51 protein-coding genes and 2 tRNA genes (2 of these 53 cut by a window edge) are annotated in these 57671 nt (G+C 34.3%); 37 read left to right on the top strand and 16 right to left on the bottom strand.

The annotated features are described in order from the left end of the window. The 4 genes from def to ACFFU9_RS14630 form a co-directional block, all read left to right on the top strand. Nucleotides 1-38, top strand: the 3' end of a protein-coding gene (gene def / locus ACFFU9_RS14645) for a peptide deformylase (protein ID WP_379862227.1). Its footprint begins 553 nt before the window's first position; 38 of the gene's 591 nt are visible here — the last part of the coding sequence; its start codon lies beyond the left edge, outside the window; its stop codon occupies nucleotides 36-38. 53 nt (nucleotides 39-91) lie between these two features. Beyond that, entirely contained in the window at nucleotides 92-541 is a 450-nt protein-coding gene (locus ACFFU9_RS14640) for a DUF5606 family protein (protein WP_379862226.1), read from the top strand. 142 nt (nucleotides 542-683) lie between these two features. Then, nucleotides 684-1247, top strand: coding sequence for a TlpA family protein disulfide reductase (locus ACFFU9_RS14635; RefSeq protein WP_379862225.1), 564 nt, complete (start codon nucleotides 684-686; stop codon nucleotides 1245-1247). Between the two features lie 74 nt (nucleotides 1248-1321). Further along, a complete protein-coding gene (locus ACFFU9_RS14630) occupies nucleotides 1322-2284 on the top strand; it encodes a D-2-hydroxyacid dehydrogenase (RefSeq protein ID WP_379862224.1) in 963 nt (320 codons plus the stop codon). Between the two features lie 35 nt (nucleotides 2285-2319). Here the strand turns inward: ACFFU9_RS14630 and ACFFU9_RS14625 are convergent, their stop codons facing one another. The 7 genes from ACFFU9_RS14625 to ACFFU9_RS14595 all read right to left on the bottom strand — a co-directional run bounded on the left by ACFFU9_RS14625 (nucleotide 2320) and on the right by ACFFU9_RS14595 (nucleotide 8321). Further along, nucleotides 2320-3465 carry a lycopene cyclase family protein gene (locus tag ACFFU9_RS14625; protein WP_379862223.1) on the bottom strand — a complete coding sequence of 382 codons (1146 nt, stop codon included), beginning with the start codon at nucleotides 3463-3465 and terminating at the stop codon, nucleotides 2320-2322. Between the two features lie 3 nt (nucleotides 3466-3468). Then, nucleotides 3469-3930, bottom strand: a complete 462-nt coding sequence (locus tag ACFFU9_RS14620; RefSeq protein WP_379862222.1) for a sterol desaturase family protein — start codon at nucleotides 3928-3930, stop codon at nucleotides 3469-3471. Nucleotides 3931-3941: 11 nt separating this feature from the next. Beyond that, nucleotides 3942-4781 (bottom strand): phytoene/squalene synthase family protein, encoded by an 840-nt coding sequence (locus tag ACFFU9_RS14615; RefSeq protein WP_379862221.1) that lies wholly within the window; start codon nucleotides 4779-4781, stop codon nucleotides 3942-3944. 42 nt (nucleotides 4782-4823) lie between these two features. Next, nucleotides 4824-6290 (bottom strand): bifunctional phytoene desaturase/3,4-desaturase, encoded by a 1467-nt coding sequence (gene crtID / locus ACFFU9_RS14610; RefSeq protein WP_379862220.1) that lies wholly within the window; start codon nucleotides 6288-6290, stop codon nucleotides 4824-4826. A 46-nt stretch (nucleotides 6291-6336) separates the two neighbouring features. Continuing rightward, nucleotides 6337-7236 carry a MerR family transcriptional regulator gene (locus ACFFU9_RS14605; RefSeq protein WP_379862219.1) on the bottom strand — a complete coding sequence of 300 codons (900 nt, stop codon included), beginning with the start codon at nucleotides 7234-7236 and terminating at the stop codon, nucleotides 6337-6339. A 78-nt stretch (nucleotides 7237-7314) separates the two neighbouring features. Beyond that, nucleotides 7315-7399: transfer RNA gene (locus ACFFU9_RS14600), tRNA-Leu, on the bottom strand. Between the two features lie 559 nt (nucleotides 7400-7958). Then, nucleotides 7959-8321, bottom strand: a complete 363-nt coding sequence (locus tag ACFFU9_RS14595; RefSeq protein WP_379862218.1) for a winged helix-turn-helix transcriptional regulator — start codon at nucleotides 8319-8321, stop codon at nucleotides 7959-7961. A gap of 175 nt (nucleotides 8322-8496) precedes the next feature. Here ACFFU9_RS14595 and ACFFU9_RS14590 point away from each other — a divergent pair, with 175 nt between their 5' ends. The 8 genes from ACFFU9_RS14590 (at nucleotide 8497) to ACFFU9_RS14555 (ending at nucleotide 14908) form a co-directional block, all read left to right on the top strand. Beyond that, nucleotides 8497-9426 (top strand): DsbA family protein, encoded by a 930-nt coding sequence (locus ACFFU9_RS14590; RefSeq protein WP_379862217.1) that lies wholly within the window; start codon nucleotides 8497-8499, stop codon nucleotides 9424-9426. Between the two features lie 4 nt (nucleotides 9427-9430). Continuing rightward, complete coding sequence (locus ACFFU9_RS14585) at nucleotides 9431-9850, top strand: DoxX family protein (RefSeq protein WP_379862216.1); 420 nt, start codon at nucleotides 9431-9433, stop codon at nucleotides 9848-9850. 5 nt (nucleotides 9851-9855) lie between these two features. Continuing rightward, nucleotides 9856-10440: an MliC family protein gene (locus ACFFU9_RS14580; protein WP_379862215.1), complete on the top strand. Its 585-nt coding sequence runs from the start codon at nucleotides 9856-9858 to the stop codon at nucleotides 10438-10440. Nucleotides 10441-10484: 44 nt separating this feature from the next. Further along, nucleotides 10485-11546, top strand: coding sequence for a 2,3-butanediol dehydrogenase (locus ACFFU9_RS14575; protein WP_379862214.1), 1062 nt, complete (start codon nucleotides 10485-10487; stop codon nucleotides 11544-11546). A 256-nt stretch (nucleotides 11547-11802) separates the two neighbouring features. Beyond that, nucleotides 11803-12426 (top strand): trimeric intracellular cation channel family protein, encoded by a 624-nt coding sequence (locus ACFFU9_RS14570; protein WP_379862213.1) that lies wholly within the window; start codon nucleotides 11803-11805, stop codon nucleotides 12424-12426. Nucleotides 12427-12454: 28 nt separating this feature from the next. Beyond that, a complete protein-coding gene (locus ACFFU9_RS14565) occupies nucleotides 12455-13339 on the top strand; it encodes a pirin family protein (protein WP_379862212.1) in 885 nt (294 codons plus the stop codon). A gap of 112 nt (nucleotides 13340-13451) precedes the next feature. Continuing rightward, nucleotides 13452-13829: a DUF8840 domain-containing protein gene (locus ACFFU9_RS14560; RefSeq protein WP_379862211.1), complete on the top strand. Its 378-nt coding sequence runs from the start codon at nucleotides 13452-13454 to the stop codon at nucleotides 13827-13829. Between the two features lie 5 nt (nucleotides 13830-13834). Further along, nucleotides 13835-14908 (top strand): FAD:protein FMN transferase, encoded by a 1074-nt coding sequence (locus ACFFU9_RS14555; RefSeq protein WP_379862210.1) that lies wholly within the window; start codon nucleotides 13835-13837, stop codon nucleotides 14906-14908. A gap of 34 nt (nucleotides 14909-14942) precedes the next feature. On the opposite strand, the gene ACFFU9_RS14550 is transcribed toward ACFFU9_RS14555, so the two are convergent. The 6 genes from ACFFU9_RS14550 to ACFFU9_RS14525 all read right to left on the bottom strand — a co-directional run bounded on the left by ACFFU9_RS14550 (nucleotide 14943) and on the right by ACFFU9_RS14525 (nucleotide 20629). Then, complete coding sequence (locus ACFFU9_RS14550) at nucleotides 14943-15710, bottom strand: class I SAM-dependent methyltransferase (protein ID WP_379862209.1); 768 nt, start codon at nucleotides 15708-15710, stop codon at nucleotides 14943-14945. Nucleotides 15711-16110: 400 nt separating this feature from the next. After that, a complete protein-coding gene (gene map / locus ACFFU9_RS14545) occupies nucleotides 16111-16929 on the bottom strand; it encodes a type I methionyl aminopeptidase (protein WP_379862208.1) in 819 nt (272 codons plus the stop codon). 231 nt (nucleotides 16930-17160) lie between these two features. Next, on the bottom strand, nucleotides 17161-17565 hold the full coding sequence (locus ACFFU9_RS14540) for a BT0820 family HAD-type phosphatase (protein ID WP_379862360.1): 405 nt from the start codon (nucleotides 17563-17565) through the stop codon (nucleotides 17161-17163). Between the two features lie 28 nt (nucleotides 17566-17593). Next, a complete protein-coding gene (gene gpmI / locus ACFFU9_RS14535) occupies nucleotides 17594-19111 on the bottom strand; it encodes a 2,3-bisphosphoglycerate-independent phosphoglycerate mutase (RefSeq protein WP_379862207.1) in 1518 nt (505 codons plus the stop codon). A gap of 213 nt (nucleotides 19112-19324) precedes the next feature. Continuing rightward, complete coding sequence (locus ACFFU9_RS14530) at nucleotides 19325-20107, bottom strand: M48 family metalloprotease (protein ID WP_379862206.1); 783 nt, start codon at nucleotides 20105-20107, stop codon at nucleotides 19325-19327. Between the two features lie 81 nt (nucleotides 20108-20188). Beyond that, the gene (locus ACFFU9_RS14525) at nucleotides 20189-20629 is read right to left on the bottom strand and encodes a GNAT family N-acetyltransferase (RefSeq protein ID WP_379862205.1); all 441 of its coding nucleotides are present in this window, start codon (nucleotides 20627-20629) and stop codon (nucleotides 20189-20191) included. Nucleotides 20630-20723: 94 nt separating this feature from the next. On the opposite strand from ACFFU9_RS14525, the gene ACFFU9_RS14520 reads away from it, so the two are divergent. Continuing rightward, entirely contained in the window at nucleotides 20724-21149 is a 426-nt protein-coding gene (locus tag ACFFU9_RS14520; RefSeq protein WP_379862204.1) for a GNAT family N-acetyltransferase, read from the top strand. Nucleotides 21150-21197: 48 nt separating this feature from the next. Next, nucleotides 21198-21270 (top strand) — tRNA-Gly (locus tag ACFFU9_RS14515). Nucleotides 21271-21301: 31 nt separating this feature from the next. Here the strand turns inward: ACFFU9_RS14515 and pepE are convergent. Beyond that, nucleotides 21302-22009 (bottom strand): dipeptidase PepE, encoded by a 708-nt coding sequence (pepE, locus tag ACFFU9_RS14510; RefSeq protein WP_379862203.1) that lies wholly within the window; start codon nucleotides 22007-22009, stop codon nucleotides 21302-21304. Nucleotides 22010-22123: 114 nt separating this feature from the next. Here pepE and ACFFU9_RS14505 point away from each other — a divergent pair, with 114 nt between their 5' ends. The 4 genes from ACFFU9_RS14505 to ACFFU9_RS14490 all read left to right on the top strand — a co-directional run bounded on the left by ACFFU9_RS14505 (nucleotide 22124) and on the right by ACFFU9_RS14490 (nucleotide 26260). Beyond that, nucleotides 22124-22951, top strand: coding sequence for a hypothetical protein (locus tag ACFFU9_RS14505; RefSeq protein ID WP_379862202.1), 828 nt, complete (start codon nucleotides 22124-22126; stop codon nucleotides 22949-22951). Nucleotides 22952-23026: 75 nt separating this feature from the next. Beyond that, nucleotides 23027-23527, top strand: coding sequence for a DUF6702 family protein (locus ACFFU9_RS14500; protein WP_379862201.1), 501 nt, complete (start codon nucleotides 23027-23029; stop codon nucleotides 23525-23527). Nucleotides 23528-23599: 72 nt separating this feature from the next. Next, nucleotides 23600-25897: a M1 family metallopeptidase gene (locus tag ACFFU9_RS14495; protein ID WP_379862200.1), complete on the top strand. Its 2298-nt coding sequence runs from the start codon at nucleotides 23600-23602 to the stop codon at nucleotides 25895-25897. Between the two features lie 75 nt (nucleotides 25898-25972). Continuing rightward, nucleotides 25973-26260, top strand: a complete 288-nt coding sequence (locus tag ACFFU9_RS14490; protein ID WP_379862359.1) for a Sec-independent protein translocase subunit TatA/TatB — start codon at nucleotides 25973-25975, stop codon at nucleotides 26258-26260. A 576-nt stretch (nucleotides 26261-26836) separates the two neighbouring features. Here the strand turns inward: ACFFU9_RS14490 and ACFFU9_RS14485 are convergent. After that, the gene (locus ACFFU9_RS14485) at nucleotides 26837-27982 is read right to left on the bottom strand and encodes a thiol-activated cytolysin family protein (protein ID WP_379862199.1); all 1146 of its coding nucleotides are present in this window, start codon (nucleotides 27980-27982) and stop codon (nucleotides 26837-26839) included. A gap of 25 nt (nucleotides 27983-28007) precedes the next feature. Further along, the gene (locus ACFFU9_RS14480; protein WP_379862198.1) at nucleotides 28008-28799 is read right to left on the bottom strand and encodes a hypothetical protein; all 792 of its coding nucleotides are present in this window, start codon (nucleotides 28797-28799) and stop codon (nucleotides 28008-28010) included. Between the two features lie 392 nt (nucleotides 28800-29191). On the opposite strand from ACFFU9_RS14480, the gene ACFFU9_RS14475 reads away from it, so the two are divergent. From ACFFU9_RS14475 to murQ, 19 genes are all read left to right on the top strand, one after another. Beyond that, a complete protein-coding gene (locus tag ACFFU9_RS14475; protein WP_379862197.1) occupies nucleotides 29192-30202 on the top strand; it encodes a T9SS type A sorting domain-containing protein in 1011 nt (336 codons plus the stop codon). Nucleotides 30203-30294: 92 nt separating this feature from the next. Further along, nucleotides 30295-32592, top strand: a complete 2298-nt coding sequence (locus ACFFU9_RS14470) for a chondroitinase-B domain-containing protein (protein ID WP_379862196.1) — start codon at nucleotides 30295-30297, stop codon at nucleotides 32590-32592. Nucleotides 32593-32754: 162 nt separating this feature from the next. Beyond that, nucleotides 32755-35001: a heparinase II/III family protein gene (locus ACFFU9_RS14465; RefSeq protein WP_379862195.1), complete on the top strand. Its 2247-nt coding sequence runs from the start codon at nucleotides 32755-32757 to the stop codon at nucleotides 34999-35001. Between the two features lie 201 nt (nucleotides 35002-35202). Beyond that, nucleotides 35203-37488: an alginate lyase family protein gene (locus ACFFU9_RS14460; protein WP_379862194.1), complete on the top strand. Its 2286-nt coding sequence runs from the start codon at nucleotides 35203-35205 to the stop codon at nucleotides 37486-37488. A 584-nt stretch (nucleotides 37489-38072) separates the two neighbouring features. Next, complete coding sequence (locus ACFFU9_RS14455) at nucleotides 38073-41189, top strand: SusC/RagA family TonB-linked outer membrane protein (RefSeq protein WP_379862193.1); 3117 nt, start codon at nucleotides 38073-38075, stop codon at nucleotides 41187-41189. Between the two features lie 31 nt (nucleotides 41190-41220). Beyond that, entirely contained in the window at nucleotides 41221-42690 is a 1470-nt protein-coding gene (locus ACFFU9_RS14450) for a RagB/SusD family nutrient uptake outer membrane protein (RefSeq protein WP_379862192.1), read from the top strand. A 25-nt stretch (nucleotides 42691-42715) separates the two neighbouring features. Next, complete coding sequence (locus tag ACFFU9_RS14445; RefSeq protein WP_379862191.1) at nucleotides 42716-43657, top strand: PKD domain-containing protein; 942 nt, start codon at nucleotides 42716-42718, stop codon at nucleotides 43655-43657. Between the two features lie 12 nt (nucleotides 43658-43669). Continuing rightward, the gene (locus tag ACFFU9_RS14440) at nucleotides 43670-44581 is read left to right on the top strand and encodes a polysaccharide lyase family 7 protein (RefSeq protein ID WP_379862190.1); all 912 of its coding nucleotides are present in this window, start codon (nucleotides 43670-43672) and stop codon (nucleotides 44579-44581) included. A gap of 16 nt (nucleotides 44582-44597) precedes the next feature. Next, a complete protein-coding gene (locus ACFFU9_RS14435; protein WP_379862189.1) occupies nucleotides 44598-45527 on the top strand; it encodes a polysaccharide lyase family 7 protein in 930 nt (309 codons plus the stop codon). An 84-nt stretch (nucleotides 45528-45611) separates the two neighbouring features. Continuing rightward, the gene (locus tag ACFFU9_RS14430) at nucleotides 45612-46316 is read left to right on the top strand and encodes a FadR/GntR family transcriptional regulator (RefSeq protein WP_379862188.1); all 705 of its coding nucleotides are present in this window, start codon (nucleotides 45612-45614) and stop codon (nucleotides 46314-46316) included. A gap of 193 nt (nucleotides 46317-46509) precedes the next feature. Continuing rightward, a complete protein-coding gene (locus tag ACFFU9_RS14425) occupies nucleotides 46510-47793 on the top strand; it encodes an MFS transporter (protein WP_379862187.1) in 1284 nt (427 codons plus the stop codon). A gap of 30 nt (nucleotides 47794-47823) precedes the next feature. Further along, nucleotides 47824-48588, top strand: a complete 765-nt coding sequence (locus tag ACFFU9_RS14420) for an SDR family NAD(P)-dependent oxidoreductase (protein ID WP_379862186.1) — start codon at nucleotides 47824-47826, stop codon at nucleotides 48586-48588. 591 nt (nucleotides 48589-49179) lie between these two features. After that, nucleotides 49180-49671 carry a hypothetical protein gene (locus tag ACFFU9_RS14415; protein WP_379862185.1) on the top strand — a complete coding sequence of 164 codons (492 nt, stop codon included), beginning with the start codon at nucleotides 49180-49182 and terminating at the stop codon, nucleotides 49669-49671. A gap of 22 nt (nucleotides 49672-49693) precedes the next feature. Then, entirely contained in the window at nucleotides 49694-50674 is a 981-nt protein-coding gene (locus ACFFU9_RS14410; protein WP_379862184.1) for a helix-turn-helix domain-containing protein, read from the top strand. 492 nt (nucleotides 50675-51166) lie between these two features. Beyond that, nucleotides 51167-51787, top strand: coding sequence for a DUF417 family protein (locus ACFFU9_RS14405; protein WP_379862183.1), 621 nt, complete (start codon nucleotides 51167-51169; stop codon nucleotides 51785-51787). A 248-nt stretch (nucleotides 51788-52035) separates the two neighbouring features. Next, on the top strand, nucleotides 52036-54246 hold the full coding sequence (locus ACFFU9_RS14400) for an NADP-dependent isocitrate dehydrogenase (protein WP_379862182.1): 2211 nt from the start codon (nucleotides 52036-52038) through the stop codon (nucleotides 54244-54246). Nucleotides 54247-54322: 76 nt separating this feature from the next. Beyond that, nucleotides 54323-56698 (top strand): TonB-dependent receptor, encoded by a 2376-nt coding sequence (locus ACFFU9_RS14395; protein WP_379862181.1) that lies wholly within the window; start codon nucleotides 54323-54325, stop codon nucleotides 56696-56698. A 4-nt stretch (nucleotides 56699-56702) separates the two neighbouring features. Next, nucleotides 56703-57518: a DUF4249 domain-containing protein gene (locus ACFFU9_RS14390; protein ID WP_379862180.1), complete on the top strand. Its 816-nt coding sequence runs from the start codon at nucleotides 56703-56705 to the stop codon at nucleotides 57516-57518. Between the two features lie 94 nt (nucleotides 57519-57612). Next, nucleotides 57613-57671: the 5' portion of an N-acetylmuramic acid 6-phosphate etherase gene (gene murQ / locus ACFFU9_RS14385; protein ID WP_379862179.1), read on the top strand. 763 nt of this gene lie beyond the right edge of the window; the window shows 59 of its 822 coding nt (coding positions 1-59); the start codon lies at nucleotides 57613-57615; the stop codon falls past the right edge of the window.

The raw sequence follows: 57671 nt of genomic DNA, 5'->3' as shown, positions 1-57671 counted from the left end.
ACAGAATGCGGTTTCCCGCCCAAAAAAAGACACGATAATATTTGCAAAACATCATCAAACAGATGATATTTGCCACTTTTAAAAATAAATTATGGGCTTAGAAAAAGTATTGGCTATTGGTGGAAAACCAGGGCTTTATAAATTAGTGACTCAAACACGAGGAGGTTTTATTGCTGAATCGTTATTGGATAACAAACGTATTTCTATTGGAATTCAACAAAATGTTAGTGTTTTAAGTGAAATTGCCATTTACACCTTGTCGGAAGAAGTACCCTTAATAAAAGTATTGGCAAAAATCAAAGAAAAGGAAAATGGAGCACTTGCAAGTGTGAAAGCGAAAGATAACAACGATAAACTAGAAGAATATTTTTTCGACATTTTACCAGATTATGATGAAGATAGGGTTTATGTTAGCGATATTAAAAAAGTAATAAAATGGTATAATTTGCTTCAGGAACATAATATGTTGGATCTTCTAGATGCAGAAGGTGAAGCTGCTGAAAATCCTACAGATGAAAAAGCTACAGAAAAAGAAGCATAATTTTTCATTTTTGTAACCATATTAAACCTCCTTTCTGGGAGGTTTTTTTTTTAGCTAATTTTTTTTTATAATGGCCATCTATTTTTGTATGTTTAGAGGTTAATCGCAGTTTTAAAATAGGCTGTTTCACAATGTAATTTAGATGAAGATTTCAAGACCCAAAACAAGTAATATTATTTTTATAATCCTGTTGGCGCTATTGCTTATCCCTCAAACAAGACGCCCTATTCAGGTTTTTATTAATAAAGGATTAGCTTTATTTAGTCCCTCCAAGATCGATGATAAGAAACAGGTCAATATTGGAAGTTACGATTGGCAGTTAAAGGATATTAATGGCGATTTTTTTGATTTTCAAGATACAAAGGGAGAAGTTGTGCTGGTTAATTTCTGGGCTACTTGGTGCCCTCCATGTATAGCCGAGATGCCTAGTTTGCAGAAACTTTATGATGATTACCAAGGTAAAATTAATATTTTATTGGTTTCTAATGAATCTACAGAAGTTATCAATCGGTTTTTGAAAGATAAAAACTATACTTTTAAAACCTATAGTAGTATTACAGATAATCCTGAGGTTTTAAATACCAAGAGCATTCCTAGAACATTTTTAATCGATAAAACTGGAAAAATTATTATTGATGAAACTGGAGCGGCAAACTGGAACAGTGATTTTGTAAGAAATACTATAGATAATTTACTTATGGATTAGAATTCTTTACCCATTTTTGTTCTTATTCTGTAATTTTTCTTATAATTTTACAGAACACTAAAAGAAAAAACAAAATGAAAATTGTGGTATTAGATGGCTATACCCTTAATCCGGGCGATTTAGACTGGAAAGGTATTGAGCAGTTTGGCGAATTGGTAGTTTATGATCGTTCTAAATTTAATTCCGAAGAGATTATTAAGAATATTGGTGATGCGGAAGTGATTTTTACCAATAAAACCCCCTTGTCGAGAGCGGTATTACTTAAAGTGCCACAGGTTAAATATATCGGTGTTTTGGCAACAGGCTATAATATCATTGATATAGATACGGCAAAAGAGCTCGGTATGGTAGTAACCAATATTCCTAATTATGGTACGCAAGCTGTAGCACAATTTGCTATGGCTTTAATTTTGGAAATGTGCCATCATGTGGGCGACCACTCCAAAGCTGTTAAAGACGGACAATGGACAAAATCACTCGATTTTTGTTTTTGGAACACCCCTCTAATAGAACTTGATGGTAAAACATTGGGCATTATTGGTTTTGGGGAAATTGGTCAGGCTACTGCAAAAATAGCTCAAGCTTTTGGTTTGAATATCCTGGCGTATAACCGAAGTAAAGATTTTAGTCTTGAAAACGATACGTGTAAATATGTAGAGTTGAATGAGTTGTTGGAGTTGTCCGACTTTATTAGTTTGCACTGTCCATTAACTGCCTCTACTGAAGGTATTATAAATAAGGAAAATATCAACAAAATGAAAGATGGTGTACGGATTGTAAACACATCACGAGGAGGCTTAGTTGTTGAAGAAGATTTAAAGCATGCACTTAATTCTAATAAGGTAGCAGGAGCGGCTGTAGATGTAGTTTCTACAGAACCTATTAAAGCCGATAATGCATTATTACAAGCAAAAAACTGTATAATTACGCCTCATATTGCTTGGGCTCCAAAGGCCTCTAGAAATAGAATGATGCAAACAGCCGTTAAAAACTTAAAATCTTATTTAGAAGGGCAGCCTATTCATGTGGTTAACTAATTCTTTTAAAAAGCATAGTGTTTTTTTTTTTTAGTTTAAAGCGTTTTAAAAAAAGCTTTTATAAAGCTCCAAGAGAATAAGGATGCCATAATTTTAAGTTCTTCGTAGAAGGTGGATTCTTCATCTAAAAAACGAAACATGGTTTGTGACGTATTCTTATCATAGAACTGCTGAAAAATCCATTCACCCTTATGGTTTTCATCTTTTAAAACTTTTAAAAACACTTTATCGTAAAACTTATACTTACGCTGAAATAAACGATGAGAAGGCGTTCTATTGGCCTTCAGATTATCAATAATTAAGCTTGTTTTTTTTTCGGTATGCTTAAAAGAGTATCCAGAAGACCCTTTTACCCAGCCGCCGCCGGTACCTATTTTTGTGATTTGTTTAGTGTTCCATTTATGAAAAGGAAAATTGGTCATGGGAATTGCTCCTTTTTCAGTTTCAATAATAGTATAATCTTTAAGGTGTAAATAATGATTAATATAGGTTGTAATGTAATGGTCGTAAACAGATTCGTCCACTACTGTATTTGTAAAGTAAGTAAATTCTATTAGGGCTTCTTTTTTAGAAAATGGCAATACGTATGTAAAAGTGGTTTGTTCTCCGTCCTTGAGACGATAATCCATCATGACGATTTGGGTTTCATCAAAAACATCTGTTTCGCTTTTTATTATCCAGCCTTTAAAATGCTGGATTAAGTGAACATATTTTTTAGATGCCATTGAAAATGCTTTAGGAAGCCGACTATCGAAAACATGGTAACAGGTATATGTATTTTGTTCCGTTTTAACGCTTACCTGCTCGTTTTCTATTAGAGAAATAACACGTTCTGGTATAAAATGGATGTTCTTCTTTTGTTTAAGTTTTGTTTTAGCTTCAGTATAGAAATCAATAGCTTTTATCGTTTTGTAGCGATAAGGAGAGAGTTCTAGAGCAATACTTTTTTTAGAAGTAATAACGGTAGCCTTATGCCATGATTTGTAAGTTACAGCATCCCATTGCGAAGGCTCAGTTTCCCAAAAGCTCCATGTTTTATCGTTGGTATTTTTTTTAGAAGGGTCTATTAGTGCAATTTGCTTAGCATCGAAAAAAGAGTCGGAACTTAACTTTAAAGCCAGTTGAAAACCGGCCAGGCCATGTCCTATTATAATATAATCAAATTGGTATGTAGGGGTCATGCCTTAACGCGTCTTCTTATTTTTAAAATACTTAAAAGGAACCATTAGCATGCCAAAACATTCGCCATCTTCTTTTCCTATATGTTTATGGTGCATTTTATGTGCTCTTCTCAAGCCTTTAGCGTACCTGTTATTGGCAGTCCTGAATAGTTTAAAACGCTGATGGATAAATATGTCATGTACCAAGAAATAAGTGGCGCCATAGGCCATAATGCCTAAAGCGATGGGTAAACAATACCAAATATTTTCATAGCTCCATAGATAAAAACAAATCATACTTATAACGGCATAAAACAGAAAAAAGGCATCATTACGTTCAAACCAACTTTTATGGTCTTTTTTATGATGGTCCTTGTGTAAATGCCATAAAAAACCATGCATGATATATTTATGGGTAAACCATGCCATAAACTCCATAAAGCAGAAAACGCCAACAAAAACCAATATCCACAACACTATTTTCATAATTTTTTAAATCACATTAAATTTAATTGATATTTTACATAACTACGCATTAAAAGCTCGATTTTTTTCGGATTTGATACCCGTATCCTTGTGTTTTTGATGTGTAGTGCAGGTGTTTTTTTTAATTTTTTTAAAAGTTGGGAGTAATAGCGATACGCCATAAAAACCCCGAATTTTGCTTCAATGGGCAGTTTTTTTATGCCGCTTAAACCTTTTTTAAAATCTTCTTCAATATCATTTATAATCAATTTTTTAGAAGTTTCATCTAAATTTATTAAATCGATATTAGGAAAGTAGCTTCTGTTCAGCCCTTCGACATCGGCTTTTAAATCTCTAAGGAAATTCACTTTTTGAAATGCCGAGCCCAATGCCATGGCGGTATCTTTTAACTCATCATATTTTAAGTCGTCGCCTTTTACAAAAACTTTTAAGCACATAAGGCCCACTACATCTGCAGAGCCATAGATGTATTTTTTAAAGTCTTCTTGCGTGAGGTAGGTCGTTTTATGTAAGTCTAATTGCATGCTTAACATAAACGCATCCACTAAGTTTTTGTCTATACTATGATTGTGAAATGTATGTTGAAATGCATTGAGTATAGGGTTTAAGCTTATTTTATGGGTGATGGCATCTTCTAAGTCTTTTGAGAAATTATTAAAAAGCATTTCTTTATCGTAATCGTGAAACGAGTCTACAATCTCATCGGCAAACCTTACAAAACCATAGATGTTGTAAATATCTTGTCGGATAGATTTATAAAGCATCTTAGTAGCCAACGAAAACGAGGTGCTGTAAGATTTAGTTACAATTTTACTGCAATTAAAAGAAACGGTATCGAAAAGTGCTTTCATCTGTTAATTTTGCTATTTGTTAAAAGATTAGGTGCCACAGTTTTAATTTTTGTGATGTTTTACGATTAAATCTGCCACCAGTTTACCCGAAATCAAAGCAGGCGGAACTCCAGGCCCTGGAACCGTTAATTGCCCCGTAAAAAATAGGTTCTTAACTTTCTTACTTTTTAATTTGGGTCTTAAAAAAGCAGTTTGCAAAAGAGTATTTGCCATACCATACGCATTGCCTTTATATGAATTGTAATCCTTTATAAAATCGTTTATACAAAACGATTCTTTAAAAATAACATGAGCCTTTACTTTTTGAGAAGTTAGATTTTCGAATCTCGTGATAATTTTTTCATAATATGATTCTCTTAGCTCAGGTGTGTCTTTAAGTCCAGGCGCCAAAGGGATTAAAAATATACCAGCCTCCATGTTCTCAGGAGCTGCATGGCGGTCTGTCATACTAGGGAAACTAGCATAAAACAGAGGTTTGTCTGGCCATTTAGGATGATCATAAATAGCTTGAGCATGGACATCAAAATCTACATCAAAAAATAATGTATGATGGTTTACGTTTTTTAATTTTTTATCAAAACCAATATAAAACAATAAAGAAGACGGGGCAAATGTTTTTTTGTTCCAATAACTTTCAGAGTATTGTCTATGGGTCTTATCTAAAAGTGTTTCAGAGTGGTGGTAATCTGCACCACTAAGCACAATATCGGAATAGTAAGTTGTGCCTTTAGAAATCACTCCCGTGGCTTTATTGTCTTTAACAATAATTTTTTCAATCGGGGAATTCGTCTTAATACTTACGCCCAATTCCTGCGCCATGGTTGCTATGGCTAAAATAACTTGATACATGCCTTTTTTGGGGTGAAAAGTGCCTAGTCCAAAATCAGCATAATTCATAAAGCTATAAAATGAAGGGGTGTCACTTGGTTTTGCTCCTAGAAATAAAACAGGAAACTCAAGTATTTTTGCTAAACGGTCATTTTTAAATTCCTTTCTTACATCATTTTTAATGTTTCCAAAAAACTGATTTACTTTTTTTATCGTTTCAGGGGTAATTAACTCTAATGGCGAAACTCCTGGATTGTAAACCAAGTCTTTAATGGCAATATCATAATTGCTTTTGGCTTGGTCTATAAATTTTTTAAGCTTTATGGAACTGCCTTTTTCTTCTGCTTCAAATGCTTTTACTATTTTTTCTAGAGTATCTTCAATGGTGATAAAATCGTCTTTTCCAAAGTAAACACTATAAGCCGGATTTAATTTTTCAAGACTGTAATACTCTGCTGGTGTCTTATTGAAATCAGAGAAAAAACGTTCAAAAACATCGGGCATCCAGTACCATGTGGGACCAATGTCAAAAATAAAGCCTTCTTTTTTTAATTGTCTGGCTCTGCCGCCAATGGTTTCATTTTTTTCAAATACGGTAACCTCATAACCTGCCTTTGCTAAATAGCAAGATGCTGCCAAAGACGAAAAACCAGAACCGATTATTGATATTGTTTGTTTCATTTGTTTAACAAATATAATTAAAAGTTAAACAAAATTAGTGAATTCTTTATAATTGTTTAACAAGTGTTTCAATTGATTTGAATATAGTGACTTTTTTTGATATTAAGAAGGGGGCTAAGTCTAGGGTTTTTTTACCTAGAAGGAGGAGTTCGTTTTGTCTTTCCTTTAATAATAATGTATCGAACTTTTTTAGATATATAGGAATTTCGCTACTATCTGGGTTAACAGTAAAATAAGAAATAAAGGTAATGCTATCATAGAACTGAAGTAAATCTACTAAGCTTTCCATGGGGATGCTTCCTCCTAAAAATATAGTATTATATCCTTTGCTTCTTAATTGATAGTTTATAAATAAGAGTCCAATATCATGTATTTCGTTTTCTGGCAAGAAAAGCACAAATGTTTTAGTTTTTGGCCTGGGTTCTAAACTTTGAAGACGTTCAATGTTTATCAGTATTTTTTGTTTGATATGGATTGAAATAAAATGTTCGTGGGCAGGCGTAATGGTATTGGTTTGCCACAATTGGCCGATTTCATTTAATAGTGGTAAAAATACGGTATAGAATATTTCGCTAAAAGGTTTGGTTTCGATAAGGCTATTGTAGGTGTTGTAAAAAAGAGCCTGATCGAAATTTATCATTGCCATTTTAAAAGCATTCACAGCATGGTTCTCTATATTTGATCTTGAAGCAATTTCTCTAACTTTTATAGGGATTTCATCTTCGTTAAGATTTGCTATTTTAGAAATTTTAATACCGTTACTATTGAGATAAGAGATGTTTAAGAGCTTTTGAAAACTAGTTAAACTGTAGTGTCTAATATTAGTATCTGTTCTATTAGGGCTCAATAAGTTGTAGCGTTTTTCCCATATTCTTATAGTATGGGCTTTAATGCCTGTAAGGTTTTCTAAATCCTTAATGCTAAATTGAGTTTTAATATTGTTCATCTTTGTATTGGAAAAGTTAAACAATATTACGTAAAATATATTAGATAAGTAAAAAAGGAGATTTAAAATGACTTTTTGTGCGCACGAGAAGACTCGAACTTCCACATTCTAAGCGAATACCAGCCCCTCAAGCTGGCGCGTCTACCAATTCCGCCACGTGCGCATTAAAAAAGTACATAAAAATAAAAAAGTTAAGCAAATAGGGCTTAACTTTTTTTTATTGTGGCTCAGTCAGACTTGGAACAAAAGTTCTAGGTGCTGGCAGAGCAAAGCTTTTTGCTAAATCAAAATGTCAATATTTACGAATGTGAACTTAAACTAATAAAAGCTTATAGGATTCGTGCTGCAAATATAGGAAATAAAATTATAATGATTTTAAATTTTACAAGTACTAAATTTACCCAAGCCAACTTAATGGTGGTTATGGAGAACCCTGTATGGTTTAACATAAACTTTAGAATTCTTTTTTTATAAGTCTATCACCTACTTTGGCGTGGTTCATTAAATTTAAAAGCACAAGAAACACATGCTCTTTTCCAACAAAGGGAACAGTTTTCAAGTTGGCCTGTATTTGCTAATACTAAGAGCTGGTAGTAGCCAAAAAAAGCTATCAAGCTTTGGTATGCTAATACTAAGTGTAGTTATACTTAAGAATAGGATTAAACATGGTAATAACTTAAGACTGATTTTTTCTTTTCACCTCCATCAAATTTAATGAACCACTATTTAGAACCATGGACAGACTGTCTATATGAGATGCCCCACTTTGCAAGTTCGTTAATTAATGGTGACAGTGTTGCGCCATATTCAGTAATAGCATATTCAACAGTTATAGGTTTTGTATCCATAACCGTACGACTAACTAAATGGTTCGATTCTAAATCCTGAAGTTCTTTGGAAAGCATTTTGCTGCCAATACCCTTTATTTCTCGTTGTAAATCCATAAAGCCTAATTTATGGCCTTCTATAAGTGTCCCTAAAATATGGAATTTCCATTTTCCAGATAGAATGCTCATTGTGTCGCTAATAGCTTGCATCCTAATTTGACAAGTAGGAGTATTGTTTATGGTGGATTTTTTTTTCATTTCTTAAAAAACTAGATTTATATACAAAATACTATTAAGGTGGTTTCCTTATGGAAACCACTTCCTAAAAGGAATTGATTATCAAATATACACTTATTTTTCTTATATTTGTAATAAGCGGTTAACATGTGGTGGTTTGCAAATAAATGTTAACGAAATAAATCCTAAAAAAATAATGAAAAACGAAATCATAAAAAATAATCCACTTTTGTGCGATATAGAAACGGGAGTGTGTGAAACTGCAGATGAGAGCTCGAACACTTCAACTAAAAGCAAGGTGGGCTCAAAAGAGAAATCTCTAAAACTAATTTATTATACAGATCCTATTTGTTCGTCATGTTGGGGAATTGAACCGCAATTGCGCAAACTGAAACTAGAATATGGCAATGCTCTTGAAATAGAGTACAGGATGGGCGGTTTATTGCCCGATTGGAGTTATAATAGTGGCGGTATTGGAAAACCGTCCGACGTAGCGTCACATTGGGATGAAGTGAGTGTGCATTACGATATGCCTATTGATGGTGATTTATGGTTAGAAGACCCTTTAGACTCCTCTTATCCACCGTCTATAGCATTTAAAGCGGCCCAACTACAAGATGAGGAGAAAGCCCAGTGGTTTATGCGAGTAATGAGGGAGCTGGTTTTTCTTAAAAAGAAGAATATTGCCAAATGGGAGCATATGTCATTAGCGGCTAAACTTGTAGGTCTCGATGTTGAACAATTAAAAACAGATGTTGAAGGTCGGGCAAAAGAGATGTTCGAGGATGATTTAAAGTTAGGAAGGGAGTTAGGCGTAAGGGGGTTTCCAACCCTGTTTTTTATTGATGAAACAGAAAATAAAGAAACCGTATATGGCACCCGGCCTTATGCTTTTTATGAAATGGCTATTTTAAAATTGAATCCGAATGCAATAAAAAGCGAATACAGTAAAAATTGGGAGTTTCTTTTCTCCATATATCCATCACTCACGGCTAAGGAATATTCAGAACTTTCAGGAACTCCAAGAAACGAAAGCGAAGCATTTTTAAATGAGCTTTCAGCACAAGGGACTTTAGATAAATGGACAACAAAAAACGGGTCTATGTGGACCATAAAAGAACAATAAAATTATGATAAAAAAGATTTTTAACCCAGGTTCTTATTCTAAAAATATAGATTTTTCGTTGCTGATACTTCGTATTGCAAGTGGCCTTTTAATGTTAACCCATGGCATTGGTAAAGTCGCTCCATTGTTTGGAAGTGATCCCATACAGTTTCCGGATCCCATTGGTTTAGGCGCGACAACCAGTTTGGCACTTGCTGTATTTTCAGAAGTGGTCTGTGCTGCATTCTTGATTTTAGGTTTTGCAACACGTCTTGCGGTTATTCCTTTGCTTATTACCATGCTGGTAGCAACATTTATTATTCATATTCCAGATCCATTTGTAAAACAGGAGTTACCCTTACTCTATGCTTCAATTTATTTGGTTATATTAATTGCAGGTGCCGGTAAATATTCGATGGATAACTTAATATTTAATAAAAAATAAAAAAGATGAAAAAAAATTTAGCAATAGCAATGCTAGTACTAGTGTTTTTAGGTGCTTGCAAGCAATCCGCAAAACAAGAAAGTACAGAAATACCAAGACCCGATACGGTTGAAAGCGTTGCAGATGAAATTACTACAAGCACATCGACCAATAAAGACGGAAAAAAATTAGAACTAGTATTTAATAATACAAAAGGAACGGTAACACTAAGTTTTGATGATGAAACAATAGAATTGATTTCACAAAAACCGGCATCAGGTATCTGGTATAAAAACAACCGATATGAATTACGAGGAAAAGGCAACGATATAGTATTAAGAAAAGATGAAAACATTGTTTTTGAGCATCAGGATGATATCGTTAATTTAGAGGTAAAGAACACTAAAGGCGATGTTTTAAACATGACCTTCAATAATACGGAAGGTACTGTTAAAGCCTATTTAAACGGTGGAGATCAGTTGGACTTGGTACAGGAAAAAGCAGCTTCGGGGGTTTGGTATAAAAACGACCAGTATGAATTAAGAGGTAAAGGTGATAATTATGATTTATTAAAAGACGGAAAAACGGTGTTTACCAATTGGAGCGAATAATTCTGTTTATAAAAAATATTTAATAATTTTAAAAACAAAGCATTATGAAGACGATGAAAGCGGCTCGCTGGCATGCAGCAAAGGATATTAGGGTAGAGGAAACTTCAATTCCTTCACCAAAAGAAAACCAAGTAAAGATTGCTGTAAAGTTTACAGGAATCTGTGGGTCAGATTTGCACGAATACTTGGATGGCCCTCAATTAATTCCAGTAGAGGCCCCATATGCACTCAATGGTCATAAAGGAACCACAACCCTTGGTCACGAATTTGCTGGAGTCGTAGAGGAAGTGGGAGAACATGTGAAACACATTAAAAAGGGAGACCGGGTAACTGTAGAGCCTATTTTTAGAAACCCTGAAAGTCCATTTATTGCTTCAGGACACTATAATCTATCAGAACCTTTGGGGTTTGTAGGCTTAACATCCAATGGGGCTTTTGCTAAATATGCCATAGTAGAAGATTATATGGTACATAAATTGCCCGATACAATAACATTCGAGCAGGGCGCTATTGTAGAGCCTGCAGCTGTTGCTGCATATGGTGTACAGCAAAGTGGGATGAAAATGGGGGATACGGTGCTAATCGCTGGTGCTGGACCTATTGGTTTGCTTACAGCTCAGGTTGCGCTAGCTTCTGGAGCATCTCAAATTTTTATTACAGACCTTTCAGAAAACAGATTGAAAAAGGCAAAAGAGATTGGTGCAACCCACACTTTTGATGCTAGGGACAAAAATATTCCTCAAAAAATCAGGGAGATAACAGGAAATGGTGTAGATGTTTTTATTGATGCAGCTGGAGTTCAAGCTTCTTTTGATACAGGAATTAACAGTCTTCGTAATGGTGGAACAGCAGTTTTGGTTGCTCTTTTTATGAAAAAAATAGAACATGATGCTTTAGATCAGGCGATGAGAGAAATAACCATAAAAGGAATAATTGGCTATCGCAATATTTTCCCTCAGGTGATAGCTTTAATCGATAGTGGGAGATTGCCCGTAGAAAAATTGATAACGCGTGTAATCTCTTTAGATGAAATTGTGGAAAAAGGCTTTGAAGCTTTAGCGAACGACCCTTCAGAAGTTAAAATTTTGGTTAACATTAATGCTTAATTAAAACGAAACTATGTAATGCCCCGGAAATACCCTCATGATAAAATCCATATTTAAGCAGTAGGTGTTATATAATAATCCTATAAATAAACGCCATCATCATAATAGCTTTGTTGATGATGGCTTTTTTTTGAGTTCAGACAAAAACGACGCGAATATAGATTGTAAAGATTCTAAAAAATTAAATGAGCTAGATTGTTTTGAAGTATTGGCAAATACGTATATTGGACAACTTATCTCAAAAAATAACTGAGTAATGGAATCTCTTAGAACTATTGAAATAATAGGAACAGCGGCTTTTAGTATTGCAGGTACTTTTGCCGCTATGAAAAAAAGGCTAGATATTTTTGGCACGTTTATAATTGCCTTTGTTACAGCATTGGGTGGCGGAACTTTACGCGATGTTTTGATAGGAGAAGTTCCTGTTAAATGGTTGTTTGAATTTAGTGCTGGATTTGTGGTTCTAGTTAGTACCATTGTGGGCTTGTCATTTAGGTCATTAATAAGTAATTATCATAATGTATTATTGTTTTTCGATTCAATAGGGCTTGGTTTTTTTACCTTAGTGGGGATTCAAACCGGAATGTCGTTAAACATGCATCCTGTAAGTTGTGTTGCTCTTGGAACCATTACAGCGTGTTTTGGAGGTGTAATTAGGGATATTTCTTTAAGTAACATTCCATTAATTTTTCAAAAAGAAATTTATGCAACCACATGTATTTTAGGGGGTGCTGTTTTTTTTATTTTACTTAAATTAGATGTTCCCAAAATACCTGTTGAAATTACTTGTCTTGTTACTATTGTTGTATTTCGATTATTATCCGTTAAATTTAACTGGCATTTGCCTAGAATTTGGAAAACTCGGAAACCATCATCATAATTTATTATAATTTTAAAACGTATACGCCATGTCAAACATCAAATTAATTATAGAGGAAAGAGCCGCTAATATTGGGAAATTTATGGTGGGTCGTTTATTGCCATTCAGACAAAAAAGAATGGTCGGTCCTTTTATTTATATTGATCATATGGGGCCTGTTAAGTTAAACGAACGTGAAAATTTTGATGTATTGCCTCACCCTCATATTGGGCTTTCTACACTTACTTTCTTATTTGAGGGCAGTATCATGCATCGTGATGCACTTGGTAATGAAGTTGAGATAAAACCAGGCGCAGTCAATTGGATGACGGCAGGAAAAGGCATAGTACATTCCGAACGCACGCCAGACTATTTACGAGATTCGCCATTATTTATGCACGGTTTACAAATTTGGGTGGCCTTACCAAAACATCTAGAGCAAATGGAGCCATCGTTCTCCCATATTGAGGAAAGAGAAATTCCTAGTTGGACAGAGGGCGACGTTCAGTTTAAACTGGTTGCTGGAGAAGCTTTTGGCAGAACATCGCCTGTTCCTGTTTTTAGTAAGCTGTTTATGCTAGAAATAAAAAGCAAAACAAAACAGGTTATAAATATAGGGAATGAACTTTTTGGCGAAGCAGGTTTATATATTCTTAAAGGTGCAATTGAAAGTGAAGGGCATATTTATGAGCCTAAACAACTTTTGGTGGCAAAAGACAGCACACTTTGCGAATTTACCATTCAAGAAAACAGTACGATATATATATATGGAGGTGAGCCTTTTCCTGAAGAACGTTTTATCGATTGGAACTTTGTCTCTTCAAGCAAAGATTTAATTGCCCAAGCCAAGGAAAAATGGGAGACGCAATCGTTTCCTAAAATTGAAGGAGATGCTGTAGAGTTTATTCCTTATCCAATTTTCAATAGAAAATAAAACCTTCTACAGAAATCTTGTTTTAAGGTTTTTTAATAGCATTATATTTAATACATCGAAACAATTTCAAAATGTCACCATCAATTTAAACAATTGTTTTAATTTTGTTTAAATGAGCAGAGCACTTAATAAACAAGAACTTCATAATTTAGCTATGAACCACGTTGGAAAAGATTTAGAGCAACGTGGCTTTGAATTTATTGCTATAAATAGTAAGCTAAAAAAACATCCGCAATTCGTTTGTATCGATAAAAATAAACAATATTTTTTTGTTATTGTTCGGGCTGTAATCTTGCCTGAAAACCCCAATAACTATGATGTGGTTTGGATGGAAACATTTAAAAAACATGCTTTTGAAAATGATGCAAAGGTTTTATATGCGGGTGTGGGCTTAGGCAATATAAATGATGAGAAACAGCCTATCTATTTAAATGAAGAATACTTATTGGAATACAATGGTATTCAGGTTTTAGAAACAAATTTGAATTAAAAAACATGGAATTTAAAAATAACAAAGAACAAAGCAAGTTTGGTTTAAATTCTTTAGATAGGGGGACTTGCTGTAATAAGAAGTCGGCTTATTCTCGCTTTAATTCAATCGTGTTTTTATTTACTCTATTTATAATTGTACTTTCCTGTAAAAAAGAGACTAGGTTAAATACAAAATTATCAGGGTCTGTTTTTGGCACCAGTTATTCTATTATATATGATGCTGATGTGAATTACCAAAAGCAGTTTGATAGTTTATTTTACGTGATAAATAAATCGCTGTCAACCTATCAAGACAATTCCGATATTTCTAAATTAAATAGAAATGAACCTACAACAATCGACGCACATTTTATAAAGGTATTCGAGGCTTCAAAAGCAATCTACCATCAAACAGAGGGCGCTTTTGACCCCACTATAGGAGCTATTGTAAACGCTTGGGATTTTGGGCCTGAAAATCGTATTTCCAATCTGGATAGCCTTAAAATAGATAGCTTAATGTGGTCTGTTGGTTTTGATAAGGTGCATAGAGAAGCCAATAAAATTATAAAACCAGAAGGTACTTTTTTAGATTTTAATGCTATAGCAAAAGGGTATGCTGTCGATGTTATAAGCCAGTTTCTTTCCAATAAAAACATAGAAAATTTTTTAGTGGATATTGGCGGTGAGTTATATGTTAGAGGTATTAATAAAGAAAAGCAAAACACTTGGAAAGTTGGTGTAGAAGACCCGAATTTTGATGGCCTACAATCCATTCATAATATTATTGCTTTAAAAGATGAAGGGATGGCCACTTCAGGAACGTATAGAAAATTTAAAATCGATGAAAACGGTAATCGGTTTTCTCATATTATAGATCCGCAAACTGGGTATCCTAGTAAAACAAACTTACTAAGCATTTCTGTTATTGCGGAAAACTGTATGATAGCAGATGCTTACGCCACTGCTTTTAAAACGATGGGCATTGCTAGAATAGAAACATTTTTGAAGTCGCAGCCTAAGCTTAAAGTATATTTGATTTACGAAAATGATGCAAAAGAATTGGAAACATTGTCGCTAAATGGCTTTCCTACGGAATGATTTTTAAGAGGTTTATCTTTTAATTTTATTTCTATTATTTATAGCAAACGGGGATGATTTCGTTTGCTGCTAAGCAATATCTAATAAGCTCTTCTTGGGAGTATGTTGCGGTATAGTCTACAGCGTTAACTTTAAACCCTATGCTGCTTAGCTTATCAAAATAGTCACGACCGTAAACTCTAACATGATCGTATTGCCCAAATATTTTCGCCCGTTCTTTTTTGTCTGTAATGGTATGGTCTTCAAATGTTTTAGCTCTAGATAAATCTTGAGGGATTTGAAATATGCCCATACCGCCAACTTTTAAAACCCTGTAGAGTTCTTGCATGGCTTTGGTGTCATCAGGAATATGCTCTAAGACATGGTTGCAAAATATCACATCAAAAGAGTTGTCTTTAAAAGGCAGGTTGCAAATATCTGCTTTTACATCAGCTAAAGGGGAGTTTAAATCTGTTGTTACATAATCTAGATTTTGCATCTTCCTAAAACGCTTATAGAAAGCCTGCTCTGGGGCAAAATGTAATACTTTTAATGGCGCAGTAAAGAAATGGGTTTCTCGTTTTAAATAGAGCCAAAGCAGCCTGTGCCGCTCTAAGGAAAGAGTAGAAGGGGATAGAACGTTCTGGCGCTGATTTTCATAACCGTAGGGCAAAAACCGTTTAAATTTTTTGCCATCGATGGGGTCTGTAAATGTGTCTCCTTTTAAAAAGAAAGCTAAAACAGGGCGCGCCATGTAGCTTAACCTGATGAGTATTGGTCTTGGAACGGTGTTTAGTATTGTTTTAAAGAAGGATTTCGACACAGGTTTAGATTTAAACAGATTCTTAAAAGGTGACTCATTTATATTTTAAACTATTTTATCCAAAATGTATTAAAAGCTCCAGTTTTATATCGCAATAGTTAAAAGTATATTTTATGTGTAAACCAGTAAAACAATTTATAGCTTTTGTTTTCAAGATATTTTTATATTAAATTTCGCTTATCTCGACTATATAATAATAGTATTTAAACACCTTAATTTCCGGTATATCTCCATATTCTACTCCACCAAAGCTTTGTATATAGTTCATGATAGATATCCGTAGATAACTTATTGGTTTTATAAGCTTCTACATGGAGACGTAGCTTGCTCATAATTCTGATAAATTTTTAATTTAAGAGAAAGCTATTCGTGAACATCTGTGAAATCTAGGTTTTCATATTTAAAGAGAGAAAGGCTCTTTACGAAACTCATCTTCTTCATTAGAAACAATACCTAGTGCTTCATAAATATATGCAAAAGTAGAAAGTAATTCTGGTTTTCCGTCTACTAAAGCGACATCATGTTCAAAATGTGCAGAGGGCTTATTGTCTAAGGTTGTAATGGTCCAGCCGTCATTGTGTTGCTTTATGCGGTGGGTGCCCATATTAATCATAGGTTCTATAGCCACAACCATGCCTTCTATAAATTTTTTGCCACGACCCCGCTTGCCATAATTGGGCATTTCAGGATCTTCGTGCATTTTGCTGCCCAATCCATGGCCTACCAACTCTCTAACAACACCATAGCCATGATCTTCACAGTACTTCTGAATGGCATAACCTACATCACCAACACGGTTTCCTAATTTAAATTCTCTAATGCCCTTATATAAAGATTCTTTGGTAATCTGTAATAATTTTTCGGTTTCGGGATCAATTTCACCAACAGCAAAGGTATAAGCGTGATCGCCATAAAAACCATTTTTCAAGGCTCCACAATCTATAGAAATAATATCTCCTTCTTTTAAAGGCTCTTTTGTAGGAAAGCCATGAACTACTTGGTTGTTTGGGCTCATGCATAAGGTGTTAGGAAAATCATATAAGCCTAAAAAACCTGGAATAGCACCATGATCTCTTATGTATTCTTCAGCAATTTTATCTAACTGAAGCGTGGTTACGCCTGGTTTTACTTCTTTGGCCAATACGCCTAAGGTTTTTGATACGATTAAGGCACTTTCACGCATCAATTCAATTTCTTCTTGGGTTTTTATTATAATCATAATTTGAAAATATTTACAAAGCTATTAAAATAGCTACAAAGCGTTTAAAATTTTAATTAACATGGTATTAAAAACGTTAGCCCACACTTTAAACAAGTCTTTTTATATAAGTTAAGATGTTTGATATCTATTACTAAAAGCTATTAATTTTTTATATGGTACTTGTAGGGAAAGCATTGTGATATAAATTAAAGAGCTAAGCTTTAGAGAGCGTGTGTTCATACAGCAAAATTATTTAAAAATATCAAAAAAGCTTTTTTTTCTCTCTAAATGTTTTGGTTTTGAGTTGGTAATAATTTGATAAGTTTCTCCCCAACCTAAAAAGCCTCCTACGTTTCTATCATCTATAAAGAGATCAGCATTAATTTTTCTACTTATATGCTCATTATAGGGTTCTTCTGGAAAGCTTTGGTTTACAGCATAAAAAATGATGCCATGGCTTTTGCAGAAGTTTACCGCTTCTTCCAGCCGTTCACCATATCTATAGGTCCATAAAATAAGCCGATGCCCTTTCTGTTGAAGCATTTTTAATGTTTCAAAAGCAAAAAGCATCGGTTTACCTATTTTAGGGTATGCATCTTCAACGATAGTTCCATCAAAATCTACAGCAATGGTAAGCACTTCGTTGAAGTTTATAGGGGTGTGAGAATTCAAATAGATGCTATTAAATTAAACTATGTCTGGTCATGGCTGCAGGTTGTTCAACCCCTAAAAGCTTAAGGACTGTAGGTGCGATATCACCCAATACACCATCTTTTATAGCTTTTAAGTCCTTATCAATTAAAATAATAGGAACAGGATTAGTTGTATGTGCCGTATTTGGCGAACCATCTGGATTGATCATGGTTTCACAGTTACCGTGATCGGCAATAAGTAAGGTTGTGTATCCGTTTTCTAAGGCTGTGGTAACCACTTCTTTTACACAGGCATCTACAGCTTCGCAAGCTTTAATTGCAGCTTCCATAACGCCGGTATGGCCAACCATGTCGCCGTTGGCAAAATTAAGACAAACAAAATCGACCTCACCTTTTTGTAATTCAGGAATTAAAGCATCTTTTAATTCGTAAGCACTCATTTCGGGCTTTAAATCGTAAGTGGCTACTTTAGGCGAGTTTCTTAAAATACGGGACTCTCCTTTAAAGGCTTCTTCTCTTCCTCCTGAGAAGAAAAAAGTAACATGCGGATATTTCTCTGTTTCTGCAATACGTATTTGTGTTTTATTGTTTTTTTCCAGCACTTCACCTAAGGTTTCTGTTAGGTTGTCTTTGTTAAATATAACATTAATGTTTTTATAAGTATCGTTGTAGTTGGTCAAGGTTACATAGTAGAGGTCCAATTTGTGCATGTTATGCTCTGGGAAATCTACTTGCGAAAGAACTTCGGTTAATTCGCGACCACGATCTGTTCTAAAATTGAAAAATATAATAACATCACCGTTTTTAATAGTGGTAAGAGGTTGTCCCTTTTCATCAACGTGGATGATAGGTTTTATAAACTCATCGGTAACGTCAAGATCATAATTATTTTGAATGGACTGGTTAATGTCTTTAGAAGCCTCTCCAATACCTTTTACCAAAGCATCGTAAGTCAGTTTTACACGTTCCCAGCGTTTATCACGGTCCATTGCATAGTAGCGTCCGGTTATTGTAGCTAGTTTTGTTGGTGTATCTATTAAATGCTGGTTGAGTTGTGCGACAAATCCTTTTCCAGATTTTGGGTCCACATCGCGCCCATCTGTAAAAGCATGGATATAAGTGTTTTTTAAGCCGAAATCATTTGCAGCTTCCACGAGCCCAATTAAATGGTTGATGTGGGAGTGTACACCACCATCGCTCAACAATCCTAAGAAATGGACATCTTTATTATTCTTTTTGGCATAATCAAAAGCATCTACCAACACTTTTTCATCATGAAGCGTTTTGTTTTCAACAGCTAAGTTTACTTTTACCAAATCTTGATACACAATGCGACCTGCACCAAGGTTCATGTGGCCAACTTCGCTATTTCCCATTTGGCCTTCAGGTAAGCCTACGTGAAGCCCATCGGTTCGTAAGCTGGCACTAGGGTATTTTGTGTAAAGAGAATCTATAAAAGGCGTGTTTGCATTATCGATTGCTGAAACTTTTGGGTCTGGAGATTTTCCCCAACCGTCTAGAATCATGAGTATGGCTTTTTTATTCATTTTTATTCTATTTTAGTAGACTTCAAAGATAAAGAAGTTTACTAAGAAAGACTCAAAAAGGACCTTTAAAAAAAACTGGATTTTAACACTTTCTTGCTAATTTATAGACAATGAATGTTTGTTTAAAGGTTTTTTAAAACGGTTTTGATCTGATAGAATAAGGATAATGGGACATGGGCTTGTATCTCATTATTTTGATAATGAAAAACAATTTTAAAAGGTCGTGTTTTCAGAAGTTTTGTATTTTCTAATAGACTCCCGAATCTTTTCAATTCTGTTTTCTGGATCTGGATGTGTGCTTTGAAATTCAGGAACTGTATTGGAGCCAGCTGCGGCTTTTAATATTTTCATAACACCAATCATTTGTTCTGGATCATAACCAGCACGTATCATGAACAATACGCCTAGGTCGTCGCTTTCCAATTCGTCACCACGGCCGTTTTTTAGTAGGGTTTGTTGGCCAATGCCGTTAACAAACTCTCCCATATCTGCGCCAACAGAAGCACCTGTGCTCACCGTTTGCCAAAAATCACTTTCTGCAAGGCGTTCTGCAGAATGCCTACCCAGCACATGTCCGATTTCATGCCCTAAAACACCAGCGAGCTGGTCTTCGTTCTCTAATTTTGAAAATAGCGCTTGGGTAATAAATATTTGTCCGCCGGGAAGCGCGAAAGCATTTATAGTGGTTTCGTCTGCTAACAAGTGAAACTCATATTTATACGGTGTGTCTTTCGCTACGCTATTGTTTACGAGCTTATTGCCAACTTGGTCTACCAAAGCTTGATATTGGGTGTTAGGGTGTAAGCCACCGTACTGTTGGGCTATTTGAGGTGCACTTTGTAAGCCAATAGCAATTTCTTGTTCTGAAGACATGTTTATGGTCTGCTCACGGCCCGTATACGGATTGGTCTCTTTGCTACTGCAACGTTTTATGAAAGCAAAAGCCACAATGGCAAGCCCTATTATTAATCTGATTTTAAATTTACTACTTCTCATAATAACGTTATTGGTATTCTAAATTTGCAACAATTTGGATACTATTTGTCAAAACTGTTTTATGCGTTAAAACAGTTTAATTTAAAGGTATTTGTACATAACAAGATGTATGCCGGCAGATTGAATAAAAAAAGGATCGCCTAGGGGTGTAAACCCATTTTTTTTATAAAAAGCTATAGCGTCTTCTCTGGCATGGCACCATAAGATTTGGGCATCTGTTTCTCTTAATTTGTTTTCGGCATATTCTAGAAGCATTTTTCCTAAATGTTTTTTTTGAAATGCTTTTAATATGGCCATGCCCCGAAGTTGGTATTGTTTGTTTTCTGGAAAGGCACTGTGTTTATTTTTTAAAAAGGAACCCACGCCTATTACTTCTTTTTTTAGAAACACTCCTAAATGAATTGTGGTCGCTAAGGTGTCTCCAGGAAATATACATGCTTCTAGGGGCATTCCTGCTCGTAGTATAGGGTGTCTTACGGCATGAGTGTCTTTTGCATCTATTGGTTTTATTGTATATGCCATTTTTTTAAATTAAATGCTCTATAATTCATCTAAATTTGAGTAATTCGCAATATAATAGGTGGTGTAAATAAAGCGTCATCAAAAATATAAATGTATGTCATTTGTTTTTAAAATTATAAATAAAAAAGATATAAATATTATAATTCCGTTAGTGCAAAAATTAGGTAGAGAGCCTATTTCAGAAGCGGTTTTAAAAATACGTTTTGCTGAAATGGTTAAACAAAATTATGAATGCGCTGGTATTTATGAAGGCGAACGCTTAATAGGGGTTTCGGGATTGTGGTTCTGTACGAGGCATTATTCTGGCAGGAGCATGGAGCTTGATCATGTGTATATTGAGGATGGTTACAGAAAAAAAGGACTCGGACAGCAATTTTTTAAATGGTTACAAAATTATGCGAAAGAAAAAAACTGTGAGGTAGCAGAATTGAACACCTATGTTGCAAATATCCAGTCACATAAGTTTTATTACAAAGAAGGCTTTGAGATACTGGGTTTTCATTTTTTAAAGAAGTTTTAATTTTTTCTTGCTAATGTGTAAATAGTGTTTATATTTGCACTTGTAAATGCGGGAGTAGCTCAGTTGGTAGAGCGTCAGCCTTCCAAGCTGAATGTCGCCAGTTCGAACCTGGTCTCCCGCTCAAAGAGCTTCATAGAAATATGAAGCTTTTTTTATTTCAAAACTCCCAAATCCGTATTAGGGTCGATTTCATAAGGCATTTTGTTGTATTCAAAAATTCGCGCTGTTAAAGTTCCTTTTAAAACAATACTATTTTCATGCACTTCTAGCCAACTACCTTCTCGAAGTCCTATTACGGGTGGTGTGTTAAACTTATGGAATTCCTGTATACGGGTCTCTCGGCTTTCTCCCATATGTGCTGTATTGGGATCAGGATCCAAATAATGCGGATTTATATTAAACGGTACCAAGCCCAACGCGTTTAGATTTTTAGGATAAACAATGGGCATGTCGTTTGTGGTTCTAATCGTGAGTCCGCAAATATTGCTGCCTGCACTGGTGCCTAGGTAGGGGGTGCCGCTTATAACAGCTTCTTTTATTGTTTCAATTAAATCGTTTTTGTGTAGCTCATTTAATAGAACAAAGGTGTTGCCACCACCAACAAAAATAGCCTTTGCTTTTTTTACCGCTACTTTGGGATGATCGAAGGTGTGGATGCTTGTAAGGGATTTGTCGATTTTAGAAAATGCTTTTTTTGCGTGTTCTGCATAGTCATCGTGCGAAATGCCACCCGGCCTGGCGTATGGAATGAATAAGATAGTGTCAATGCCATCTAAAAAAACATTTAAATCGTCTAAAAGATATTCTAAATATGGGCTTCCATGAAGCGTAGAGGTGCTTGCTATAATAATATTTTTCATCGAAAAAGGCTTTTCTTGTAAATATAAGTGAAATAGGCTTTCGATACCAGTTTTCGTTTGAAATAGACTTGTGTTTTAAGTTTAAAAACAGTATCTTAAATTAAAATTATGGATATGAAAAAACAGATACTATTGGCGATATGCTTGGTTTTTTTTGGATTACAAGCGATGGCTCAGAGTTTTAAACGTATAGAAGCTAAAGGAACGGTTGTTGTGGAGAAAAGTGATGTGGAAGGTATTCCTATTGTGAATAAAACGACAAACGCAATGGTTTTTACAGATGCTTCTGGGGATTTTGTAATTCAGGTGAAGCTAAACGACTCGATAGAGGTGAAGGCCTTACAATATCAAGATGTGAGTTTTACCGTAAACCAAGCGGTGATAGAATCGGGTGTCATGAAAATCTACCTGATAGAGGAAATTCATTTGCTGGATGAGGTTGTGGTGTCCAATAATAATCTTACAGGAAATCTAGGCCAAGACATAAAACATGTAAAAACGTTCAAACCTAAACTTGATGTGTTTTATTTTGGAATTTCAAAAAACAAGTTGGATACAAGGGGGAGGAACGCTACAGCATTAACTACTGTGGCCCTAGATGGTAGCCATAATGTTGCAATGAACCCGGAACGTTTGGCGATGATTAACGGGCTTGATATTGTAAATGTGGTAGACTTGGTGCTATTGCCGTTATTCCGCTCGGGTGCGGTTGATAAAGCGCACATACAAATTCCCAATGTGCCTTCAGAATCTATAAAATATTACTTTGGATCTGAATTTTTGGTTGATAATTTTAATATCCCAAAACATAGAGTAGAGGAGTTTATAAGATTTGTTCAAACAAATGATTTTGATTATACGTTATTGAATTATGGTAATGAGATGGCATTTTTAGATGTGCTGAATAAACAAAGTGTTATGTTTTTGGCAAGAAAAGAATAATGTATTTTTACAAACGATATATGTAGTATATAAATCAGGTATTTTAGCCAGTAAAATTATTGTTGTTAAAGCATAATGAAGCACATAAAGTTTCTTATTATAGGTATATTGCCATTTTTTGCATTTGCAACCGTGCATAAATATTATGTGAGTGTTACCGAAATTGAATATGTGCAGGAAAAGAAATCGGTCCAAATAATCTCCAGGTTTTTTATTGATGATTTTGAAAATGCTTTGCGCACCCGATATGATGAGTCTATCGTATTATCTAGTAAGGCAGAACCCAAAAGTGCCACACTTTATATAGAACGTTATTTAGATGAAAAATTTAAAATCAAGATTAATGGGGAAGGCGTACCCTTTGAGTTTGTTGGTAAGGCATACGAGAGGGGTCTTATTATTTGTTATTTTGAGGTTGTTAATGTGGAATCCATTTCCTCATTTGAAGTTTCCAATACCATTTTGTTCGATGTGTTTAAAGAGCAGCAAAACATTATAAAAATCAAAATAAATTCCAAACAAAAAAATTATATTCTTATTCCTCAAAAGGATAAAGCATTGTTAAAGTTTAATTGAAATCTAGATTAAAGCATTTTAAATTTTATTTTTGAATGCTTTTTTGTTACGAAAAATAGTGAAACATCCATTATGAAAAATTTATCCCAGTACTTTCTTTTTTTAATAGTATGTATATCTGCATGTGCTTATGCTCAAGAACCTGTGGCAGCTAAGCCTGGACATGTAAATACCAATAAATTTAGGCAGTTGCACCAGGAGTTTGCAACACCAAACAGCTTCAGAACAGCGTCTGGAGCGCCTGGTCAAGCCTATTATCAACAGCAAGCAGATTATAAAATGGATATAGTACTGGACGATAAAAATGCTAAGCTATCGGGATATCAAACCATAACCTATACAAATAATTCACCAGATGCTTTAAGTTATCTTTGGTTGCAGCTCGATCAAAATATGCGGGCCAAAGATTCAAAATCTTCCTCGATTGAAGCCGATGTAATTGACCCTGTTCACCTCCCCAGTGCATTTGTTTCAGAATATTTGGAGGAAGCTTTTGATGGAGGATTTAATATAGAGGAAGTTAAGGATGTTAAAGGGAATCCGCTTGAATATACGATTAATAATACCATGATGCGTGTTGAATTGCCAAAAGTCCTAAAATCTGGAGAGGTTTTTTCATTCGATATGAAGTGGTGGTATCATATTAATGATCACGTTGAAAAAAGAGGCCGTTCAGGGTATGAGTATTTCCCAAAAGATGGTAATAGAGCTTATGTAATTGCTCAGTTTCACCCAAGAATGGCCGTTTACAATGATGTTGAAGGCTGGCAAAACTCGCAATTTTGGGGTCGCGATGAGTTTGCATTGCCTTTTGGGAATTTTGAGGTAAATATAACGGTTCCTGCAGACCACATCATGGATGCTACAGGTAAACTGACGAATAGGAAAGAGGTGTTTTCTAAAACCATGTTGCAACGTTTTGAAGCTGCAACAAAATCTTATGAAGCGCCTGTTTTAATTGTGACGCAAGAGGAGGCTGAAGCTGCAGAAAAAGGATTTTCAACCGATACTAAGACTTGGAAATTTTATGCAGAAAATGTTCGTGATTTCGGATTTGCCACTTCTAGAAAATTCATTTGGGATATGATGGCAGTAAAAATAGGGGAAAAAGATGTTATGGCGGTTTCCATGTATCCAAAAGAAGGAAATCCATTATGGGAAGACTGGTCTACAAAAGTAGTGGCCAGTACGTTAAAAACATATTCTAGAATGACTTTTGATTACCCTTACCATAAGGCTGTTTCTGTACATGCTAAAAATCAAGGGATGGAATATCCTATGATTTGTTGGAATTACGGGCGTCCAAATGAAGACGGTACATACGATGATCGTGTAAAGTATGGGATGATGGGCGTAATTATCCATGAAGTGGGACACAATTTTTTTCCTATGATTGTTAATAGCGATGAACGCCAATGGACTTGGATGGACGAGGGATTGAATAGTTTTTTACAATACCTCGCAGAGCAAGACTTCGTAGCCTCTTACCCAAAAGCACTTTCCGAGGGACATACCACATTTCCATCACGACGAGGTCCGGCACCGCTTATTGTTCCATATATGGGGGGAGACCAAGATTTTATAGCGCCAATAATGAGTAAAGGGTTGCATACGCATCAATTTGGACAAAATGCTTATGGGAAACCTGCAACGGCTCTTAATATTTTACGTGAAACTGTTATGGGGCGTGAGTTATTTGATTATGCCTTTAAAACCTATGCCAACCGTTGGATGTTTAAGCATCCCACTCCAGAAGATTTCTTTAGAACGATGGAAGATGCATCTGCAGTAGATTTAGATTGGTTTTGGCGTGGTTGGTTTTATACGACAGATTGGGTAGATATAGGCATAAAAGATGTTAAAAAACACCATGTGTCCTCAGAACCAAATCAATTTATTAAAGATTATGTAAAAGAAAAAGGCATCCGTATGAGGGATCTGGTTCCTTTAGTTTATATGGTGGATGAAGAGAGTGATGAGTTTGATGAAAAAATGAGGGAAGGAACTATTATTGAGAACTCCAAACCTTTAAAGACATACCTTATGGATAATTTTACCCCAGAAGAGCGCGCTAAAATGAAAACGCCAAAATATTTTTATAATATCACTTTTGAAAAACCAGGAGGATTGGTAATGCCGGTACTCGTCCAATATACCTATGCAGATGGCACTATTAAAAATGAAACCTATCCTGCTGAAATATGGCGATTAAATGATTTGGAGGTTACTAAAGCTATCGCTTCAGAAAAAGAAATTACTTCTATAATAATCGATCCAGAACAGGAAACAGCAGATGTAGACCTATCCAATAACGCATGGCCCAAACAAGAGAAACCAAGTGCTTTTGATGCATTTAAGAATAAAAAATAAAAATTTTATGATGTGAGCCTATTTATTTTAAAGGGCTTTCATTATGGATACAAAACAACTTCATATATTTGCAAGGTGATACAGCTAACAACATTTTTATTCATATCGGGAGCAGAAATAGCATTTATACTATTTATTGCCATTATGGTCTTTGGTGCAGATAAGTTGCCCGAAATAGCCCGTGGTTTAGGAAAAGGGATGCGAACCCTTAAAGATGCTACTAACGACATCAAACATGAAATCACGAAAAGTGCCGATAAAAATGGTATTGATACCACATTTCTAGATGATGTTAAAAAAGACTTGGACGATGTAAAAGATGATTTAGAAGGGTTTACCGGTTCTGTAAAGCGTAAGCTTTAAACGTCTTTAATCTTGATATTGTAGCGCTTTTTTTATTTTGAGTTTTTGGAAATTGTTTGTTTAATAAATAAGCTGATAAAATAAGGCCTTCTCGAAATACTTCTTAGATTAATATCTCGTTATATTGGGCAGAATCCAAAATACAAGTAAAGGCTTAATGTTTTAAATTTTTCTACTGTGCTTAAATATCTATATTGAGTTTTTTGGTGATTGGATGCGTTTTAGAAACTCTAGTTTTTCTCGTTTAAAATAGTTATACTAGGTGTAATTTCGAAGCTCAATTTGTTTAAGTTGGCTATAATTTGTGTTTCATATCTATTAGTGCTATAGTTTTAGTGCTATAGTTTTAGTGCTATAGTTTGAGAACACGGATTTGTTTTAGACAATTTACAGCTGTTATACATAATGGAATCGTTTTTTTTTAACGATACGTGCTAAGAAAGAATAAAAAAAGGCTGTCTCCAATATGTTAAGGCAGCCTTTTAATTTGTAATGAATCAATTAATTGAAACGATAGTATTTATAACATAATTTTATAAATGAGGGGACTATGGTTTCCTATTTCCATTAGAATTATTAATTGGTTTTATAAATGGTGTATTCTTTTTCAAAACGACCAACAACATCCACTTGTGTATTGTCTAATAGACGTCTTACTTTATAAGCAATGGGTACAGAGGTGTTTACAAGGTCTTGTGTGCTTGGAGCTTTTATAAAGGCCATGAACTCATTGTAGTTCGTGATAACTCCGGCGGGGCCTCCTAAAACTTTTACTTTAATGTTGTTAGAACTCCATAGTGAAGTGAATTTTTCATTATAAGCAACATCAGTTGAAGCACTCCATTGTAGAAATTTAACGCCAACCGCGGCGTTTACCATTTTGGTGATTTCAGTGGTACTTAAATCGGTCTCTATCAATAAATAGGCAATACGACCATAATCTACGCTACTAATATAAAGAGGTTCGTGAGAGCCGCACTCAGTGGCTTTAATGTCGCCACCAATCCAAGTACTTATAAACTTAGGGTCTATTGAGGCATTATAGAATTTTTGATACACCTTTACCATTACATAATTTTTTGATGTGGCAGAACTTGTGTTGGATGCATAGTTGAAATTAGCAGTAATCATTCCTGCAAGAACATTGGCTTCCACGTGAACACTTAGGGATTTGCTAAACGTGTTGCTCGAGTAAATAGAATCGCTTTGATAAGTGTAGTCTGCTGGAATTGCGTTCGGGTCATAAACACCGATATTATTAAATAAGAAGCTGTTCAATGTGCCTCTTATTGCACTTAAGGTGGGTTTAGTTGTAAATGCACCTGGAAACCCTGTTCCTTTTAAATCCACAGATAAAGTCACATCATTAAAAGGCGTGCTCAAAACTAAAGGATCATACGAACCTTTTACAAAAGAAGCCCCTCTTAAAATGCTTCCAGGGTAGATGATGTCGTTGGATTGTGAAGAATCGAAAACAAGTAAAGGGTTTATTGTTTTAGATTCTTCTACTTTTTCTAAATATTCATATTCGGTGTTTCCCGTGGTGGGATTTAGTTTCGATGCTCCTGTTTTTTCGCTCGAGATCGTTTTTGTAGGCATAGAGTCAAAGCTTACCTTTTCTAAATCAGAAGTTTTTTGTAATTCCGATTCATCTGAATCACAGCTTGAAAATATTAGTAAGAAAAGACAAAGTATGGCTGCCGGTAATTTTAGGTGTTTCATGGATTTGTAGGGTTTTTTAATATAGTTAAATAGAAATATCATAATACGTGGCTATAGGCTCAGCTTGATTATCGATTGTTTTATATATGGTAATGGAAGAAATGTTATTGGGTAAGCTAGGATAGTCACCACACTTATTTCTGGTTTTTATTATTTTTAGATTTTTGTTTACTTCAAAATCTCCAGAATAGCTGTCGTTATCATAGTTAGTAGAGTAGGTAAACGTGGCGTTTTTATCAACTAATAGGTTATCGAAAGTTTGATTTCCGCCATCCATCTTAAACCAAAAATCTCTATGCCGCCACTTATGAATACCACAATTGCTATCTACACCTACAGTAGAAGATGTTATGATTTTTACGGCATTGAAAACAATAGGGGCTTCAAAATGATAAGTTTTGGTTTTGTCCTCTAATTTAATTTGAAAGGTGCCAGGAACAAGGGGTTTAATATAAAATATATTATCACCCATTTTTAAGTTTAAAGATTCTACTTTAAGGTATTTTCCAGAATCTATTATGCTCGGAATATATAACTCATAGTCTGTATTTAATAAATCATGAAAAGTTGCGGACTTTCCTTCGGGTGTCGCTACAAATAAAGTGGCATATTCTAAATGTGTGATTTCAAAGTTTACTTTAACATAATCATTAACTTGAATATTGGTTGCCGATTTCTTCGGTGTGCCATAAAAATCCAAAACAGGAGGATTGTATTTTAATAAAACAAGTGGATCCGAAGGCGCTATAGGAGTTTCAGGTTCGGAACATGAAAACAAAATAAATCCTAAAAGGACAATGAGAAAGATTTTTTTCATTTCAAAAAGGTTAAATTCAAATCAAATGTAAGAATATATTTTATTTTAAAAAGAAAAAGTTTACAAAATCGATAAAATGAAAGTATAATAGGTCTTTTATCTGGTTTTGGGAGTTTATGTAAATTAATCTAAACCTAAGAAGGGCTTTAAAAGTTATGTTATAAAAAAAGAATATAGGATAGCATATGCGATGTTGTCCCTTCTGTTTTGGTAATGAATAGTTTTAATCCCTAAAATCTTTAAGTAATATGTGTTAAAAAAACTTGCATACTTGAAATTTATATTTATATTTGGGAAACCAATCTGGTTAACCAATTTGGTTTCCCAATAATTAAAAAAGTAATTTCACAAGATTACAGATAAACTATTTTATAACACTAAACCACTCTATTATGAAAACAAAACTACTTTTTACATTTTTATTAACTTACGCTATGGCTTTTGCACAAGGGACAGGCGAAGTTATTATTACTGAGTTCTACAACAGGCCACCCAAACCTTCGCAAGAACAAATTGATACTGTTAAAGGTTTGCCCCAAAACGCGGGTTCTGTAGGAAATACTAATAGTCCAGATGAAGGGCATGGAGAATGGCTTGAAATTTATAATACAACCACAGCGCCTGTTGTGATGGATGGTTGGAAACTTGTAGATGGCTCTAATAATGCCGAAGTTATTATAGAATCCTTCACTCTAGAAGCTGGAGCTTATGCCATATTTGCAGGGTATTATATTCCAGAACTCCATGGTGGTATTGAACCCGATTATATTTACCCTTTTAAGAAAATAAGTTTAAATAATGAAACCACCTATTCAGGAGGGTCAGAAACAAACTGTCCTGATGGCGTAATTATCTATAACGCAGCAGATGAGCTTGTAGATCAAGTTTTGTATGATTATGGATATGGTTCCTATATCTATGATGACGGATTAGGTGATGGTGTTACGAGTCATTGTTCAAATAATCCATCTGCAACACCTTTTGGTTTTCCTGGACAATCAGGATCATCCAAAACGTCTTTTATGTTAAAAGTTGGTGCACCATTAACCGCAGCAGCTAATGATGACCCTGCTAATTGGGAATATTCTACATTAACATATGATGGTAGCCAAAAAGGGACACCTGGTAAAGCCAATGATCAAGATGCAACACTTTCTGTTACTTCTTTTTTAGCATCGAAGTTAAGTGTGTATCCAAATCCAGCAAACGATTATATTACTATCCTGTCTGCAGATGTGAAGATTTCTTCAGCAGAAATATTTAGCCTTCTAGGTCAGAAAGTATTATCTCAAAATATGTCAAAAAATAATAGAATAGATGTATCGCATTTGTCTAAAGGAATTTATATGTTAAAAATATCTTCCGATGCAGGAAGTCTAACTAAAAAAATAATCATTGAATAGTTGTAGTTAAGTTTGAGTTTTAAAAAGCCTTTTTTTTTAAAAGGCTTTTTTGTAATTATGTCTTGTAACCATTAGTTTTTAAATATAATATCATGTCTAGAGTTTTAATTTTTTTAAGTGTATTTATAGTGTTAACCGCTTGTAACCAACAAAAGGGAACAGGTCCTATTAAAGTGGGCACTATAGGGGAGTTAAATAAAGCCTTTGAAAATGCTAAGGCTGGCGACGATATCGTTATGGCAAATGGAGTATGGAAAGATGTGGAAATTGTTTTTTATGGTGAAGGTACAAAAGAGCAACCTATAACTTTAAGAGCAGAAACAGCGGGAGAAGTTACTATTGAAGGGGCTTCAAACATGAAGTTGGGAGGAGAGTATTTAGTTGTTAAAGACCTTTATTTTAAAAATGGCTATAGCCCTTCCAAAGCTTTAATTGAATTTAAAATCAATGATACTTTAATTGCCAATAATAGTAGGATTACTAATTGTGTTATCGACGAGTTTACACAAGCAGATAGAGATGTAACGGATCATTGGGTAGGATTTTGGGGACGCCACAATCAACTGGATCACTGTTATATTGCAGGCAAATCGAATTTCGGACCCACAGTACGGGTCTTTTTAAAAGGGAATGAGCATATTAATAACCACCATCAAATTGTTAACAATCATTTTGGACCGCGCCCAAGAAAAGGAGGGCCTCACGGCGAAACATTACAAATTGGAGATAGCTATACGTCTATGACCCCGTCTTACACAAATGTGTCCAATAATCTTTTTGAACGTTGTAATGGAGAGGTGGAAATTATTTCAAGTAAATCTAATTTTAATGAATTTAGCCACAATGTGTTTTTTGAAAGTGAAGGCTCTTTAGTTTTAAGACACGGTAATTATGCTAAAATAGATGGCAATGTGTTTATAGGAAATGATAACTCTAAGTTTATAGGAGGTATACGGGTTGTAAACACAGGCCATTGGATTACTAATAATTATTTTTATAAAATTAAAGGGAATGAGTTCCGAAGCGCTTTAGCCGTAATGAATGGTGTGCCAAAATCCCCATTAAACCGATACAATCAAGTTACCGACGTGGTGGTGGCCCATAACACGTTTATAGATTGTATTTCTCCACTGCAGTTTAGTGTTGGTGTAAATATAGATAAGAAAGATGTGCTTCCTGCTTCAGAAATCCGTTCGGAACGTCCAGAGCGTTTTGTATTGGCAAACAATTTAATTTACAATCAAAATAAGGACAACCATCCAATTAAAGCTTATGATAAAGTGGATGGAGTGCTGTTTAAAAATAACATTCTAAATAGTGAAGACAAAAGTGATGTAACTGCCCATGGTTTTATCACCAAAGACCTGCAAGTAGATCAAATTTCTGAAAACCTATTTGTTCCTAACCAAAATTATGAAGATGTATATCATGGTTTTGATTTTGAAACCATAACACAAGATATCTTTAAAAGCGACAGGACCAAGAAAAATGCCATTGGTGCTATGGTGCTGCCTATTAAGGATAATACCGTGTTAATGGATAAAAAACTTTACGGAACCGACTGGTTTTCCAACGAAGCACCAGAGCAGAATGCTGAAACGATAAAAGTGGCTTCAACGGATAATTTTCAAGACCTGCTTAAACGCGCAAAATCTGGAGATATTTTGTCTTTAGAGCCAGGAACGTATAAGGTTAATGAAGCATTGATTATAGATAAGAATATAACCATTACGTCTGCTAATGTTGAACAAAAAGCAATCCTTCAAATAGCAACAGAGGTCAATGCCTTTGAGCTACACCCTAAAGGGAATCTTAATATTAAAAATGTTGTTTTAATTGGTGACAACACCCAGAAAGCGTTCGCTACTTTAGATAAAAACATGAGTAAAGCTTATGATTTGTTTGTTGAAAATAGCGAAATATCAAATTTTAAAACTGTTTTAGAAGTTTCAAAAGGATCCTTTGCAGATACTATTTCTGTTGTAAATACAACTATAAAGAACTCTTTAAATGGCTTTTTATTAAATAAAGAAACAGATTCTAAAGGAGATTATAATGCAGAATTTGTGCTTATAACCAATTCTACGTTCGATCACGTGCAAAACAATGTGTTGAATTACTATCGTGGCGGTTACGATGAGTCTACTATAGGCGGTAACTTGGTGCTTAGCAACAACACCTTTACAAATAGTGGTAAAGGAAGTGAGATTTTAATAGAAAATATAGGGATTGTAAATGTCGATATTTCTAATAATACTTTTAAAAACAATCCTGTAAAAACCATTGCGGTGCTCTGGGGCGAAAAAGGTCAAAAACCAGTTGATAATAATATTCAAAATTCTGGAGAGATTAAGATAGAGCAAAACTTAAAACAAAAATTAATGTATTAAGTATTGGCTCGTTAACCCCCATTATTTTACGCTTACTAATTACAGATAACCTCACAGCATTAAACGTCTGTGAGGTATAAAAAACGAACACGCTACAGATGCTAATAATAAAGCGGTGTGGCGTTTTTGTTTTATTAGATTTAAACGAAACAGTCTATTATCATGAACATATTTAAATTATTTTTTATAATCGGGTTATGTTTGCGCGCATCATTTAGTTATGCGCAAGACATTCCATCTACTAAAGTGATAGCAATTAGTGAACTATCAAACTATTTAAAACCTGAGATAAAAAAATCTTTAAATGCAAATGCTGAGATTTCAGAAGTAAAATTGGCGCATTATTTTAGAGAGAAATTTTCGGAACGTTATTTTTATGATTGGAGCACATTTAGTACACGTTTTTCCAATTACAAAACACTTTATCCTAATGCTGAAAAAAAACATGCAGAAAAGGCTAAGGAGCATCTATCTAAATTTTCAGGACCTACCAAATGGAAACTACCTTTCGATTATTTGAATCAAAAACCTGTAGATGCTTATGCGATTAGGCATTTGGCGCGGCAGCATAAAATGGTGGATATTGGATTTTATTATCATTATCAAAATCAGGATTTGCAATATTTAAATTATTTTACAAATCAATTGAAGTCTTTAAATGAAGCCTTGTCTACAGGCGCTTATGAAAGCATTGAAGATGGGAATGGTGTTTATGAAGCGTTTAGATCGGGGTATCGGGTTTTGAATTGGCTTAATATCCATAATATGTTTTTGGGAGAAAAACAATATTCCGATGAAAACCAACTTACAACTATAGCAACCCTGTTACAGCACGGGGCTCACCTGTATGAACATAACTCCGAGTTTCATCCAGGAAACCATCAAACCAGAGGACTTTCTGCCTTGGCCATGCTTTCTATTCTTTTTAGGGATTTTGAGGGTACCGAACTTTGGTATGAACGCGCTATGACCTTGTTGGAGACGCATTTGTCAAAAGAAATAAACGATGACGGTTTTCAGTTTGAACGAACAGTTCATTATCATGTTAGCGATATTGGTAATTACTACTATGTATATCAACTTGCTAAAATTAGTAATTTAGAAGTAAAACCTTTTTGGAAAGATCGTTTAAAGACTCTTTTTGTAACCTTAACTAAATTGGCATATCCAGATAAGTCGGCTCCAGTACTTTCTGATGATACGGATGATCCTTGGGCAGAAAAAAATGACATATCAGATGCTTTAACCTTAGGGTATCTGCTGTTTGAATCTCCAAAAATGGGCTATTTTGCCAATACTTACGTAGCACCCAATATGTTTTGGTATGTTACCGATAAACAATTAAAAATGTTGGATCATATAAAATCGCAATTTCCAACAATGAAATCTGTAGAATTTCCAAGCACAGGCTATTATATTATGCGTGAAGGCTGGAAACCTAATGATAAAATGATGATTATTTCTGCGGGACTAGATGCTGAAAAGCCAGATCATCAACATGGTGATATGTTGGGCATTCAGGCGATGGCGAATGGAAAGGTTATTTTGCCTAATTATCAAGTGCGCTATTCATTAAAAGATTTAGAGTTGTTTAAAAACTCTATGACTAAAAATGTGGCCTTGGTAGATAATGAGTTACAGGGCAAGCATTATACGTCCAATCAAGGCGGAAGTGGTTTTGGGAAATTTAAAGAATTGCCAGACCCTAAAACAATAGCTTGGGAAAAAAATGAAAATTTAGAGGTTTATGTGGGAAGTCATAACGGTTTTGAAAACATAGGAGTTGATTACTTCAGACAGGTTCTTTTTTTAAAAGATGACTTTTGGATCGTAAAAGATAATTTTAAATCGGAAGTGCCACATACATATAAACAAGTGTGGCAAGGGCATTACAGTTTAGAGGAAGCACCCAATTTAATACGATCTACATTTGCCGATGCTTCAGGATTGGATATTTATCAAATCAATGAAATAGATGCGGTAAAAACTTCTGGAAAACGCGGCAAACAATGGGCTGTGGTTTCAAAAAACAACCAAACAGATTTTAGTTTTATTACCCTTTTGTTTCCATATAAAGGGTATTCGAATAGACTTGATGAGGATAATTCTATAACGAAATTTAAAGATTGGGCATTGAATAATTCCACTTGGAAGCCAGAAGGCGTATCTCCAACTTCTTTAACAAAAGACAATGAAAATGTGTTCTTTTCTGTTAGTAGATTAAAACATCATAATATTCAAATCTCATTTTCAAAAGAAACAGATGTTTTTGTTAAATTAACAGATAATAAACTACAGCTACAACTATTGGGAGAAGGTTATATAGAATGTGTAATAGAGGTTAACAAGAAGCCTAAAACTATTAATTTGATGCCGGGTGCTGTTTTTGAGACTATTATAACAAAATAGTTTTTCCAAAAAAAAGTTCTGTAACACTTATGGTGTTTTTACACATAATAAATTTCCAATGGCATAGTGTTAAAAAAGCAAATTTGTCATGGTTTATTTTGTTTAAGGTACAAATAAGCATATATTTGGTAAACCAATTTGGTTAACCAGATTGGTTTCCGATAAAATAACAGTTGTATTAACCATATTTAACGATTCATAATGGCCTTTAAAAATATTTCTAAACTAGTTGCAATTTTAATCTTTACAGTTGGTATTTTGGTTTCTTGCAAAGAGCAATCACCTAATAGTAATATGGATCAAGCAATTTCAAACGAAGGACATCCCAATTTGATTCTAACCAAGAAAGGTGTTAGTCATATCAGACAAAAATTAGGACAAGTTCCGCTTTTTGATAAATCTTTAGAAGCAGCAAAACAAGAAGTCGACCTAGAAATTGGATTGGAAATAGAAGTGCCAATTCCAAAGGATTTTTCTGGCGGATACACTCATGAGCGTCATAAGCGCAATTTTTTGATGTTACAAAAAGCCGGTGTATTATATCAAATATTAAATGAAGAGAAGTATGCAAAATACGTGAAAGACATGCTTATGGAATATGAGGCTATGTATAAAACGCTTCCTGTACATCCGCAAACACGCTCTTATGCTAGAGGGAAGTTGTTTTGGCAATGTTTAAACGATTCAAACTGGCTGGTATACGTGAGCCAAGCCTACGATTGTATTTATGATTATTTGTCTCAAGAAGAACGGGATAAGCTAGAGAATAACTTGTTTCGTCCGTTTGCCGATTTTATTTCTATTGAAAACCCTCAGTTTTACAATCGCGTACATAATCACAGTACCTGGGGCAATGCCGCTGTAGGGATGATTGGTTTGGTTATGGGTGATGAAGATTTGATACATCGTGCTTTATATGGTATAGAAAATGATGGTTTAGATCCAGATGCCAAGGATAATGATGGTGGGTTTATAAAAGATAAAGAAGGTAGAGCTGGTTTTTTAGCTAATTTAGAAGAACCTTTCTCTCCAGATGGCTACTATACAGAAGGGCCATACTACCAGCGATATGCTATGTATCCGTTTTTAATTTTTGCAGAAGCTTTAGATAATGTAAAACCAGAACTGAAAATATTTGAGCATAAAGATGGCGTTTTATTAAAATCTGTGCATGCTTTGTTGCAATTGTCAGATGCCGATGGGGAATTCTTTCCTCTTAATGATGGACAAAAAGGGATGTCTTATTATTCAAGAGAATTGGTTACGGCGGTAGATATTGCTTATTATTATGGAGGTAAGAATCCAGAACTGTTAAGTATAGCCGAAAAACAAGATCAGGTATTGTTAGATGATACGGGATTTGCGGTAGCATTAGGAGTTAATGATGGCGCTATTGAACCGTTTGTAAAAAAATCTATTAATTTATCCGATGGCCCTAATGGCAATCAGGGTGGAGTAGGGGTTTTGCGAACAGATACTGTAGAGCTTGTGTTTAAATATGCTGCGCAAGGTTCCAGCCATGGACATTACGATAAATTGTCTTTTTCATTATATGACGATGGAGAAGAAGTTATTCAAGACTATGGGCTGGCGCGTTTTGTAAATATAGAACAAAAGGGCGGGGGTAATTATTTGAAAGAAAATACAACTTGGGCAAAGCAGTCTATTGCCCATAATACTATAATACAGAATGAAACGTCACATTTTGAAGCTAAGTACGAGGTTGGGAGCAAATTTCATTCAGATTTATATTTTTTTAATATTGAAAATCCTAATGTGCAAATAGTAAGCGCAAAAGAACAAAATGCTTATCCAGGAACTGATATGCACCGTACCATGGCGATTATAAAAGATGAAGACTTTGAGAGACCCTATGTGATGGATATTATGCGAGTAAACTCGGAAACAAAAAACCAATACGACCTCCCTTATTATTTTATAGGACAGGTGGTGAAAACAAATTTTAGTTATAATGCTCCAAAGCTATTAAAACCCCTTGGGGATAAAAACGGCTATCAGCACCTTTATTTAGAAGGGGAGGGAAAACCTTCAGGAAGTAATACCATGTTATCATGGTTAAATAACGAACGTTTTTATACCTTAACATCAGCTACTGATAATAAGGACGAATTGTTGTTTACAAGAATTGGTGCCAATGATCCTGAGTTTAACTTGCGAAGAGAGGCAGCTCTTATAATGAGAAGGAAAAATGCAGATAACACTATTTTTGCGTCAATTATAGAAACGCATGGAGGGTATAGTCCGGTATCTGAACTAGCATTAAATTCTAACAGTAATGTGTCTGAAATTAAAGTGATTTATAATAATGCTGCTTATACAGCATTAAGCATGACAACCGTTAATGATAAAACGAAGCTGTTTATTTTAGCAAACGAAGAAGCTTCTGCCCAAACAAAGCACAACTTAGAAATTAATGGTAAAAATTATGAGTGGACTGGGCCTTATCATTTAATAAAAACGGATTAAAACACAAAGTATTATTAATATAAGCTGGTGTTTTTTTTTATACATCACATCAACAAATATATTATACAGTGCCACTTAAAAGAAAAAAATAAGCTTTTTTTTTGATATGTGTAGCTTAACTCGTGATGCTTTTATGTAATATATTATTAACGAATAAATATTTTTTTTAATGAAAAATTAACGTATATTTGGTTTTCCAATCTGGTTAACCAATTTGTGAGACCAGATTGGAAAACCAAAAAATTAAATTTTATAAAAATGGTGTAAAAGTGAAATTATTAAAAAGTTATATGTTTTAAATACAAAAAAAGGACAGGTGCACGCCTATCCTTTTTAAAACAATCTACTTCTTTTAGGAGGGAAGTAAAATTTAAAACATGTAGTATAAGTGTATAAAACATGTGTTCCAGCGAAATTACAAAATTTTATTAAGAACAGTTGTTTTTCAATGTTATTTTAGGAATAAATAAGCCTACTATTGGAGTCGATACGTTACCGTAATAGCTAACAAGTTTACTTTTCTCGAAGCCTTTTATTCTATTTTATTTTAGTAAAATTAAACTATCTCAATAAATTATTTCATTATGAATTTAAAAACTAAGCTTTTTTTCATGGTATTATTGGTTTTCAATATTACCTTATTTGCACAGGAAAGTATTACGGTATCTGGCGCTGTGGTTTCTGCCACGGATGATATACCAATCCCCGGTGTTAATGTTATTGTGTTAAATACAACAAAAGGTGTTACAACAGACTTTGATGGTCGTTATGAAATCAATGTGAAAACTGGAGATGTATTACAGTTTTCTTATGTTGGATACGTCACTCAGGTTAAAGTGGTTGGCAATCAGAGAAACATACCTGTTTCTTTAGTTGAAGATATTGCAACATTAGAAGAGGTTGTTGTAATTGGTTATGGTACGCAAAAGAAAAGTCATACTACAGGAGCTATTTCTAAAGTAGTAAATGATGATTTAGACCAAATCGCAACATCAAGGGTAGATGATGCGTTAGTGGGGCAAGTATCTGGTGTAAACATTCAAGCTACAGATGGTGAAGCAGGAGCTGCGCCTACAATCAGCATTAGAGGTGTTGGTTCTATGGCTGGAGATTCTACACCATTAATCGTTGTAGACGGTATTATTGTTGATGCAAGTTTTCTAGGATCGTTAAATATGAATAATGTGGAATCCTTTGAAATATTAAAGGATGCTGCATCATCATCTATTTATGGTTCTAAAGGTTCTAATGGTATTATAATGATTTCTATGAAATCTGGTGTTTCTGGAAAAACAAGAATTAATTACAGTACGTTTACAGGTATAAAAACACCTAGAAAGAGTGATGCTTATGGTTTTACTACAGCAGGCTGGGCAGAGCAGCAATTAGCAGAAAATGGTGTGTTGTCGCCATATACTCAAGCACAATTGCAAATTGGTACAGACCGTTCTTGGCAAGATGTGTTTTTCGAGCAAGGTGTTATCACTAACCACTCCTTATCTTTAAGAGGTGGTAATGATAAAACAAAATTCACGGTAAGCATGAACTATTCTGAGGATGAAGGGGTTATGTTGGTGGATAATTATAAAAAATACGGAGCAAGATTAAGCTTGGATAGTAAATTAAATGATAAATTTAGCATAGGAGCTAACTTTAGCCCTTCATTTACTAATAGAAGAAGATTCTCGGAAAATATTCATAATGTAGCCAGACATCAGCCTTGGCTGCCTATTTACCATACCGAACACTCCCTTCAGTTTGTTGATCCAAATGGTGCTTATGCAGATAAGCAAGTTGGAGATTATGCAAGACAAGATCACTTTACAATATTTGACTTAGATGGAGATGGCCAAATTAACGATATTCTTACTAATATAGGTAATAGTAATAATGCCAATCCTTATGCTAGAATTATGGAGCGTGATAGAACGGATGAGAAATTTCAGCTTTATGGAAGTTTTTATGGGCAATATAATATTACCTCAGATTTGAGTTTTAAATCCAGTTTATCAGGATCCTATAACGATACAAAACGAATCGATTATATGGGGACTCAAGCAAGAGAAAATGTTACAGATGCTTACATGGAAGAAATTTCTCAAAAAGAAAATTACATAATATTTGATAACTTTTTTAATTATGATAAATCTTTTGGGAAGCATGATTTAGGGGTTACTGCTGGTATATCTGTTGAAAGTAGAAATTATTTCTTTTCTGCAATGAAAGGTACAGGCTATACTAATGATGTAGTACAACAAATTACTAATGCCACGTCTATTGCTTCATTTGATGGTTTTGAATGGCAAAAACGCGGACTTTCTTATGTGTCAAGGGTTAACTATGCTTACGATAGTAAATATTTAGCCTCTATCAGTATGAGGCGTGATGGAAGTTCTATTTTTGGTTCAGAATTTAAATATGGTAATTTTCCAGCGGCATCTATTGGTTGGAACATGGCTAAAGAAGACTTTTTGGTAGAAAGTGACTTTATCAACAATTTTAAGTTTAGAGTGAGTTATGGCGTAACAGGTAACGACCGCTTAAATACAGGTTCTACAGATGCAGATGCACAAGGAAGCTCATCTATATTAAGTACAGGTGATATTTTAGTAGATTATTACCCACACTTAGCCTTGTTAGGAGCTGCTAATTCTAGCTATGCTGTAGATGGTAGCGTACAGGCAGGTTTCTCACCCGTTAATATTGCCAACCCAGAATTAAAATGGGAACGTTTAATTGAAATTAATCCTGGTCTAGATTTTGGATTTTTAAATAATAAAATAACGGGTTCTGTAGATTGGTATCAAAGAAAAAGTGACCAATTATTACTGAATAACCCCATATCGGCTACTACAGGTTTTACAGGAGCTTTAGTGAATTTAGGTGAGGTGAAGAATGAAGGTTGGGAGTTTGAATTAAGAACACGAAACGTTTCTTCTCAAAACTTTAAATGGAGCTCTACAGTTATTGCGACTACTAATAAAAACACTTTAATTGATTTTGCTGATTCTAATGGGCAAATTACAAGTTTAGATGCTAGTAGACCTGCAGAATGGATTAACTTAGAAGGACAACCAATCTCTTTGTTTTACGGCTATGTGGTTGATAAAGAAATCCCTTTTGAAGAAAGAGATAGACCTTATAGACATGTTGGTGCCGAATCTGGATTGGTCTTTGTGAAAGATTTAAATGGAGATGGTGTATTAGATGATGAAGATAAAACAGTTTTAGGAAATCCTTATCCAGAATTAATTTGGAGTTTCACAAACGAATTTAGTATTGGCGATTTTGATGTGTCTTTTATGTTCCAAGGATCTCATGGGGCAGAGGTAAGAAATATTGCCGATCACTATTTATTTAGTAATAATAATAATAGATCTTTATTAAGTGGGTCCACACTAAATACAGAGTTTTTAGTCGATAAATATTTTACAAATAGTATCGTGCAGGACGCTTCGTACATTGCGTTAAGAAATGTGAATGTTGGATATAATTTTCCAAATCGCATATTAGATAAATTTGGAATATCAGGATTGAAAATCTATGCAACAGGTCAAAATTTAATTTATAAAACCGCTTCTAATTATACTGGATGGAACCCAGAAGCTTTAGATAAAACTAGTCCAACGCAATATGGATACCAAAGAGGTGGTTCGCCTATTTACAGTACCATATCTTTAGGTTTAAATTTAGATTTTTAATAATTTTTAACGATTTAATAATACAATATATATGAAATATTTTAAATATATCGCTATAATCTTAATAGGAAACATGGTTGTTTCTTGTAGCGACTTTTTAGACCCTATACCTAGTTCTGCTATTACTACAGATAATTATTATAATAATGCTGCAGAGTTAGAGACTGGATTAATGGGAGTTTATGCCGCTGTTAAGGGAATAAACAGTAGCAAGAAAGATGAAAATCATGGTGTTCAGTGGGAGTTTTACGTAACTGAAATGCGAAGCGATAACACTAACACTAAGAGCCCCGATTCTGAGGATGCTTCCGATGCAGGTCAATTAGAGAGCTTTAACGTGCTGCCAACTAACAATTTTGTTGGAAATTATTATACTAGCTATTTTCAAGTCATTTATAGAGCCAATGTTATACTGGAAAACTTAGGTGTTGTAGAAGATATCGACAAAGCTGATGCAATAGAGGCTGAAGCTAAATTTTTAAGAGCATATGCTTATTTTAATTTAGTAAGGCTTTTTGGAGACTTACCATTAGTAGACCGTGTTATTGCACCTTCAGAAGTTGAAATTCAGTTTACGAGAGTGGCCACTAAGGATATTTATGATTTTATTATTGATGATCTAAAAACTGCTATCACTGGTTTAGCTACTGTTAAGGAGTATAAAACTAGAGCAACAAAAGCCGCTGCTCAAGGGTTGTTGGCTAAAGTCTATTTAACTTTAGATACACCAGAATATGGTAAAGCACAAGTTTTATGTGAAGATATCATCAATAGTCAAAAGTTTTCTTTACAAAGTGATTATAGTGATGTATTCTATAAAGAATTAAATGATGAAATTATTTTTGCAATAGGATATAATAGTAGTGTACAAGATAACAGTCAGATATTCTCTGCAGAATGGATGAATGCGCAGGGCCATACGAGTGGTGTAAACTACGGAACTCCAGATCTTATTGCTGCCATTGAAGCACATGGCGGAAACAGAAAAACCGTGACGTATAGAGAAGATCCTCTTACATTGTTTGGAGGGACTATTAAATATCAATCGGCTAAATATTTTCCTGATGGCGAATCTGGAGGAGCCGACGGTCAAACGTTTACTACTCTACCTCAGTTGGCTGGAAATGACTGGATTGTATTGCGTTACTCAGATGTGCTTTTAATGCATTCAGAAGCTATTTTAGCAGGTGGAAACGAAACCTCAAATAGTAGCGCACTAGACTCTTACATGGAGGTTAGAAAGCGAGCAGGATTTGATGCTGTAGCAGATCGTCCAGCTAAACTAACCAAAGAGGCTTTATTGGTAGAAAGACGCGTAGAGTTTGCTTTTGAAAACCAAAGGTTGTTTGATTTGATCCGTTTTGGTGAAGCACAATCGATACTATCAAATTTTGCTGCTAGCAATCTTTTTAACTTTACATCAACAGACTTACTATTGCCAATACCGCAAAATGAAATAAACCTGAGTCAAGGTTTAATGAAGCAAAATGCAGGCTATTAATAAGACAAATAAAATATATTTAGATATGAAAAAAATAAATAATTTAAAAAAACGCGTTTCAGGAGTGTGTGTGCTTGCTGTGGCATGCATAGCTGCTATTTCGGTTACGGCTTGCGATCCGACTATTGATTCTTTATCATATGATTTGCCAGAGGCTAATTCTAAAGCAGATTTAACGCCTCCAGAGGCTAGTTTTAAAGCAACGGTAACTACAGACTTCTTAACATACGATTTCTCTAACACATCATCTAGTGCAACAGATTATGTGTGGGATTACGGAGATGGAAACACCTCAACAGGTATAGATGGACTTAATACATTTCCTGCCGAGGGGGTTTATACGGTTACCCTAACGGCTAAAGATAAGCTTGGGGTTTCAGATACGTTTTCTTTGGAGATAGAGGTTATTGAACCAGAAATTCCTCCTGCAATTTATCCTGAAATTTTAAATGGGAACTTCGATGCAGGTACGAGTAATTGGAAGCCGGCAGACTGTACGGGTTGCTCAACAAACGCTTTTAATGCGAGTTCCGACGGTTCTCCGGATAATTATGACGGAACACCCTCTGGCGCTAGCAAAACCCCAGGGGCTAAATATACGAGCGCTACATCTGCAGGGCCTATAACTAACGATACTCGATTTGGGTATCAAGAAATCACTGTTTCTCCAAACACGAATTATATTCTAGAGTATGAATATGCTATTAAAACTGATGTAGATGATATAGAAGGTGGTGATCGTGTTATTGTTTCAATTGTAGATGCCTGGTATGGTGATGCAGGTTTAGCTGCTGCCAGTACACCTTTAGTAAGTCTTGTAGGAGATGAAGCAAATGGGAAAGGAAACTTTAAAGTGGTTAGACAAGTGTTTGAATCCAATGCAACAGGCCAAATAGCAATATTGATGTATGCGATTACAAAGGATGAAATATTTGTAGATAATATTAAGGTGTATCCGGTACAATAAATTAAAGTGAGCATGAAACACTTCCGAAAAGAAATAATAGCCGTTTTATTAATTGTATTTCTTACTGCTAACACTACTTCTCAAACTAAGAGAAGTAGTGTTGCAGATTCGGATACTAAAGTGGAGAATAAAAAAAAGAAACGAAAAAAAGTAAAATTACCAGAAATAGATTTAAGCCATTGGAGTGTAACAACTCCAGAATTAAATGAAAAAGGAAGGGCGACCAACATTGAGCCTCCTGCTATTTTAAATTATGCTACAGATCAAAGGTTGATACCGTATATGTATAACGACTCGACAATAGGTGCATTGGTTTTTTATGCATTCCCGAGTGCTGCTACTACAGCTAATACCAAGTATTCGAGAACTGAATTAAGAGAGCAAATGGTACCTGGAGATAACAATGTGAATTGGACTTTTAAGCAGGGTGGTTACATGAAAGGGAAATTGGCTATGCAAGAGGTATCCAAAGGTTCGGATGGTAAATACCATAAAGTGATTATTATGCAAATTCACGGTAGACTAACCAATGAGCAACGCGATTTTATTGGTCAAAAAGATAATAATGCACCTCCTATATTAAAAATTTACTGGCAAGATGGTAAAATACGCGTAAAAACAAAAGTTTTAAAAGATTTAAATGCCACTAATACTGAAATATTACATGAAGAAGCTTGGGATGATGATGAAGGGTTTAGCTTTGAACAAAAAGTGGACTTTAATAAATTTACATTAGAAGTAAAAGTATCAGAGGGGAAGATGGTCGTGATTTTAAATAATAATGAATATGCGGTTTATGAAAACATCCATATGAAAAGATGGGGTGTGTTTGAAAACTATTTTAAAGCTGGTAATTATTTTCAGTCTAGAGATAAAGGAGCTTTTGCTAAAGTTAAGTATTACGAATTAAAAGTAGAACATTAAGCATTTTAAAGGATATATGGTGAAAAGAATCTTACATAGCACTTATTTTAAAGTATCGCTTTTTGTGATAAGCTTTGCTATGGTTTTCATTTCCTGCGATAACAAAAATGATGATGTTGGTGATGAAGAACTCGTAGAGGAGTTCGAGGATGTTGAAGAGAGTGAGGAAGCAGAAGATAAAACGTATAAACTTCCGCAAATTGATTTAAGTCATTGGAAAGTAACACTCCCTATAGGTAACCCTACAGAAGTAAAACCGCCAGAGATTTTAAGCTATGCAACTAATGAAACCTTAAAGCCTTTTTTCTATAACGACTCTATTAATGGAGCATTAGTGTTTTATGCTTATCCACACTCTACTACGGCAAATACATCTTATTCTAGAACAGAATTAAGAGAATTGATGAAGCCTGATGAAGGAGAAAATGCCAACTGGACTTTTGGCGAGGGTGGTTATATGAAAGGCACATTAGCGATGGATGAGATATCGAAAGATTCCAAAGGCAAGTATCATCGAAGTATTATTATGCAAATTCACGGTCGATTAACTAATGCGCAACGCGATTTAATTGGTCAGAAAGATAATAATGCGCCTCCTATGCTAAAAATATATTGGGTGGATGGAAAAGTGCGTGTAAAAACTAAAATTTTAAAAGATTTGAATGCCTCAGACGTCGATGTTTTAAAAACAGATTCCTGGGGAGATGATGTAGGATATACGTTTTCAGAATATGTGGGTTTTGAAAAATTTACTTTAGAAGTGAAAGTAGCAAACGGTAAAATGGAGGTGATCTTGAATGGTAAGCATTCTAGAGTATATGATGATATTCACATTCAAAAGTGGCATGTTTTTGAAAATTACTTTAAAGCGGGTAACTATCTATCATCTATAGATTCTGGTGCTTTTGCAAAAGTAAAATACTATGATTTGGTAGTAAAACATTAATAATAGGTTTTAAGGAATATTAATTTATATTTTTTTTATTTTTATATGCAAAATAATAGTATAAACTACTTTAAAAAAAATAACATGAACGCAGAGGTACCTGTCTTAAATGACAATCAAGATGTGCAAAGTATAATAATTGGTAAGATTAGGGATTTAATTAATTTCAAGAATTTAGAACCAAATGATAAGTTGCCATCAGAACGGATGTTGTCCGACAAGTTTATGGTAAGCAGGAGTGTTGTTAGGGGCGCTATTCAAAAATTGGAGTTTTATGGATTATTAAAATCTATACCACAAAGTGGTACTTTTGTAGCTAATATAGGAGCAACCGCTATGAACGGTATGATCGATGATATTTTGAGACTGGAGGATCCTGAATTTAAATCTTTAGTTGAAACTAGAATTTTATTAGAATTAAAAACAGTAAAATTAGCATCCTTAAGACGGTCTAAAGAAGACTTAGAGGATATTAAAAAAGCTTTAGATGCTTACGAGGAAAAAGCGCTATCAGGTAAAGATTCTGTACAAGAGGATTTATTGTTCCATTTAGCAATCGCTAAAGCATGTGGAAATAGTACCATGAATGCTTTTATGTTAGCCATAACCCCTCAGATTATTATTGACTTTGGAAAGTACCATGTTTGTGATAAAAACCAATCGGTTATAGCAATAAAAGAACATCAAGCTATCTATGAGGCTATTAAAATACAAGACCCTACAATGGCTAGGCAAAAAATGAAAGACCATTTTAATTTATTATATCAATATTGTTATAATATCAAATAAATCATAACCACTTGAAACATAAAATGGCACGATTTTATGTTTCAATAATAAAAATATTAGGAGGGAAGAAATGCTATTGTTAGCAGCTTCTTCATTTGAATTTTATTAATTAATTACACGAAACACAATTTTGTGTAGGCTGATCATGATTAAATAAATCATGCTAGGGTAATCATATATAAACACTAAAATTATGAAAGTAAAAGGAATGCGTTGGCTAATAATAGGATTGATCTTCCTGGCCACAGTTATTAACTACATAGACCGGAGTGCTTTGGCCATTATGTGGGGGAATGAAAATGTGGAAGGTTCCATATCACATTCATTGGAGCTAACTAAAGATCATTATAGCTATATTTTAAACATATTTATGGTAGCTTATGCTTTAGGACAATTATTTTCAGGAAAATTATTTGATAAAGTTGGAACTAGAATTGGTTATGTTATAAGTATAGGTATTTGGGGACTATCATCTTTCTTGCACTCAACCGTTCGTGGCTTTCTATCTCTAGCTTTTTTTAGAAGTACTTTAGGGTTGTCAGAAGCTGGAAACTGGCCAGGTGGTGTTAAAAGTAACGCCGAATGGTTTCCTATAAAAGAACGTGCTATAGCACAAGGTCTGTTTAATGCTGGGGCCTCTATAGGTTCTGTTATAGCACCTCCGTTTATTGCTATGTTATTTGTGGCATTCGGTTGGAGAATAACATTTATGATTGTTGGATCATTTGGTATTCTATGGATTATTCCTTGGTTGATTATTAATAAGGCAGGTCCGAAAAAACACCCTTGGATTACTAAAGAAGAACAACAACATATTTTACAAGGTCAAAGTTTGGCAGATCAAAATGCTACCGAAGACACTAAGGGCTTAAGTCTTAAACAAATTCTTTCTCATAAGGAATCGTGGGCCATAGTTGTTGGACGATTCTTTTTAGAGCCTATTTGGTGGCTTTTTGTAGGTTGGATGCCGATATACTTGTTTGATGTTTATGGCTTTAACGTAAAAGAAGTTGGTATGTTTGCATGGGTGCCTTATGTAGGTGCGGCCTTAGGAAGTATTGCTGGTGGCTATGTTTCGGGTAAAATAATAGCAAAAACAAATTCCATAAACAAAGGTAGAAAAACAACTATTTTAATTGGTGGTATTATAATGGTATTAGGCTTAATAGCTACCGTGCTATTTGCAAATACACCAGAAAAATTTGTTTCTATAGTGTTTATGGTATTATTTGGATTCCAATTTGCCATTGGGAATGTACAAACCTTACCTAGCGATTTATTTAGTGGCAAATCTGTTGGCTCTCTGGCTGGACTAGGCGGTATGGTTGGTGTTTTCTCTGTTATTATAATGAACTTCTTAGTTCCTATTATAGCAAAGGTATCCTATACGCCCATCTTTATAGCTATTGCTGTTTTTGTTCCACTGGGGATAGGCGCTATTTATTATTTCGCAAAAAATATAGAATCAATAGAGTAGTTAAAAATAATTAATTTAAAAATTAGAAAAATGAGTAATTTGAAAGGAAAAGTAGCTGTAGTAACTGGAGCTACAGGAGGAATTGGTTTTGAAGTAGCAAAGAGACTGGGTAAAGACGGATTTACTGTTGTTTTAAACGGTATCGAAGACGAAGCAGGAGCTAAAAGAGTTGAAGAACTTACTGCAGAAGGCATTACTGCTGAATACTACGGATTCGACGTTACAAATGAAGATGAAGTAAACGCAAACATTAAAACCATTGGAGAAAAATATGGTAAAATTGATGTGCTTGTTAACAACGCAGGTGGACTAGGTGGAAGATCTAGATTTGAAGAAATGACTACAGAATTTTATAGATCTGTAATGGCTTTGAACTTAGATTCAACCTTCTTTGCATCAAGGGCAGCTATCCCATTCTTGAAAAAGGGTGAGAATGCTACAATTATTAACTATACATCAATTGCTGGCTGGAATGCTGGAGGTCCTGGTGCTGGTATTTATGGAACCTCTAAAGCAGGAGTTCATGCCATAACTAGAGCATTGGCAAAAGATCTTGCTGAATACGGAATTAGAGTAAACGCAGTATCTCCGGGTACTATCGATACGGCTTTCCATTCAGAAATTAAATCTACTAAGCCAGAAGTGTTCGCTTCATGGAAGAACAATATCTTATTAGGTAGACTAGGTCAGCCACAAGAAGTGGCTTCTGTGGTATCTTTTTTAGCAAGTGCTGATGCAGCTTTTTTAACAGCTGAAACCATACAAATAACTGGAGGCCAAGGTTTAGGAATCTAATTATTAAATTTTTATGAGGTGAAACCTTAGTGTCTTTTATACATTAAGGTTCACCTTTTATTAAGAGCAAATAAAACAATTAGCTCTTAAAAACTAAGAGTAAATATAGGTGTAATGGCTTATCAAACCATTGCCTCAAGTATTCTCGTATTCTAAATAAGAATCAAAAAAATAAGATTTTATTTTTAATTTGAAGATAATGAAGATGTAATGGTATATAGGTTTAACTATATTAACTTGTCGTTTTATAAAAAACTAAACCCCTCATTTATGAGGGGTTTGTTTTTTTATAAAACATATTCTAGCTATATGTAGTGGTATATTTCTTTAGTTAGAATGCATCACATGCTTTCGAGCCTTCTTTTATGGTTGTAAATAGCTATATTAACTTGTATTTTATCATAATAAATTCGGTTTTCTTTAGTCGTTTATTGAGTTTAATTTTTAATTAAACAAGGTATTGCAGTTCATTTTTATTGACTATGCAATCTATATTTAATTTAAATAGAGCTTAATACCAATAAAAGATAGTGAGAAATATTATGGTTTGTTTTTTTTTGTTAAATTTGAGAGAATTAACATAATTTTATAGTGAAAATTCTACTTTTTTTACTGATTTTAATCCCTTCTTTTCTCATTGGGCAAAACAACGATACATCTCATGTTTTTGAGCGTTTCTTCTATCATATTGCTGTTGATCTTTCGAATTCTAATCCTTCTGAAGCAATAGAAATAACCGACTTACTTTATAAAAATTCAAAAAATAAAATTGACAAGTTAGAGCTTCTAATGCTTAAGGCTAATATTTTAAAAAAGCAAGAAAAATTCGGTGAGGCCATTCATTATGCTTTAGTGGCCCTACAAATTGCAGATAATTTAGAAGACCATAATTTTCAATCTCAAATTTATGGTTTTTTATCATCCCAATACCGGGCTGTAGGTTTTCTGGATAAAGGAAAAGAGTTTATCAAAAAAGGGAAGGCTGTCAATACTAAAATTGCATGTAAAATTACAGCTCTTAAACAAAGGGGAATGATTGATTATGAAGCTGCGGAATATGCCATTGGAAGAAAGGTTGTTTGAAACGGCTATTGGTTATTTCAACATGGCCATTTTATCTTATAAAACAGAACAAAATATACAAACTAGAAATGTACTAATTGGTAGTGCAGAAGAAGGGCTAGGGCGTGCACAAATGGGTTTAAATAACAAGAAAACAGGCCTTGCCCATTTTATTAAAGCAGTTGGTTATATTGATGAGGCCAATTTGAAAAATACATTTTTAGCAGCAGAAATTTATAAAAGCCTAGGAAAGGCTTATTTGGAAAACAATAGTGCAGATAGTGCTAAATTTTATCTTAAAAAAGCCATGCAAATTACTAAGAATAGTGATAATCTTAGTTTAAAGCAAAGTATTTATAAATGCACTTCTGAAGTTTATAAGAAAAATAAAATGATAGATAGTTTTGTGTTTTATGACTCAAAGTTTAATGATTTATTACAAAAAAACAATGCAAAGAAAAGGGCGACGGTAAACCTGGCCTATAGAACATTAAACACTCCCCAAGAAGAGGCTTATAGTAAAGCCAGTTATGTCGTTATGGGAACTGGAGTTTTAACATGTTTTTTTATTATTGGCTTTGTTTTTAAAAAAAGAAAAAAAACAGCAAATGAAGTCAAAAAAGAATATTTTATTAATAATGCCAAGACTCCTGAATTAGTGCTTTCTCAAAAATTAGAAGACGAAATTTTAAAGAACTTAAATAAGTTTGAACATTCGAAAGCTTTCTTAGATAAAAGTATGTCATTATCCACATTAATTGGAAAAATGAATACAAACACAAAATATTTTCGATATGTTTTAAAAAAACATAAAGAAAAAGATTTTAAGGGTTATATTAATGAATTGCGCATTAAATATATAGTCCGTAAATTAAAAACAGATCCTCAGTATTTAAATTTTAAAATAAGTTATCTAGCTAATGAAAGCGGGTTTTCTTCACACAGTAAATTTTCAGCCGTGTTTAAACAAGTTATGGGCCTTTCTCCTTCTGAATTTATCGAAAACATAAACCATAATATTTGAACAATCTCAAGACCATTATTATTTATAGTTATCATAATTTTAAGAAATCAAAATGGATTGATGGGTTTTTAACTGTTTTTTGATTCATATTTATTAATTTATAATTAGACATGTAAACTTATCTCGCACGATAAGCTTAGTAGCTCTTTTTAAGCCTCTTTATCTAGAGCGACTGTGGTCTCTCGTTCATTATATCTTGATATATTCAAACCAACTCATTTTCTTTTATGCCTGTTACATTTTAGCTGTTGTATATTTTTTAACTTCTGTTAATCTTTAATATATGAAATCTAAGCACTAGGCTTATGGGACTTTCATAGAACAGGTATACCCCTCAATATGTGCGCTTTTCTAATTAGATTTTATAATTTAAAAAAAGTAGAGTTTACATTTATGGTTCCCATGAGAAAATGGAAATTTTTAGCAGGAATAATTAATCGATTTTTTTAGTTTGTTTTTAATATATAGATTTGTTCTTAAACAAACAGAATTATGAATAATTTACTTGATTTTTTAATAAACGGTCAATCTTATTTTATCAACTTTATTCGTTTTGCTATTTTTACAGTGATGGTTTGGATTGGTGGATTAAAAGCCTATCAATACGAAGCAGATGGAATTGTTCCTTTTGTAGCCAATAGTCCTTTTATGAGTTTTTTTTATAAAAACTCTAATAAAACGGCAATCAACCAAGAAGGTGATACCGTGAAAGAGTATGTGCTCCATAAAAACCCTGAAGGCAAAATGGTAGAGAAAAACATAGCATGGCACACGTTAAACAACACCTATACTTTCTCTTACGGATTAGGTAGTGTTATTGTTATTATAGGGGTTTTAACCCTTTTAGGGATTTGGTTCCCGAAAATTGGACTTTGGGGTGGGGTGTTAACATTCGGAATGTCTATGGTTACCCTAACCTTTCTTATTAGTACGCCAGAAGTGTATGTTCCAAATTTAGGAGGTGATATGCCAACGCCTCAATATGGGTTCCCATATTTATCTGGAGCTGGAAGATTGGTCTTAAAAGATATTATTATGATGGCTGCTGGATTAATAATTGCTTCAGATTGTGCGAAAAAAATAAAAACAGCTACCAACCACGGACAGAGATAAAGAACATCCTTTTTCAGCACTAAAGAAGGTGCCTTTGAAAACAGTAAAACCTTAAAAAAAATGTCTTTTTTTAAGGTTTTCTCTTTCCAGTCCTTGTTTTTTGATATTCTATTAAATCTTTGTTTTTAAGAGCGACTTCATTTATAAATGCCTTTTTTTAATAAGCAAATTTTGTATATTCGCAATGCTTAAAAAAGACGATATTACACGTCTTTTTTTATATAATCATTAAAAATAAAGAGAAAACGATGTCAAAAATCATTTACACAAAAACAGACGAAGCTCCGGCTTTAGCAACACGCTCATTATTGCCCATTATTCAAGCATTTGTTAAATCTTCTGGTATTGATGTTGACACCAAGGATATTTCTTTGGCAGCTAGGATTTTAGCCGTTTTTCCAGATTTTTTAAAAGAAGACCAGAGGGTAACAGATGATTTAGAAAGTCTTGGTAAATTAGCAAAAAATCCTGAAGCTAATATTATAAAACTACCTAATATAAGTGCTTCTATCCCGCAGTTGATAAGTGCTATTAAAGAGTTACAAGCTAAAGGCTTTGATATTCCTAATTACCCTGAAAACCCTAAAAGTGATGCTGAAAAAGATATCAGGTCACGTTATGATAAAATAAAAGGAAGTGCTGTAAATCCAGTTTTAAGAGAAGGAAATAGTGATAGACGTGCGCCTAAAGCCGTTAAAAATTTCGCAAAGAAGCATCCTCATAGTATGGGAGAGTGGTCAAGTGACTCTAAAACTCATGTGGCTACAATGAGTGAAGGCGATTTTGCTCATAATGAAAAATCGCTAACGTTAAATGAAGCGGCTACTGTAAAAATTGTACATACCGATAATGCTGGTAACACCACAACTTTAAAAGAAGGTTTAGGTTTGTTAAAAGGCGAAATAATTGATGCTACAGTGCTTAGTGTAAGGGCTTTGTTTAAATTTATTGAAGCTCAAATTGCAGATGCTAAAGAAAAAAATGTGCTGTTTTCATTACATATGAAAGCGACCATGATGAAAGTTAGCGACCCCATTATTTTTGGTCATGTAGTTAAAATATTTTTTAAAGATGTTTTTGAAAAACATGAAGCGGTTTTTAATAAAATCGGGGTAAATGTAAATTCTGGTTTTGGAAATCTATTAGAAAACATTCAAGAATTACCAGAAGATAAGCGAAAAGAAATAGAGGCTGATATTGAATTGGCTTATAAAAACGGGCCGTCTTTGGCTATGGTGAATTCAGATAAAGGGATAACCAACCTACATGTTCCTAGTGATGTAATCATTGACGCTTCAATGCCAGCGATGATAAGAACTTCTGGGAAAATGTGGAATACAAAAGGTGAACTTCAAGATACTAAAGCTGTGATTCCAGATAGTAGCTATGCAGGAATTTACTCAGCAACCATCGATTTTTGTAAAAAGAACGGCGCTTTTGATCCTACAACAATGGGAACCGTTCCTAATGTTGGCCTTATGGCTCAGAAAGCTGAAGAATATGGTTCACACGACAAAACTTTTGAAATACCTTCAAACGGAAAAGTATCTGTAATAGATGCTTCAGGTAATGTTTTATTAGAAAACACTGTTGAAGCTGGTGATATTTGGAGAATGTGCCAAGCTAAAGATGCACCTATCCAGGATTGGGTTAAATTAGCGGTTACACGTGCTAGAGCATCAAATACACCTGCAGTATTTTGGCTTGATGAAAATAGGGCACATGATGCCGAATTGATTAAAAAAGTAAATACTTATTTAAAAGACCATGATACTTCTGGTTTAGATTTAAGAATATTAGCGCCTATTGAAGCCACTACTTTTACTTGTGAACGTCTTATAAAAGGAGAAGATACGATTTCTGTTTCTGGAAACGTATTACGCGATTATCTAACAGATTTATTTCCTATTCTAGAAGTGGGAACCAGTGCCAAAATGTTATCTATTGTACCGTTAATGAATGGTGGTGGCTTATTTGAAACAGGCGCTGGTGGATCCGCTCCAAAACATGTTCAACAATTAGTGGAAGAAAATCATTTGCGCTGGGATTCATTAGGTGAGTTTTTAGCTTTAGCGGTGGCATTGGAACACTTTAGTAGCGCAAATAATAATGCTAAAGCTAAAGTTTTAGGTGAAGCATTAGATACGGCCACAGAAAAACTATTAGAAAATCAAAAAGGCCCTTCCAGACGTGTTGGTGAAATAGATAATAGAGGAAGTCATTTCTATTTGGCTTTATATTGGGCACAAGAGTTGGCCAATCAAAATAAAGATGCAGATTTAAAAGCAGAGTTTACTGTTTTTGCAAAGAAATTGGCAGATAACGAAGCAGTTATTGTAGAGGAATTGAGTAACGTTCAAGGAAAACCAGTGGATACAGGTGGGTATTATAAACCTAATGAGGTACTCGTAAACCAAGTGATGCGTCCAAGTAAAACATTTAATGCTATTATAGAATAGTATTAGGTAATATTAATTAAAATTAAAAGCTCCGTTAAGGAGCTTTTTTTATATTTTTAATATTTAAATAAAACAAATGAGAAAAACGGTTTTATCCCTTTTAATAATTTTATACTTCACTTTTCCACAGCTTTACAGTCAAGAAAAATATACCATAAGAGGCGTTGTTTCTGAGGCCGAAAGTAATGAAACTCTTATTGGCGTTAATATTATATTTCCTGAAATCCAAGCTGGAACCACTACAAATGAATATGGGTTTTATTCGATAACACTTCCAAAAGGTACTTATAAGGTTGTTATTAGTTATTTGGGTTTTTCAACACAATCGGAAACGATTACTCTTTCAGAAAACATCACTAAAAATTTTAGCTTAACAGATGCACTGGAAAGCTTAGATGAAGTTCTTATTACAGAAAATATCGAAAAACTAAATATAAAAACGCCCCAGATGAGCGTCAATAGTTTAACATCTTCTAGTATTAAAGAAATACCTGTTGTATTGGGTGAGTCCGATATTATTAAAGCAATCACGTTATTGCCTGGTGTTACCAGTGGAGGAGAAGGAGCCTCTGGTTTTAATGTTCGCGGAGGTGCAGCCGATCAAAATCTAATCCTTTTAGATGAGGCGACCATTTACAATGCATCTCATTTATTTGGATTCTTTTCTGTTTTTAACCCAGATGCCATTAAAGACCTGAAACTCTATAAAGGAGGAATTCCTTCACGTTATGGTGGGCGAGTCGCTTCTGTGCTTGATATTTATCAAAAAGAAGGCAATAGTAAAACCTATCATGCCAATGGCGGCATTGGTATTGTGGCCAGCAGGCTCCTTGTGGAAGGTCCTATTAAAAAAGATAAAGGTGCCTTTCTGTTGGGCGGAAGATCGAGTTACGCCCATTTGTTTCTGCCCGTTTTTGATATTGACAATGCTGCTTATTTCTATGATTTGAATACAAAATTGAGCTACAAAATAAACGATAGGAATAATGTGTATGTTTCTGGATATTTTGGTCGCGATGTCTTTAATATTCAGGATACCTTTGAGAATGTTTATGGGAATTCTATTTTGAATTTTAGATGGAACCACCTTTTTTCGGATAAGTTATTTTCTAACCTTTCGTTTATATACTCCGATTATTATTATGGTTTAAAGCTCAATTTTGTAGAGTTCGATTGGGTTTCGGGTATTCGTAATTTCAATGTTAAATATGATTTTAAACATTACTTGAGTAATACATTCAAAATGCAATATGGCTTAAATAGTATGTATTATAAATTTAATCCAGGGGATATAAAGCCTACAGGAACCACATCTGGGATTAATCCCTTTAAACTTACGGATAAATATGCTTTTGAAAATGCTGTTTATGTTGATGTGGAACACCAGTTAGCAGATAAACTAGCTTTATCTTATGGCTTAAGGTTAAGTGCTTTCTTTAGGTTAGGGCAAAACGAACTCAATACCTATGCAAACAATCAAGCGGTAACATTTAATCATAATTCTAAAATTTATGAAAAAGCTACTCCTATAGATTCAAAATCTTATAAAAGAAGTGATGTTATAGCTTCTTTTCATAATTTAGAACCTCGTTTTTCTATGGCTTATCAATTGAATAGCGACTCCTCGATTAAAGGGAGTTACAATAGAATGAGCCAATATTTACATTTATTATCAAATACCAGTTCTCCTACACCTTTAGATGTTTGGGCACCTAGCGGAAAATATATTAAACCCCAATTATTAGATCAGTTTGCGATAGGGTATTTTAGAAATTTTAATGATGGGGCGTATTCTCTGGAACTTGAAAGTTTTTATAAAACCGTTAAAAACAGAATTGATTATGTTGATGGTGCTAATTTAATAGCAAATAATGCTATCGAACAAATTATTTTAAACGGAAGGGCGAAAGCATATGGATTAGAGATTTTGTTTAAGAAAAATGAAGGACGGTTTAAGGGGTGGCTGGCTTATACCTTATCTAAATCCGAACAGCAAACAAAAGGCCGAACAGCCTCGGAAACCGGAATAAACAATGGCGATTGGTACCATACGCCTTATGATAAAACCCACGATATTTCACTAACAGGTAGTTATCAATGGAATAAAAAATGGAAGTTAAACTCTAATTTCCTTTTTCAAACGGGGCAGCCTACAACATATCCCAACGCTCAATATACTTATAATAACGTAACGATCCCTAATTTTAGTGATCGAAATTCAAATCGATTACCAGCATACCATCGTTTGGACCTGTCGGCCACTTATGTACCAAAACCTGATAAAAACAAAGGCTTGCAAAGCTATTGGGTATTTGGTATATATAATATTTATAACAGACGAAATGCGGCCTCTATTTCTTTTTCCAAGAATACCGATACAGGTGTCAATGAGGCAACGCGACTTGCCATATTTGGAATTATACCGTCTATTTCCTATAATTTTAAATTTTAAATTTATGAGAACTTTTTTATTTATACTGACTATAATTCTATGTATGGTTTCTTGTCAAGATGTTATAGAAGTGCAAGTACCCACAAGCGAACCACGCTTAGTAATAGATGCCTCTATTAAATGGCTTAAAGGGACTTCGGGAAGTCAGCAAAGTATTAAATTATCATTAACAGCGCCGTATTTCGATACAGAAGTGCCCGCAGCAAACCAGGCTACTGTAACGATTACAGATGCAGATGGTAGCGTTTTTAATTTTATTGAAGAAGAAGATACAGGGGTTTACAAAAACAATAACTTTATCCCGGTTTTAGGAGGGGTTTATACATTAACGATTATTTATAATCAAGAAACTTATACGGCTACAGAAACCCTTATGGCCGTAACACCAATAGATTCTGTAACACAAAAAAATAACAGCGGTTTTTCTGGAGAAGCATATGCACTAAAAGCATTTTATAGCGATCCTCCTAACCAAGAGAATTTTTATTTTTTCGAATTTTCAAATAACAATCTGCCTGTTGTTAGTTTAGAGGTTTATAATGATGAATTTACAGATGGAAATCAAATTTTTGCTTTTTATTCAGATAGCGATACGGCATTAGGGGACGAGATAACGATTAGCAATCATGGTATTTCAAAACAATTTTATGATTTCATGTTTATCCTATTGCAACAAACCGCAGATCAATCTGGAGGACCTTTTGAAGTGCAACCTGCAACAGTAAGAGGGAATTGTATAAACCAGACCAATCCCGATAATTTTCCTTTAGGGTATTTCAGGCTTTCTGAAACCGATCAGGTGGTTCATATAATAAAATAAAATGACTTTTGAGATATGCTTTGCAGTATTATCATAGAAATAAGGCTAAGTATCAAATCTTTAGCATCAATATAAATTTATGTATTTTTAACTTATGGATTTCATAAAAACGACAGAACAGGATTCTCTTTACAATCATTTAGAGAAGATGAC

This window comes from Mariniflexile ostreae, assembly GCF_042427585.1.
In the GTDB taxonomy this organism is placed as follows: Bacteria; Bacteroidota; Bacteroidia; order Flavobacteriales; family Flavobacteriaceae; genus Pseudalgibacter; species Pseudalgibacter ostreae.
The sequence above is the reverse complement of the archived record's forward strand: the minus strand, read 5'-3'. Positions and strand labels throughout refer to the sequence as shown.

What these genes read in the sequence shown, in the direction of transcription:
- ACFFU9_RS14640 (WP_379862226.1), top strand. Translation starts at nt 92, where the DNA reads ATGGGCTTAGAAAAAGTATTGGCTATTGGTGGAAAACCAGGGCTTTAT.
- ACFFU9_RS14635 (WP_379862225.1), top strand. Translation starts at nt 684, where the DNA reads ATGAAGATTTCAAGACCCAAAACAAGTAATATTATTTTTATAATCCTG.
- ACFFU9_RS14630 (WP_379862224.1), top strand. Translation starts at nt 1,322, where the DNA reads ATGAAAATTGTGGTATTAGATGGCTATACCCTTAATCCGGGCGATTTA.
- ACFFU9_RS14625 (WP_379862223.1), bottom strand. Translation starts at nt 3,465, where the DNA reads ATGACCCCTACATACCAATTTGATTATATTATAATAGGACATGGCCTG.
- ACFFU9_RS14620 (WP_379862222.1), bottom strand. Translation starts at nt 3,930, where the DNA reads ATGAAAATAGTGTTGTGGATATTGGTTTTTGTTGGCGTTTTCTGCTTT.
- ACFFU9_RS14615 (WP_379862221.1), bottom strand. Translation starts at nt 4,781, where the DNA reads ATGAAAGCACTTTTCGATACCGTTTCTTTTAATTGCAGTAAAATTGTA.
- crtID (WP_379862220.1), bottom strand. Translation starts at nt 6,290, where the DNA reads ATGAAACAAACAATATCAATAATCGGTTCTGGTTTTTCGTCTTTGGCA.
- ACFFU9_RS14605 (WP_379862219.1), bottom strand. Translation starts at nt 7,236, where the DNA reads ATGAACAATATTAAAACTCAATTTAGCATTAAGGATTTAGAAAACCTT.
- ACFFU9_RS14595 (WP_379862218.1), bottom strand. Translation starts at nt 8,321, where the DNA reads ATGAAAAAAAAATCCACCATAAACAATACTCCTACTTGTCAAATTAGG.
- ACFFU9_RS14590 (WP_379862217.1), top strand. Translation starts at nt 8,497, where the DNA reads ATGAAAAACGAAATCATAAAAAATAATCCACTTTTGTGCGATATAGAA.
- ACFFU9_RS14585 (WP_379862216.1), top strand. Translation starts at nt 9,431, where the DNA reads ATGATAAAAAAGATTTTTAACCCAGGTTCTTATTCTAAAAATATAGAT.
- ACFFU9_RS14580 (WP_379862215.1), top strand. Translation starts at nt 9,856, where the DNA reads ATGAAAAAAAATTTAGCAATAGCAATGCTAGTACTAGTGTTTTTAGGT.
- ACFFU9_RS14575 (WP_379862214.1), top strand. Translation starts at nt 10,485, where the DNA reads ATGAAGACGATGAAAGCGGCTCGCTGGCATGCAGCAAAGGATATTAGG.
- ACFFU9_RS14570 (WP_379862213.1), top strand. Translation starts at nt 11,803, where the DNA reads ATGGAATCTCTTAGAACTATTGAAATAATAGGAACAGCGGCTTTTAGT.
- ACFFU9_RS14565 (WP_379862212.1), top strand. Translation starts at nt 12,455, where the DNA reads ATGTCAAACATCAAATTAATTATAGAGGAAAGAGCCGCTAATATTGGG.
- ACFFU9_RS14560 (WP_379862211.1), top strand. Translation starts at nt 13,452, where the DNA reads ATGAGCAGAGCACTTAATAAACAAGAACTTCATAATTTAGCTATGAAC.
- ACFFU9_RS14555 (WP_379862210.1), top strand. Translation starts at nt 13,835, where the DNA reads ATGGAATTTAAAAATAACAAAGAACAAAGCAAGTTTGGTTTAAATTCT.
- map (WP_379862208.1), bottom strand. Translation starts at nt 16,929, where the DNA reads ATGATTATAATAAAAACCCAAGAAGAAATTGAATTGATGCGTGAAAGT.
- gpmI (WP_379862207.1), bottom strand. Translation starts at nt 19,111, where the DNA reads ATGAATAAAAAAGCCATACTCATGATTCTAGACGGTTGGGGAAAATCT.
- ACFFU9_RS14530 (WP_379862206.1), bottom strand. Translation starts at nt 20,107, where the DNA reads ATGAGAAGTAGTAAATTTAAAATCAGATTAATAATAGGGCTTGCCATT.
- ACFFU9_RS14525 (WP_379862205.1), bottom strand. Translation starts at nt 20,629, where the DNA reads ATGGCATATACAATAAAACCAATAGATGCAAAAGACACTCATGCCGTA.
- ACFFU9_RS14520 (WP_379862204.1), top strand. Translation starts at nt 20,724, where the DNA reads ATGTCATTTGTTTTTAAAATTATAAATAAAAAAGATATAAATATTATA.
- pepE (WP_379862203.1), bottom strand. Translation starts at nt 22,009, where the DNA reads ATGAAAAATATTATTATAGCAAGCACCTCTACGCTTCATGGAAGCCCA.
- ACFFU9_RS14505 (WP_379862202.1), top strand. Translation starts at nt 22,124, where the DNA reads ATGAAAAAACAGATACTATTGGCGATATGCTTGGTTTTTTTTGGATTA.
- ACFFU9_RS14500 (WP_379862201.1), top strand. Translation starts at nt 23,027, where the DNA reads ATGAAGCACATAAAGTTTCTTATTATAGGTATATTGCCATTTTTTGCA.
- ACFFU9_RS14495 (WP_379862200.1), top strand. Translation starts at nt 23,600, where the DNA reads ATGAAAAATTTATCCCAGTACTTTCTTTTTTTAATAGTATGTATATCT.
- ACFFU9_RS14485 (WP_379862199.1), bottom strand. Translation starts at nt 27,982, where the DNA reads ATGAAACACCTAAAATTACCGGCAGCCATACTTTGTCTTTTCTTACTA.
- ACFFU9_RS14480 (WP_379862198.1), bottom strand. Translation starts at nt 28,799, where the DNA reads ATGAAAAAAATCTTTCTCATTGTCCTTTTAGGATTTATTTTGTTTTCA.
- ACFFU9_RS14475 (WP_379862197.1), top strand. Translation starts at nt 29,192, where the DNA reads ATGAAAACAAAACTACTTTTTACATTTTTATTAACTTACGCTATGGCT.
- ACFFU9_RS14470 (WP_379862196.1), top strand. Translation starts at nt 30,295, where the DNA reads ATGTCTAGAGTTTTAATTTTTTTAAGTGTATTTATAGTGTTAACCGCT.
- ACFFU9_RS14465 (WP_379862195.1), top strand. Translation starts at nt 32,755, where the DNA reads ATGAACATATTTAAATTATTTTTTATAATCGGGTTATGTTTGCGCGCA.
- ACFFU9_RS14460 (WP_379862194.1), top strand. Translation starts at nt 35,203, where the DNA reads ATGGCCTTTAAAAATATTTCTAAACTAGTTGCAATTTTAATCTTTACA.
- ACFFU9_RS14455 (WP_379862193.1), top strand. Translation starts at nt 38,073, where the DNA reads ATGAATTTAAAAACTAAGCTTTTTTTCATGGTATTATTGGTTTTCAAT.
- ACFFU9_RS14450 (WP_379862192.1), top strand. Translation starts at nt 41,221, where the DNA reads ATGAAATATTTTAAATATATCGCTATAATCTTAATAGGAAACATGGTT.
- ACFFU9_RS14445 (WP_379862191.1), top strand. Translation starts at nt 42,716, where the DNA reads ATGAAAAAAATAAATAATTTAAAAAAACGCGTTTCAGGAGTGTGTGTG.
- ACFFU9_RS14440 (WP_379862190.1), top strand. Translation starts at nt 43,670, where the DNA reads ATGAAACACTTCCGAAAAGAAATAATAGCCGTTTTATTAATTGTATTT.
- ACFFU9_RS14435 (WP_379862189.1), top strand. Translation starts at nt 44,598, where the DNA reads ATGGTGAAAAGAATCTTACATAGCACTTATTTTAAAGTATCGCTTTTT.
- ACFFU9_RS14430 (WP_379862188.1), top strand. Translation starts at nt 45,612, where the DNA reads ATGAACGCAGAGGTACCTGTCTTAAATGACAATCAAGATGTGCAAAGT.
- ACFFU9_RS14425 (WP_379862187.1), top strand. Translation starts at nt 46,510, where the DNA reads ATGAAAGTAAAAGGAATGCGTTGGCTAATAATAGGATTGATCTTCCTG.
- ACFFU9_RS14420 (WP_379862186.1), top strand. Translation starts at nt 47,824, where the DNA reads ATGAGTAATTTGAAAGGAAAAGTAGCTGTAGTAACTGGAGCTACAGGA.
- ACFFU9_RS14410 (WP_379862184.1), top strand. Translation starts at nt 49,694, where the DNA reads ATGGCCATTTTATCTTATAAAACAGAACAAAATATACAAACTAGAAAT.
- ACFFU9_RS14405 (WP_379862183.1), top strand. Translation starts at nt 51,167, where the DNA reads ATGAATAATTTACTTGATTTTTTAATAAACGGTCAATCTTATTTTATC.
- ACFFU9_RS14400 (WP_379862182.1), top strand. Translation starts at nt 52,036, where the DNA reads ATGTCAAAAATCATTTACACAAAAACAGACGAAGCTCCGGCTTTAGCA.
- ACFFU9_RS14395 (WP_379862181.1), top strand. Translation starts at nt 54,323, where the DNA reads ATGAGAAAAACGGTTTTATCCCTTTTAATAATTTTATACTTCACTTTT.
- ACFFU9_RS14390 (WP_379862180.1), top strand. Translation starts at nt 56,703, where the DNA reads ATGAGAACTTTTTTATTTATACTGACTATAATTCTATGTATGGTTTCT.